52 protein-coding genes and 1 riboswitch (2 of these 53 only partly in view) are annotated in these 56,452 nt (G+C 65.0%); of the genes, 22 read left to right on the plus strand and 30 right to left on the minus strand.

The features are described 5' to 3' along the window. Positions 1-1,420 carry the 3' portion of a FimL-related protein gene (locus FAS41_RS21895; protein ID WP_138525521.1) on the plus strand. It extends 254 nt beyond the left edge of the window, so the window shows 1,420 of its 1,674 coding nt (coding positions 255-1,674); the start codon falls outside the window, past its left edge; its stop codon occupies positions 1,418-1,420. Then, complete coding sequence (nudC, locus tag FAS41_RS21900; protein ID WP_138525522.1) at positions 1,420-2,259, plus strand: NAD(+) diphosphatase; 840 nt, start codon at positions 1,420-1,422, stop codon at positions 2,257-2,259. The genes FAS41_RS21895 and nudC overlap by 1 nt, the downstream gene beginning before the upstream one ends. A gap of 23 nt (positions 2,260-2,282) precedes the next feature. On the opposite strand, the gene FAS41_RS21905 is transcribed toward nudC, so the two are convergent. Beyond that, a complete protein-coding gene (locus tag FAS41_RS21905) occupies positions 2,283-3,065 on the minus strand; it encodes a TSUP family transporter (protein WP_138525523.1) in 783 nt (260 codons plus the stop codon). A 156-nt stretch (positions 3,066-3,221) separates the two neighbouring features. Between FAS41_RS21905 and FAS41_RS21910 the strand changes: the two genes are divergently transcribed. Beyond that, the gene (locus FAS41_RS21910; protein ID WP_138525524.1) at positions 3,222-3,866 is read left to right on the plus strand and encodes a hypothetical protein; all 645 of its coding nucleotides are present in this window, start codon (positions 3,222-3,224) and stop codon (positions 3,864-3,866) included. A 105-nt stretch (positions 3,867-3,971) separates the two neighbouring features. Here FAS41_RS21910 and FAS41_RS21915 read toward each other — a convergent pair whose 3' ends face one another. The 4 genes from FAS41_RS21915 to FAS41_RS21930 form a co-directional block, all read right to left on the minus strand. Then, complete coding sequence (locus FAS41_RS21915; protein WP_045208354.1) at positions 3,972-4,739, minus strand: SDR family oxidoreductase; 768 nt, start codon at positions 4,737-4,739, stop codon at positions 3,972-3,974. A 27-nt stretch (positions 4,740-4,766) separates the two neighbouring features. After that, complete coding sequence (locus FAS41_RS21920) at positions 4,767-5,834, minus strand: phosphotransferase family protein (RefSeq protein ID WP_138525525.1); 1,068 nt, start codon at positions 5,832-5,834, stop codon at positions 4,767-4,769. 323 nt (positions 5,835-6,157) lie between these two features. Then, positions 6,158-6,469 carry an SCP2 sterol-binding domain-containing protein gene (locus tag FAS41_RS21925; RefSeq protein ID WP_081516542.1) on the minus strand — a complete coding sequence of 104 codons (312 nt, stop codon included), beginning with the start codon at positions 6,467-6,469 and terminating at the stop codon, positions 6,158-6,160. 58 nt (positions 6,470-6,527) lie between these two features. Beyond that, positions 6,528-7,238: a histidine phosphatase family protein gene (locus FAS41_RS21930; protein WP_138525526.1), complete on the minus strand. Its 711-nt coding sequence runs from the start codon at positions 7,236-7,238 to the stop codon at positions 6,528-6,530. Between the two features lie 211 nt (positions 7,239-7,449). Between FAS41_RS21930 and sohB the strand changes: the two genes are divergently transcribed. The 3 genes from sohB (at position 7,450) to FAS41_RS21945 (ending at position 10,214) form a co-directional block, all read left to right on the plus strand. Next, the gene (gene sohB, locus FAS41_RS21935; RefSeq protein ID WP_138525527.1) at positions 7,450-8,478 is read left to right on the plus strand and encodes a protease SohB; all 1,029 of its coding nucleotides are present in this window, start codon (positions 7,450-7,452) and stop codon (positions 8,476-8,478) included. A gap of 74 nt (positions 8,479-8,552) precedes the next feature. Beyond that, a complete protein-coding gene (locus FAS41_RS21940; RefSeq protein WP_138525528.1) occupies positions 8,553-9,545 on the plus strand; it encodes a YhdH/YhfP family quinone oxidoreductase in 993 nt (330 codons plus the stop codon). 21 nt (positions 9,546-9,566) lie between these two features. After that, entirely contained in the window at positions 9,567-10,214 is a 648-nt protein-coding gene (locus FAS41_RS21945) for a hypothetical protein (RefSeq protein ID WP_138525529.1), read from the plus strand. Between the two features lie 14 nt (positions 10,215-10,228). Here the strand turns inward: FAS41_RS21945 and FAS41_RS21950 are convergent, their stop codons facing one another. Continuing rightward, positions 10,229-11,083 (minus strand): alpha/beta hydrolase family protein, encoded by an 855-nt coding sequence (locus tag FAS41_RS21950; protein ID WP_138525530.1) that lies wholly within the window; start codon positions 11,081-11,083, stop codon positions 10,229-10,231. Positions 11,084-11,094: 11 nt separating this feature from the next. Beyond that, complete coding sequence (locus FAS41_RS21955) at positions 11,095-11,532, minus strand: hotdog fold domain-containing protein (protein WP_138525531.1); 438 nt, start codon at positions 11,530-11,532, stop codon at positions 11,095-11,097. Positions 11,533-11,655: 123 nt separating this feature from the next. Between FAS41_RS21955 and FAS41_RS21960 the strand changes: the two genes are divergently transcribed. Next, a complete protein-coding gene (locus FAS41_RS21960) occupies positions 11,656-12,234 on the plus strand; it encodes a TetR/AcrR family transcriptional regulator (protein WP_138525532.1) in 579 nt (192 codons plus the stop codon). 173 nt (positions 12,235-12,407) lie between these two features. Here the strand turns inward: FAS41_RS21960 and FAS41_RS21965 are convergent, their stop codons facing one another. The 5 genes from FAS41_RS21965 to FAS41_RS21985 form a co-directional block, all read right to left on the minus strand. Next, positions 12,408-12,911: a DUF934 domain-containing protein gene (locus tag FAS41_RS21965; RefSeq protein WP_138525533.1), complete on the minus strand. Its 504-nt coding sequence runs from the start codon at positions 12,909-12,911 to the stop codon at positions 12,408-12,410. Continuing rightward, positions 12,895-14,553: a nitrite/sulfite reductase gene (locus FAS41_RS21970; RefSeq protein WP_138525534.1), complete on the minus strand. Its 1,659-nt coding sequence runs from the start codon at positions 14,551-14,553 to the stop codon at positions 12,895-12,897. Before FAS41_RS21970 ends, FAS41_RS21965 begins: the two co-directional genes overlap by 17 nt. A gap of 239 nt (positions 14,554-14,792) precedes the next feature. After that, the gene (locus FAS41_RS21975) at positions 14,793-15,290 is read right to left on the minus strand and encodes a PaaI family thioesterase (RefSeq protein ID WP_138525535.1); all 498 of its coding nucleotides are present in this window, start codon (positions 15,288-15,290) and stop codon (positions 14,793-14,795) included. A 315-nt stretch (positions 15,291-15,605) separates the two neighbouring features. After that, a complete protein-coding gene (locus tag FAS41_RS21980; protein WP_138525536.1) occupies positions 15,606-15,821 on the minus strand; it encodes a DUF2970 domain-containing protein in 216 nt (71 codons plus the stop codon). 48 nt (positions 15,822-15,869) lie between these two features. Continuing rightward, positions 15,870-17,195, minus strand: a complete 1,326-nt coding sequence (locus FAS41_RS21985) for an MATE family efflux transporter (protein WP_138525537.1) — start codon at positions 17,193-17,195, stop codon at positions 15,870-15,872. A 230-nt stretch (positions 17,196-17,425) separates the two neighbouring features. Beyond that, a riboswitch (cyclic di-GMP riboswitch) is annotated at positions 17,426-17,513 on the plus strand. A gap of 121 nt (positions 17,514-17,634) precedes the next feature. On the opposite strand from FAS41_RS21985, the gene FAS41_RS21990 reads away from it, so the two are divergent. The 4 genes from FAS41_RS21990 (at position 17,635) to FAS41_RS22005 (ending at position 19,634) form a co-directional block, all read left to right on the plus strand. Then, on the plus strand, positions 17,635-18,234 hold the full coding sequence (locus FAS41_RS21990; protein WP_138525538.1) for a hypothetical protein: 600 nt from the start codon (positions 17,635-17,637) through the stop codon (positions 18,232-18,234). Next, the gene (locus tag FAS41_RS21995; protein ID WP_138525539.1) at positions 18,231-18,761 is read left to right on the plus strand and encodes a GTP-binding protein; all 531 of its coding nucleotides are present in this window, start codon (positions 18,231-18,233) and stop codon (positions 18,759-18,761) included. Before FAS41_RS21990 ends, FAS41_RS21995 begins: the two co-directional genes overlap by 4 nt. 31 nt (positions 18,762-18,792) lie before the next feature. After that, positions 18,793-19,203 carry a roadblock/LC7 domain-containing protein gene (locus tag FAS41_RS22000; protein WP_138525540.1) on the plus strand — a complete coding sequence of 137 codons (411 nt, stop codon included), beginning with the start codon at positions 18,793-18,795 and terminating at the stop codon, positions 19,201-19,203. Between the two features lie 71 nt (positions 19,204-19,274). Beyond that, positions 19,275-19,634 (plus strand): hypothetical protein, encoded by a 360-nt coding sequence (locus FAS41_RS22005; protein ID WP_138525541.1) that lies wholly within the window; start codon positions 19,275-19,277, stop codon positions 19,632-19,634. Between the two features lie 72 nt (positions 19,635-19,706). Here FAS41_RS22005 and FAS41_RS22010 read toward each other — a convergent pair whose 3' ends face one another. The 3 genes from FAS41_RS22010 to metH all read right to left on the minus strand — a co-directional run bounded on the left by FAS41_RS22010 (position 19,707) and on the right by metH (position 25,470). Beyond that, positions 19,707-21,068 carry an FAD/NAD(P)-binding protein gene (locus FAS41_RS22010; RefSeq protein ID WP_138525542.1) on the minus strand — a complete coding sequence of 454 codons (1,362 nt, stop codon included), beginning with the start codon at positions 21,066-21,068 and terminating at the stop codon, positions 19,707-19,709. Positions 21,069-21,237: 169 nt separating this feature from the next. Then, the gene (locus FAS41_RS22015) at positions 21,238-21,588 is read right to left on the minus strand and encodes a 50S ribosome-binding protein YggL (RefSeq protein WP_138525543.1); all 351 of its coding nucleotides are present in this window, start codon (positions 21,586-21,588) and stop codon (positions 21,238-21,240) included. Positions 21,589-21,777: 189 nt separating this feature from the next. Further along, complete coding sequence (metH, locus tag FAS41_RS22020) at positions 21,778-25,470, minus strand: methionine synthase (protein WP_138525544.1); 3,693 nt, start codon at positions 25,468-25,470, stop codon at positions 21,778-21,780. A 271-nt stretch (positions 25,471-25,741) separates the two neighbouring features. Between metH and FAS41_RS22025 the strand changes: the two genes are divergently transcribed. The 5 genes from FAS41_RS22025 (at position 25,742) to nfuA (ending at position 33,306) form a co-directional block, all read left to right on the plus strand. Continuing rightward, complete coding sequence (locus tag FAS41_RS22025; RefSeq protein WP_138525545.1) at positions 25,742-26,548, plus strand: hypothetical protein; 807 nt, start codon at positions 25,742-25,744, stop codon at positions 26,546-26,548. Between the two features lie 267 nt (positions 26,549-26,815). Further along, on the plus strand, positions 26,816-28,033 hold the full coding sequence (locus FAS41_RS22030) for a hypothetical protein (protein ID WP_138525546.1): 1,218 nt from the start codon (positions 26,816-26,818) through the stop codon (positions 28,031-28,033). Next, entirely contained in the window at positions 28,018-30,177 is a 2,160-nt protein-coding gene (locus tag FAS41_RS22035) for an ATP-binding protein (RefSeq protein WP_138525547.1), read from the plus strand. Before FAS41_RS22030 ends, FAS41_RS22035 begins: the two co-directional genes overlap by 16 nt. A gap of 71 nt (positions 30,178-30,248) precedes the next feature. Next, on the plus strand, positions 30,249-32,531 hold the full coding sequence (locus FAS41_RS22040) for a fatty acid cis/trans isomerase (protein WP_138525548.1): 2,283 nt from the start codon (positions 30,249-30,251) through the stop codon (positions 32,529-32,531). A 190-nt stretch (positions 32,532-32,721) separates the two neighbouring features. Continuing rightward, a complete protein-coding gene (gene nfuA, locus FAS41_RS22045; protein WP_138525549.1) occupies positions 32,722-33,306 on the plus strand; it encodes a Fe-S biogenesis protein NfuA in 585 nt (194 codons plus the stop codon). Positions 33,307-33,524: 218 nt separating this feature from the next. Here nfuA and FAS41_RS22050 read toward each other — a convergent pair whose 3' ends face one another. From FAS41_RS22050 to lpdA, 10 genes are all read right to left on the minus strand, one after another. Continuing rightward, positions 33,525-34,691, minus strand: coding sequence for an MFS transporter (locus FAS41_RS22050; RefSeq protein WP_138525550.1), 1,167 nt, complete (start codon positions 34,689-34,691; stop codon positions 33,525-33,527). A 9-nt stretch (positions 34,692-34,700) separates the two neighbouring features. Beyond that, entirely contained in the window at positions 34,701-34,943 is a 243-nt protein-coding gene (locus tag FAS41_RS22055; protein ID WP_138525551.1) for a DUF1272 domain-containing protein, read from the minus strand. 28 nt (positions 34,944-34,971) lie between these two features. Then, entirely contained in the window at positions 34,972-35,976 is a 1,005-nt protein-coding gene (locus FAS41_RS22060) for a GlxA family transcriptional regulator (protein WP_138525552.1), read from the minus strand. 84 nt (positions 35,977-36,060) lie between these two features. Continuing rightward, a complete protein-coding gene (locus FAS41_RS22065; protein WP_138525553.1) occupies positions 36,061-39,114 on the minus strand; it encodes an efflux RND transporter permease subunit in 3,054 nt (1,017 codons plus the stop codon). Next, the gene (locus FAS41_RS22070; protein ID WP_171049532.1) at positions 39,114-40,196 is read right to left on the minus strand and encodes an efflux RND transporter periplasmic adaptor subunit; all 1,083 of its coding nucleotides are present in this window, start codon (positions 40,194-40,196) and stop codon (positions 39,114-39,116) included. Before FAS41_RS22070 ends, FAS41_RS22065 begins: the two co-directional genes overlap by 1 nt. A gap of 135 nt (positions 40,197-40,331) precedes the next feature. After that, the gene (locus FAS41_RS22075) at positions 40,332-40,877 is read right to left on the minus strand and encodes a DUF4256 domain-containing protein (RefSeq protein WP_138525555.1); all 546 of its coding nucleotides are present in this window, start codon (positions 40,875-40,877) and stop codon (positions 40,332-40,334) included. A 72-nt stretch (positions 40,878-40,949) separates the two neighbouring features. Further along, complete coding sequence (locus FAS41_RS22080) at positions 40,950-41,951, minus strand: response regulator (protein ID WP_138525556.1); 1,002 nt, start codon at positions 41,949-41,951, stop codon at positions 40,950-40,952. After that, entirely contained in the window at positions 41,948-45,619 is a 3,672-nt protein-coding gene (locus FAS41_RS22085; RefSeq protein ID WP_138525557.1) for a PAS domain S-box protein, read from the minus strand. The genes FAS41_RS22080 and FAS41_RS22085 overlap by 4 nt, the downstream gene beginning before the upstream one ends. Positions 45,620-45,924: 305 nt before the next feature. Then, positions 45,925-46,194 carry a hypothetical protein gene (locus FAS41_RS22090; protein ID WP_026079120.1) on the minus strand — a complete coding sequence of 90 codons (270 nt, stop codon included), beginning with the start codon at positions 46,192-46,194 and terminating at the stop codon, positions 45,925-45,927. Between the two features lie 246 nt (positions 46,195-46,440). Next, complete coding sequence (gene lpdA, locus FAS41_RS22095; RefSeq protein ID WP_138525558.1) at positions 46,441-47,841, minus strand: dihydrolipoyl dehydrogenase; 1,401 nt, start codon at positions 47,839-47,841, stop codon at positions 46,441-46,443. Between the two features lie 211 nt (positions 47,842-48,052). Here lpdA and FAS41_RS22100 point away from each other — a divergent pair, with 211 nt between their 5' ends. The 5 genes from FAS41_RS22100 (at position 48,053) to ppk2 (ending at position 52,101) form a co-directional block, all read left to right on the plus strand. Next, the gene (locus FAS41_RS22100) at positions 48,053-49,174 is read left to right on the plus strand and encodes a M14 family metallopeptidase (RefSeq protein WP_138525559.1); all 1,122 of its coding nucleotides are present in this window, start codon (positions 48,053-48,055) and stop codon (positions 49,172-49,174) included. A gap of 274 nt (positions 49,175-49,448) precedes the next feature. Continuing rightward, the gene (locus FAS41_RS30895; protein ID WP_171049533.1) at positions 49,449-49,604 is read left to right on the plus strand and encodes a hypothetical protein; all 156 of its coding nucleotides are present in this window, start codon (positions 49,449-49,451) and stop codon (positions 49,602-49,604) included. Between the two features lie 325 nt (positions 49,605-49,929). Further along, the gene (locus FAS41_RS22105; RefSeq protein ID WP_138525560.1) at positions 49,930-50,322 is read left to right on the plus strand and encodes a hypothetical protein; all 393 of its coding nucleotides are present in this window, start codon (positions 49,930-49,932) and stop codon (positions 50,320-50,322) included. 137 nt (positions 50,323-50,459) lie between these two features. Then, a complete protein-coding gene (locus FAS41_RS22110; RefSeq protein WP_138525561.1) occupies positions 50,460-50,912 on the plus strand; it encodes a PaaI family thioesterase in 453 nt (150 codons plus the stop codon). Positions 50,913-51,183: 271 nt separating this feature from the next. Next, on the plus strand, positions 51,184-52,101 hold the full coding sequence (gene ppk2 / locus FAS41_RS22115; protein WP_138525562.1) for a polyphosphate kinase 2: 918 nt from the start codon (positions 51,184-51,186) through the stop codon (positions 52,099-52,101). 337 nt (positions 52,102-52,438) lie between these two features. Here the strand turns inward: ppk2 and FAS41_RS22120 are convergent, their stop codons facing one another. Continuing rightward, positions 52,439-53,350, minus strand: coding sequence for a hypothetical protein (locus tag FAS41_RS22120; protein ID WP_138525563.1), 912 nt, complete (start codon positions 53,348-53,350; stop codon positions 52,439-52,441). Between the two features lie 245 nt (positions 53,351-53,595). Here FAS41_RS22120 and FAS41_RS31015 point away from each other — a divergent pair, with 245 nt between their 5' ends. Next, the gene (locus FAS41_RS31015) at positions 53,596-54,150 is read left to right on the plus strand and encodes a hypothetical protein (RefSeq protein ID WP_177421677.1); all 555 of its coding nucleotides are present in this window, start codon (positions 53,596-53,598) and stop codon (positions 54,148-54,150) included. Between the two features lie 235 nt (positions 54,151-54,385). Here the strand turns inward: FAS41_RS31015 and FAS41_RS31195 are convergent, their stop codons facing one another. From FAS41_RS31195 to FAS41_RS22145, 4 genes are all read right to left on the minus strand, one after another. Beyond that, a complete protein-coding gene (locus FAS41_RS31195) occupies positions 54,386-54,853 on the minus strand; it encodes a hypothetical protein (protein WP_246084919.1) in 468 nt (155 codons plus the stop codon). After that, positions 54,850-55,362, minus strand: coding sequence for a hypothetical protein (locus tag FAS41_RS22135; protein ID WP_138525564.1), 513 nt, complete (start codon positions 55,360-55,362; stop codon positions 54,850-54,852). Before FAS41_RS22135 ends, FAS41_RS31195 begins: the two co-directional genes overlap by 4 nt. Before the next feature lie 5 nt (positions 55,363-55,367). Beyond that, positions 55,368-55,946: a hypothetical protein gene (locus FAS41_RS22140; protein WP_138525565.1), complete on the minus strand. Its 579-nt coding sequence runs from the start codon at positions 55,944-55,946 to the stop codon at positions 55,368-55,370. A 138-nt stretch (positions 55,947-56,084) separates the two neighbouring features. Further along, positions 56,085-56,452: the 3' portion of a BRO family protein gene (locus FAS41_RS22145; protein ID WP_138525566.1), read on the minus strand. It continues 139 nt past the right edge of the window; the window shows 368 of its 507 coding nt (coding positions 140-507); its start codon lies off the right edge, out of view; it ends in the stop codon at positions 56,085-56,087.

Genomic DNA, 56,452 nt, shown 5'->3' on the forward strand with positions numbered 1-56,452 from the left:
CCAGCTGGCTGCGCTCGGCAACGCGCTCTACGTGCTGCGCCGCTACCTGGAAAACCTCGAGGCACACCGCCAGGAAATCCCCGAGCTTCTGCTGCCGGCGATCAACGACGTGCGCCAGGCCGCTGGCCAGCCCGCGCTGCCCGAGAGCTTCTTCTTCAGCGCGCGTCTGGACCTGCCGCGCCCGCTGCGCGCCGTCACCGCGCCACAGGTGGACGACCCGGCCCGCGAAGTCCGCCGCCTGCGGCAGATGTACCAGGTCGGCCTGGTGGGTTTGATCCGGGAACAGAATCTCTATCCCAGCCTCAAGCTCATGGGCCGTGCGCTGGGCAAGCTCGACGTATTGCTGGGCAGTGCCGCGCGCACTCGCCTGTGCTGGGTCGGTGCAGGCGCGCTGGAGTCGCTGGTGGACGCGCAGATGCTGCCGCGCAAGACGCGCAAGCTGGTGTTTTCGCGTCTGGATCGCGAGCTCAAGCAACTGATCGTCAACCCGCAGTACGAAGCGCCGCGGCAATTGCTCAAGGAGCTCCTGTATCTCACCACGCTGGCTGATACCAGCGGTGTGCGCGCCACCGAGCTGCGCCAGGTGTTCGGCCTGGCGCCGCTGCCGTTTACCGATCACCTGCTCGAGGACGAGTCGCAGCGCCTGTCCGGCCCTGGCCAATCGGTGATGCGCTCGCTATCGGTGGCAATCCGCGAGGAACTCACCGCCGTGAAGGACCAGCTCGACCTGATCGAGCGCGGCGTGTCCCAGGCCGATGCGCTGGGCATTCTGCACGCCCAGCTGGGCAAGCTGGCCAAGACCCTGGGCATGGTTGGCCTGAACTCTGCCGCCACTTCGCTGCAGCACCAGCATGGCGTGGTCGCCGGCTGGGTCTCCAGGGGAACGGTGGACGACCCTGCTGCGCTGAACTCCCTGGCCGATGCGTTGCTGTATGTCGAGAGCATGGTCGGCAATCTGGAGCGGGGCGAGCGCATGAGCACGCGTCCGACGCCGATGGGGGAGGACGACTCCTTCGCTGTGCACCAGCTCGCCGAGGCGCGCATCGTGGTGATCGACGAGGCCCAGGCGGGCCTGGCGCTGGCCAAGCGCGCGATTACCGCGTACCTGGAATCCAATGGCGACAAACTGCACCTGGCCAACGTCCCGGTCAGCCTGCAAGCGGTGCGTGGTGGCTTGTGGTTCCTCGGTCAGGAGCGCGCGGCATTGCTCGTGGGCGCCTGTGCCGATTACATTCAGGGGCAGATGATCGAGACGACCCAGATGCCGTCCGAGCAGATGCTGGAGACCCTGGCGGATGCACTGACCGGCCTGGAGTACTACCTGGAGGGTGGAGCCATGATGCGGCCTGAAGGCCAACCCGACGTCCTGGACGTCGCCAGCGAGAGCGTCAAGGCCCTGGGCCTGACGGTGGCAGCCTGATGCGTACCGGGCGCTGGGAGTCCTCGATGTTCGAGGTCGCGGCGAACGGCGGCTGGGCGCTCGCCCACTGCCAGCAGCAGTTCCTCGCCGACAGCAACGGTGTGCTGTTTCCCCGTGACTGGCTCAAGCGCCAGGACCTCTCGGTGCTGTCCGAGCATGCCGTCGGCCAGTTCGACGGCGAGCCGGTGTACCTGCTGGAAATCGACCGTACCGATCCGCTGGAGGGCGCCAGCTGGATCGGCCTGCGCCAGTTCATGATGCAGGCCGAGGAAGACATCTTTGCCATGCTCGGCTTCGCCAGCCAGATCGGTATCTGGTGGCGGCAGAACCGCTTCTGCGGCAGCTGCGGCCAGCCCAGCCAGCGCCTGCCTCGCGACCGCGCCATGCACTGCGAGAGCTGTGGCATCCAGCGCTACCCGTTGCTGTCGCCGAGCATGATCGTGCTGGTGACCCGTGGCGATGAAGTGCTGCTGGCGCGTTCGCCGCGCTTCGTGCCGGGGATGTACAGCACCCTGGCCGGCTTCGTCGAGCCGGGCGAGTCGGTGGAGCACTGTGTCGCGCGCGAAGTGCGCGAAGAGGTGGGCGTGGAGATCGGCAATATCCGCTACATGGGCAGCCAGCCCTGGCCGTTCCCGCATTCGCTGATGTTCGGCTACCACGCCGAGTACGTCAGCGGCGAGATCGTCATGCAGCCGGACGAGATCGAGGATGCCCGCTGGTTCCACGTCGACGAGCTGCCGCGCCTGCCGGCCGAGCGCTCCATCGCCCGCTACCTGATCGAGGTCTACCTGGCGCGCCGCGCCGGTCGTCCCGATCCTGTCCTGCCCGGCGGCGCCTGAATCCAGGCGCCGCAACGGCCGCCTCAGGCCGCGGCGGAGAACCAGTGCTGCCAGGCCAGGCGCACGGTCAGAGCGAGCACCACCAGAATGAATACCGGACGAATGAACTTGGCACCGCCGCCAATGGCCGTGCGCGCGCCAAAATAGGCGCCGACCATCAGCGAACTGCCCATGCACAGGCCCAGCAGCCAGACCACCTGACCCGAGGCGATGAACACCGCCAGCGCGACGATATTGCTGACGAAGTTCATGCTGCGCGCCACGCCGCTGGCGCGGACCAGGTCGAGCGGGTACATCAGCAAGGTGCTGACAGTCCAGAAGGCGCCAGTGCCGGGCCCGGCCACGCCGTCGTAGAAACCCAGGCCCAGACCCTGTGGCCACTGGCGGCGCTGGGCAATGCGCGGATTGGCGTCCAGCGGCGCCTCGGGTGTCTTGCCGAACAGCAGGTAGAGGCCGCAACCGAACACCACCACCGGCAGCATGCGGTTCAGCCATTCCGCTGGCATCAGGTGCGCAGCCCAGGCACCCAGGGCTGCGCCGATGGCGGTGGCGATCAGGCCCTTGCGCCACTGGCGCGGCTGGAACAGCTTGCGGCGGTAGAAGGTATGGCTGGCCACGGCGGCGCCGAAGGTCGAGCTCAGCTTGTTGGTGCCCAGCGCCAGGTGCGGAGGGACGCCAGCAGTGAGCAGGGCAGGGATGGTCAGCAGGCCGCCGCCACCGGCGATGGCGTCGATGAAGCCGGCGAGGAAGGCAACGCCGGCGAGAATGACGAGGGTGGTCGGGTCTACGACGAGTTCGAAGGGCATGGGTCAGGCCTTGATCGGGGGCCCGTGGCGCCACTCTCTTGTAAAGAATGGCGCGCGGGAAACGTTAACGGGCCCGAAAGCTGCGACGGTCTGGCTGGCCGCGCAGGGATGCGGTGCGCATAATGCCGGCATTTCTACGAGGAAGGAAATCATTCGATGCAGTACGACGGTCTGGCCTGGGTCGTTGCCTTCTTGGCCCTGTTGGCCCTGGTGGTAGCCGCCCGCATTCTGTTCGACCGTCACTGGTTCCTCGGCTGGTTGCGGGGTACGGCGGGCATGCTGTTCGTGGCTGTCGCCGTGTTGGTGGCGCTGGTGGCCTGGGATCTGCGCAGCTACGACCCGCTGCCGGCAGAGCGTCCGCTGGCGACGCTGAGCTTTCACAAGGTCGGTGAGCAGCGCTATGACGTCACCGTGCTGCAGGGCGATGAGGAGCGTCGCGTGGAACTGGCTGGCGACCTCTGGCAGCTGGATGCGCGGGTGCTGGAATGGAAAGGGCTGGCACGCTTGATCGGCCTGGCGCCGGGTTACCGCCTGCAGGACCTCAGCGGCCGCTTCCTGGCCGTGGAGCAGCAGAGCCTGGGGCGCAAGGTGGCGCTGGCGGACGACGTGCTGGGGCTCGATCTGTGGCGCTGGTTGCGCGACGGCCAGCATGACCTGCTGACCTTCGTGCCCAAGGCAGGCCGGGTGAACTACCTGCCGTTGGCCGACCAGGCCGTTTTCGCAGTGCGCTACGGGGCCGGTGGGTTGACCGCCGAGCCAATGAACGCGGCGGCGAATCAGGCGCTGAAAGACTGGCAGTGACTGCTTTTCTGTAGGAGCGAGCAAGCTCGCTCCTACAAAGAGCCGCTCGTTCGGAAATGAAAAAAGGGAGCCAATCGGCTCCCTTTTTCGTTTCCTCGATCAGGCTCAGGCGAGGAAGCCGCCGTCCACGTTCAGCGTGACGCCGGTGGTGTAGCTGGAGGCATCGCTGGCGAGGTACAGCACGGCGCCGGCCATTTCGCTCGGGTCGGCCACGCGCTTGAGCGGGATGCGCTGCAGGGCAACGTTGCGGATGGCGTCGTTGCTCACCAGCGCCGAGGCGAACTTGGTGTCGGTCAGGCCCGGCAGCAGGGCGTTGCAGCGAATGTTGAACTGCGCGCACTCCTTGGCGAAGACCTTGGTCATGCTGATCACCGCGGCCTTGGTCACCGAGTAGATGCCCTGGAACTCGCCGGGAGTGACGCCGTTCACCGAGGCGACGTTGATGATGCTGCCGCCGCCGTTGGCCTTCATCAGCTTGCCGCCTTCGATGGACATGAAGTAGTAGCCGCGGATGTTCACGTCGACGGTCTTCTGGAAGGCCGACAGGTCGGTGTCCAGTACGTTGCAGAACTGCGGGTTGGTGGCAGCGTTGTTGACCAGGATGTCCAGGCGGCCGAACTGCTCGCGGATCTGTGCGAAGACGGCCTGGATCTGCTCCATCTCGCCGATGTGGCAGGCAATCGCGGTGGCCTTGCCGCCGGCGGCGACGATTTCGTCAGCCACGGCCTGGCAGCCGTCGATCTTGCGGCTGGAGACGATCACGTGGGCGCCCTGTTGGGCCAGCAGCTTGGCGATGGCCTCGCCGATGCCACGGCTGGCGCCGGAGACGAAGGCGATCTTGCCTTCGAGGTCGAACAGTTGGGTCTTGGACATGGGGGTTCTCCTTGTTCTGGGGCGCCTTTACAGGCGGGACTTGCCGATGACTTGCAGGCTCACCTGTTCCAGCAGCTTGTTGGCGTGGATGAAGGTGGCGAAGCGCTTGTCCTGGGTCTGGCCGTGGAAGAAGCGGTAGTAGATCTGCTGCATGATGCCGGCCAGGCGGAACAGGCCGTAGGTGTAGTAGTAATCCAGGTTGTCGATCTGGATGCCGGCGCGCTCGGCGTAGTAGTCGGCGAACTGCTGGCGGGTCAGCATGCCCGGCTCATGGCTGGGCTGGCGGCGCAGCATCTGCATCGGCTGCGGATCACCCGCTTCGATCCAGTAGGCGAGGGTGTTGCCCAGGTCCATCAGCGGGTCGCCGATGGTGGTCATCTCCCAGTCGAGCACGCCGATGATCTGCATCGGGTTGTTCGGGTCGAGGATGACGTTGTCGAAGCGGTAGTCGTTGTGGACGATGCCCGGCTTGTGATGATCGGCCGGCATCTTCTCGCGCAGCCACACCTTCACCTGCTCCCAGGCAGGTGCGTCGGGGGTCAGGGACTTCTCGTAGCGATCGATCCAGCCGCCGATCTGGCGCTGCACGTAGCCCTCGGGCTTGCCCAGGTCGCCCAGGCCGCAGGCGTTGTAGTCGACGTTGTGCAGGTCGACGAATTTGTCGATGAAGCTCTTGCACAGGGCGGTGGTCTTCTCGGCGTCGAGGTTCAGTTCCTTGGGCAGGTCACTGCGCAGGATGATGCCGTTGACCCGCTCCATGACGTAGAACTCGGCGCCGATCACCGATTCGTCGGTGCAGTAGGCGTACGCCTTGGGGCAGTAGGGGAAGCCGTCCTTGAGCTGGTTCAGGATGCGGAACTCGCGCCCCATGTCGTGGGCCGACTTGGCCTTCTTGCCGAACGGCGGGCGGCGCAGGACCAGCTCCTGGTTGTCGTACTGGATCAGGTAAGTCAGGTTCGAGGCACCGCCAGGGAACTGGCTGATGCGCGGCTGACCCTGCAGGCCGGAGATGTGGTCCTTGAGGTAGCCGTCGATCACGGCGGCATCGAGTTCTTCGCCTTCGCGGGAGCGGATGGTCTGGTCGGTCAACGACATGCTGGTCCCTTTTTATCTAGGAGCTCGTCTTGTACTGGACTTCCCCGCGGGCCCGAGGCGCCGGAGGGGATGCGCGCAAGTCGGCGTCGTGCTGGTGCCTGATGAATCGTGGCAGGATCAGGCAAAGCAATGATGGCGCCGGGTGATCATTGGCTAATCTAATGTCCGACCCCGTCCGTCACAAGCACACAAAGCCCTTATTGGTATTCGTGTTGGGCCCCGATCAGGCTGCCTGATCCGGGCCTTGCAGCGGCGCGCGGGCATAAAAAAACCGGAGCCATGGACTCCGGTTTTTTGCGTCGCGCGGGGCGGTTGCCTCGGGCTCAGACCGGGAACAGTTCGCCCAGCTTCATTGCCAGCATCATGTCGCCTTCGGCGCGCAGCTTGCCAGCCATGAAGGCCTGCATGCCGTCGGTTTCGCCGCTGGTGATGCCCTTGAGGGTTTCGCTGTCCATGATCAGGGTGACGTTGGGGGACTCGGCGTCGCCCTGCACGACTTGGCAGGTGCCGTCCTTGACGACCAGGTAGTGGTTGTCGCCGTCTTCGATGTTGAACTGGAACACCAGATCCAGGCCGGCGGCCGCGCTGGCGTTGAACTTGCTCTGCATGGTGGAAACGATGTCAGCAACACTCATGGTTCTATTCCTTTTCTAGGTTTTCTCGCGCGACGTCGAGGTCGCATGGGGCCGGTTCTCAACGATAGGTGATGAGTTCCGGCGCCTTCAACAGTTCCAGATGCACGTGACTGTTGAAGGAAGCCAGGGCCACTTCGCTGCCGCGGAACTTCAGGCGGTTGAGCGAGGTGTTGACGATCTGCCAGTTGAGCTCGAAGGCGTTCAGCGCCGGAATGCCGGTCACCTGCTGGAGTACCGCGGTGATGGTGCCGCCGGAGGTGAAGACGCCGATAGTGTCCCTGCCGCTGGCTGACTCCAGCAGGCGCTTGAGGCCGCCGTGCACGGTGTCGAGGAATTCGGCCCAGCTGACCAGGCCATCCTTGTCATGGTCGCCGGACACCCAGCGGGCGATCACGTTGGAGAACAGGCGCTGGAACTCGGCGCGGTGATCGGCGGCATTGCGCATGATGTGCAGCGCCTGCGGCTCGATCTCGAGCAGGTCCGGCAGGTGCGCGCGGATCACCGCGTCGGCTTCGAATTCGTTGAAGGCGGAGTCGATTTCCAGGGCAGGCGTGGCGATCCCGGCTTCGTTCAGCCGACCCATCACCGCTTCGGCGGTGTGGCGCTGGCGGCGCAGGTCGCCGGCAACGCAGCGATCGAAGCGCAGGCCCAGGCTGGCCAGGTGTTCGCCGAGGATTTCCGCCTGGCGTACGCCGGTGGCCGAGAGCACATCGTAGTCATCGGCACCGAACGAAGCCTGGCCATGTCGAATCAGGTAGATGCTTCCCACGCGCAGTATCCCGGCAGGGCTGAAAGTTCCGGCGAGGTTATGAGGATCACCTGGGGCTGTCAACGAAAAAACATACGCTTGTTTGAATGGCATTCGCTGGACTGATACAGCGGTTTGCCAGCGCTGGTGGCGGGCCTGCGGCGTGGGTATGCTTGCGGGATTCACTGCGCTTGTCGTGCGTGCGCGAACAGAATTGTAAAAGGGGATGTGAGTGGAGTTTCTAGCGGATTACGCGGGTTTTCTGGCCAAGACCTTCACCGTGGTGGTGGCCATCGTCATCGTCCTGGTGGTGATCGCCGCGTTGCGCGGCCGCGGTCGCCGCGGCGGCAGCGGGCATCTTGAAGTTCACAAGCTCAACGACTTCTACAAGGAGCTGCGCGAGCGCCTGCAGCACAGCGTGCTGGAGAAGGCCAAGCTCAAGGCCCTGCGCAAGTCCGAGGCGAAAAGCCTGAAGGAAGCGAAAAAGAAGAAGGGCGGCGAAAAGAACCGCGTCTACGTGCTCGACTTCGATGGCGATATCAAGGCCTCCGCCACCGAGCAGCTGCGCCATGAGGTGACCGCGCTGCTGACCCTCGCCACGCCGCGCGACGAAGTGGTGCTGCGCCTGGAAAGCGGCGGCGGCATGGTTCACGGCTACGGCCTGGCCGCTTCCCAGCTGGCGCGCATCCGCCAGGCCGGCGTGCCGCTGACTGTCTGCGTGGACAAGGTCGCGGCGAGCGGCGGCTACATGATGGCCTGCATCGGCGAGCGCATTCTTTCCGCGCCCTTTGCCATCCTCGGCTCCATTGGCGTCGTGGCGCAGTTGCCCAACATCCACCGTCTGCTGAAGAAACACGACGTCGATTTCGAGGTACTCACCGCCGGTGAGTACAAGCGCACCCTGACCGTGTTCGGCGAGAACACCGAGAAGGGCCGGGAGAAGTTCCAGGAAGACCTGGAAACCACCCACGAACTGTTCAAGCGCTTCGTCGTCCACTACCGCCCGCAACTGGCCATCGACGAAATCGCCACCGGCGAGGTCTGGCTGGGCCAGGCGGCGCTGGGCAAGAAGCTGGTCGACGAACTCAAGACCAGTGACGAATACCTGGCCGAACGCGCCCGCGAGGCGGATGTCTACCAGCTCAGCTACGTGCAGAAGAAGTCCATCCAGGAACGCTTCGGCGTTGGTGTCAGTGGCGTGATCGATCGCGTGCTGGTGACCTGGTGGGACCGTCTGGGCCGCAGCCGCTTCTGGCAATGATGCTTCTGGCAAAGATTGGGTGTCGGGCGCCGGGATAGCGCCCGTTTTAGCGAATTCGAAAGAGGAGGGTCGAGATGAGTGCATTCAAGGCGTTGTGGGTCACGGAGAGCGCACATGGCGTGTATGACCTGCAGGTGGCCGAGCGGCAGGTTGCCGATCTGCCGGCGGGTGAAGTGCTGGTACGGGTGAAGTATTCCTCGCTCAACTACAAGGATGCGCTGTCTGCCAGCGGTAACCGCGGCGTCACCCGCAAGTATCCGCACACCCCCGGCATCGATGCCGCCGGTGTAGTGGAGTCCTCCTCGGTGGGTGAGTTCGCCCCCGGCGATGAAGTCATCGTCACCGGCTACGACCTGGGCATGAACACGCCGGGTGGCTTCGGCCAGTACATCCGCGTGCCCGCCGCCTGGCTGATCAAGCGCCCGCAGGGCCTGTCGCTGCGCGAAGCGATGATCCTCGGCACCGCCGGCCTGACCGCCGCACTGTGCGTCGACAAGCTGGAGCGTGCCGGCGTCACGCCGTCCGCCGGGCCGATCCTGGTCACTGGCGCCACCGGTGGCGTGGGCAGCATCGCGGTAATGCTGCTGGCGCAACTGGGCTACACCGTGGCCGCCGCCACCGGCAAGCTGGAACAGGCCGAGCTGCTGAACCGCCTTGGCGCGCGACAGATCCTGGATCGAGCTACCGTTTCCGACGGCGTCGACAAGCCGCTGCTGCGTGAGCAGTGGGCCGGTGCGGTAGACACTGTGGGCGGTGACATCCTGTTCAACGTGGTCAAGTCGCTTCAGTACGGCGGCAGCGTCGCCTGCTGCGGCCTGACCGCCGGTGCCGCCTTCAAGGCCACCGTGCTGCCGTTCATCCTGCGCGGCGTGAACCTGCTGGGCGTGGACTCGGTGGAGCTGCCGCTGGTGGTCAAGGCTTCCATGTGGGACAAGCTGTCCCTGCAATGGAAGCTCGACAACCTCGAAGCGGCAGTGCGCGAGGTCAAGCTCGACGACCTGCCGGCCGCCATTCACCAGATCCTCGCCGGCAAGCTGGTCGGCCGGGTGCTGGTGAATCTGGGCTGACGAAACTCGAAGGAGCCCGCGATGGGCTCCTTTGTTCTTCTGAGGCAAGGAGGCCTTGGAATGGGATGGAGGTCAGTATTTCTCGGTAACGAGAGCCCTTCGAGGGCGCGTCTGATTGCGATGTCGTCCACTTATGCCGTGCTGGGTCTGCTCGGACACGGATTAATTACCGATTTCATTCCCACTGCTGACTGGCTCTCGGATGGAGTGATCCCTTCAGTATTGGTCGCAGGGATTCTGTCGCTCGCTTTCTACTGGACGCTCTTGACTGATCGTGGGCATTTCGCCCTTGAGACGCCTCAATTGGTGAGGTGGTTGGCAGTAGTGTTGGCGCCTGTACTGCTGTTCATGTGCTGTCTCATCGTGCTGGTCTATGCGGGAGGCGACCTGCAGGCGCGCTTTTGGGGACGGCCTCAGTCCGTGACTGTCACTCTGGAAAAGCAGCACACCAACAGTCGTCGTACTTGTCACTACCGATTGGTGGGTGAGGATCTGAAGCGATCCCTGTTCAAGCACGCCTGTGTCCAACAGGAACGCTATGGGACATTGCCAGCGCGTGCCGCCTACGTTCTGGTAGGTAGGTCATCTTCTCTCGGTCTTCATATCGACGAGATCATGACGTCCAGCGGAGAACGGATACTTTCACCGCTGGAAGCCTTGCTTCGCTGACTGGAGCTACTGATTCAACCCAGGTCTGGCAACAGGTAATCCGCCCACAGCGAATCGGCGAACTGGCTGCGGAAGAAGCCGAAGTGGCCGATGCGTTTCACGCCGATGTCTTCTGGCGCAATTCGCTTCAGAGTTTTCCGCGAGCCACGGTAGAAACCGTGCAGTGATTCAGTGTTGCGCCCGGACATCATCTCGTCGTCAGTGAAGGAGATCGACGTGATGGGCGTACTCACCGAGGAGTAGGCCTCGCGCACCGCGCCGCCTTCCGCACCCACCGAGTACTCGGGATTCAGGCACCAGCGCCGCCATTGTTCGATCACTCCGCGAGGCAGGTCGCCGACCACGCCCAGGCGCTTGCCAGGGAAGTAGCCCAGCACTGGCGTGATGGTCGGCGCCAGCAGGTACCAGAGCAGCCAGGCCTTGTGCCGTAGTCCCTTGGTGTTCTCGCGCCAGTAGCCGCTGCCGGTGGCGATGGTAAAGGCATGGTGGATGCGTTCGGTGCCGCGTACGAAGGGCAGTATCTGCCCGCCGAGGCTGTGACCGATCCAGAACACCGGCAGGTCGCCGGCGGCCTCGACCACGGCGTCGAGCATCGCACTGCAATCGTGGTTGCCCCAGGCGAGGATGTCGACGTCCAGGTCACGCAGGTGGCCGGCGCGGGACTTGCCCATGCCGACGTAGTCGAAGGTCACGGTCAGGTAGCCGCGCTCGGCCAGCCAGTTGGCGAAGGCCGTGTAGAAACGCTGCTCGACGCCCATGGCGGGGACGATCAGCACCGCTCCGCGAGCTTCTCCGGGTGGGTAGTACCAGTGGCTGGACAGGCTGTGGCCGTCACCATTGTCCAGTGGACGAGGAAGCGGGGTGATCATGGTGCAGTCCCTCAGGCCTGGCTGATGTACATGGTGATGTCGGCACGGAAGACCTTCTTGTCGCCGACGTAGGCGAGCACCGGAACGACCACGTCGCCTTCCTGGTTCCAGTCCAGCGCCCGGCCATCCGCCACGGCACGCACGTCGCCGTCAGCCTTGGCCAGGTATTCCACCGTCATGCCGCGGGGAATCCAGCGGCGTCCCGAGGGGATCGATACGTCGGTCATGGTCCCGGCGGCCAGCTCAGCGGCGTTGCACAGGGCAATGGCGTGGACGGTGCCGATGTGGTTGAGCACTTCGCGGCGTTTGGGGAAGGTCACTTCCGCATAGCCTGGGCGCAGTTCGACGAACTGCGGGGCGATGCTGGCGAAGTAGGGAGCGACCTGGCCGATCATGGCGCTGAACTGCGCGGGGCCGGCCTGCTGGTACATTTGCATCATCTGACTCATGGCAACTCCGGGGCAAAGCGGATTGAAGATGGATGCGCGCCCAGGCAGTATACGAAGATTAGAAAGTAATTCTAGAAAAATATTCTAGAATTATGTGCGAGTGGTTTTTCCAACAGGAACCCCATGGCCCGACCTTCCCGAAAAGATGACATTCTCCAGGCCGCGCTGGCCTGCTTCAGCGAATCCGGCGTGGATGCCACCACCATCGAGATGATCCGCGATCGCTCCGGCGCCAGCATTGGCAGCCTTTACCACCATTACGGGAACAAGGAGCGCATCATCGGCGCGCTGTACCTCACGGGTGTTGGCCAGTACGCGGCGCTGCTGGACGCTGGGATCGAGGAGGGAATGAGCGCGGAGGCCTGCGTGAAACTATTCGTCACCTGTTACGTCGATTGGGTGGCGGCCAACCCGGACTGGGCACGTTTCATTCTGCACAGCCGGGGCCGTGTCGAGGCGGGAGAGGTGGGCGAGGCGTTGCGCGAGGCCAACCGCGAGCAGGGGCGGCGTATCGCCGGGCTGCTTTCCGAGCACCGCAGGGCTGGCGCATTCAAGGAGCTCGCGGCGGAATTGTTCAACTCGGTGGTGATTGGTCCGAGCCAGGACTACGCGCGCAATTGGCTGGCCGGGCGGACGAAGGTGGGCCTGATCGATTGCCGGGATCAGCTGGCGCAGATCGCCTGGGAGAGCGTGAAGGCCTGATCGCTTTTGTAGGAGCGGAGCTTCTCCGCGATCCGGCCGATAGGCCGGTGCACTGCCTGGCAGGTTGTCCTGGCTCCGCCAGGATTTCGCGGAGAAGCTCCGCTCCTACGAAAAGCCAAAGAAAAAGCCCCGCGGTGCGGGGCTTTTTCATGTTGCTGAAGCCGTCGGCCGGATCAGGCCAGCTGGCGGCGACGGAACAGCGGTTGCGGCTGGGTCACCGAGGTCTGGTAGACCTCGCTGAAGTCATCCAGGCCGGCCAGCGCTGCTTGCGGGTCGCGGTCGGCGCGGATGGCGTAGGCGTCGAAGCCACAGCTCTGCATGAAGAACAGCTGGTCACGCAGGACATCGCCGATGGCGCGCACTTCACCCCGGTAGCCGAAGCGCTCGCGCAGCAGGCGCGCGGTGCTGAAACCGCGGCCATCGGTAAAGGCCGGGAAGTTCACGGCGATCACCTGGAACTTGTCCAGATCACCGGCGATGGCCTCGGGCTCTTCTTCCGCATCCAGCCACACGCCCAGGCCACCGTCACGGCCGCGCAGCGCAGGGCCGTGTTCCAGCCACAGGTTCAGCGGGATGATCACGTCGTCGCAGTTGGGCACGGTCTCGAGGGTTGCGTCCTTGGGCAGCAGGTGCCAGCGGTCGTCGACGACCTCGCGGTTCTTAATGATTCGCTGCATATACGCGCTCCTTGAAGGGATCGATGCCGATGCGACGGTAGGTATCGAGGAAACGTTCCTCTTCGGTGCGCTGTTCCACGTAGACCTTGATGATCTTCTCGATCACGTCGGCCATCTGCTCCTGGGCGAAGGATGGGCCGAGGATCTGCGCCAGGCTGGCGTCACGGCTGGCGCTACCGCCCAGGGATACCTGGTAGAACTCCTCACCCTTCTTGTCCACACCGAGGATGCCGATGTGGCCGACGTGGTGGTGGCCGCAGGCGTTCATGCAGCCGGAGATGTTCAGGTCGATGGCGCCGATGTCGAACAGGTAGTCCAGGTCGTCGAAGCGACGCTGGATGGCTTCGGCCACCGGGATCGACTTGGCGTTGGCCAGGGAGCAGAAGTCACCGCCCGGGCAGCAGATCAGGTCGGTCAGCAGGCCCACGTTCGGGGTGGCGAAACCGTTCTCGCGCAGTTCGCCCCAGAGGGTGAACAGCTGCGCCTGTTCGACGTCGGCGAGGATGATGTTCTGGTTATGGCTGTTGCGCACTTCGCCGAAGCTGTAGCGGTCGGCCAGGTCGGCGACCACGTCCAGCTGCTTGTCGGTGATGTCGCCGGGCGCAACGCCCGTGGGCTTGAGCGACAGGGTCACGGCGACGTAGCCGGGCTTCTTGTGGGCGAAGGTGTTGCGGGTGCGCCAGCGGGCGAAGCCGGGGTTCTCGGCGTCGAGCTGGGCGAGGGCGGCGTCCTGGTTTTCCAGGGCCTGGTAGGCCGGGTCGACGAAGTGCGCGGCCACGCGCTGCAATTCGGCGTCGGTCAGGGTGCTCGGGCCATCCTTCAGGTTCGCCCATTCGGCGTCGACCTTCTGGGCGAAGACTTCCGGCGTCAGCGCTTTCACCAGGATCTTGATGCGCGCCTTGTACTTGTTGTCCCGACGGCCATAGCGGTTGTACACGCGCAGGATGGCGTCCAGGTAGGACAGCAGGTGTTTCCACGGCAGGAATTCATTGATGAAGTTGCCGACGATCGGGGTACGGCCCAGGCCGCCGCCGACGGAAACGCGGAAGCCCAGCTCGCCGGCTTCGTTCTGCACCGCTTCCAGGCCGATGTCGTGCACCTCGATGGCGGCGCGGTCGCTCACGGCGCCGTTGACGGCAATCTTGAACTTGCGCGGCAGGTGGGCGAATTCGGGGTGGAAGGTCGACCACTGGCGGATGATCTCGCACCAGGGGCGCGGATCGACCAGTTCGTCATGGGCGACGCCGGCGAACTGGTCGGTGGTGGTGTTGCGGATGCAGTTGCCGCTGGTCTGGATCGCGTGCATCTGCACGGTGGCCAGCTCCGCGAGGATTTCCGGCACGTCTTCCAGTTCCGGCCAGTTGTACTGGACGTTCTGGCGGGTGCTGATGTGCGCGTAGCCCTTGTCGTAGTCGCGGGCGATCTGCGCCAGCTTGCGAACCTGCTGGGAGTTCAGCAGGCCGTAAGGCACAGCCACTCGCAGCATGGGCGCGTAGCGCTGGATGTACAGGCCATTCTGCAGACGCAGCGGGCGGAATTCCTCGCCGGTCAGTTCGCCCGCCAGGTAACGGTGGGTCTGATCGCGGAACTGCTTGACGCGATCCTCTACGATCCTCTGATCGTATTCGTCATATACGTACATGAATCATCCTGCTGTCAGGCTATAGCGCTCAGGGCGTATTGCGTTTCCCAGCGCGCACGGCAACGCGCTCCACGCGGAGTGGGGCGCACGATACCAGTTCAGGAATATGCGCAAAAGTGATGTTTGAGTATATGGCGAGAACTTTCCGATCTAAGCCGCGCCAGGCCTGAAACACAGGCGTGGCGGCGGCTTGCGCGGACATCGGTGTGCCGCTGCGCTTAGCACTTTTTATGCGGTGATCAGGCTTCGCGCCCGTGGGCGGCGTCGCGCAATTGTGAGGTGTCGACACGGACGAAGATCGAGTCACCGACGCAGGTCAGCACGTCGCCGGCATAGACCTCGCAGATGATCCGGCTCTTGCGGCCGACTTCGCCCTCGACGTAGGCCTTGAGGGTCAGTGGCACGCCCATGGGCGTCGGCTTGATGTACTTGATGCCCAGGTTGCCGGTGACGCAGTCGATGCGCGGCAGGCTGCCCGGCTCGCGGCCTTCGGCGCGATAGTGGTAGGCCATGGCGGTCCAGTTCGAGTGGCAGTCCACCAGCATGGCGATCAGGCCGCCGTAGACCAGCTCCGGCCAGCCGCAGTACTTGGCTTCGGGCAGGTGCTCGGCGATGACGTGGATGCCGTCCTCGTGCCAGCGGCTCTTGATGTGAAGTCCGTGCGGGTTGCTGCCTCCGCAGCCGTAGCAGACGCCTTCCGGCGCGACAGTGTCTTGCAGTGAGTCCACGTGCTTAATCCACTCGCTTGTTCTTATGGAGCCAGCAGCCTAACGGCATTTGCGCGGCGACGGAAAGGGGCGGTTCCTTGAGCAGCGGGCAGGGCTGGTCTTAACTCTTGCCTGTGGTCCTTCAGCCAATAACGAGAAGATGGGGGAAACATGAGCGAAGAGTCGTCCAACAAGACCAGCGACAGTGTCGTCGATGCCCGCGCCGCATTCATCCTGATCCTGCTGGTGGTCGCGACCGCAGTGTTCTGGGTCAGCCACCAGTGACAGCGGTGCCGGCGGGTCGTCCTGCGGCCCGCCCGGTACCTCCTCCCTCGCCCGGCTTATCTACAGCCCGGCGAAATGCAGCACCAACTGCACCAGCCCGTAGAGCAGCAACACGAAGACCAGCGTGAAGAGAATGCCCATGGCGATGAAATGACTGGGCTTGCCGTGGGTGAAGTCGCGCGCGCGATTGCGTCCGCTCTGTACGCCGAAGGCCGCGGCCAGCACGCTGTGGAGCATCTGCCAGAAGGTCGGCGGCTTGTTCTGTTGCTCGTCCATCGTTGGTCCTCCTTTTGCCTGCAAGACTAGCTCCTGAGGGCGCGAGCGCTAGAGTTCGATCTGCGTCCACTGGCGTTTCTGCCACATCACCGCGAAGATCGCCGAGGCCAGTCCGCGCTGGAGAATCTGCATGCTCCAGATTGCCAGCAGCCCGCCGCCCAGCACCGGGCCGACCAGGTAGGCCAGGGGCAGGAAGAACAGCCACTGGTTGCCGAGGCTCACTGCCATCACCGTGCGTACGGCACCCGCGCCGAGCAGCGCCTGGGTCAGCACCAGCGCCGTGGCGTCGATCACCATGCCCATGCCGGTGAGCATCAGCGGCACCCGGCCCAGTTCGATCAGCGCAGGATCGCTGACGAACAATTGCAGGATGGACTCGGGGAAAATCCAGAACGGCGCGCCCAGCAGCGCCAGGCCGCAGGCCGCCACCTTCACCACGTCCCAGCCCCAGCGATGCGCGCTGTCGAAATCGCGCTCGCCCATGCTCTGGCTGACCAGGGTGGTCGCAGCCATACCCAGGCCGACGCCGGGGAGAATCAGGAACAGCGCCAGGTTGATCAGTACGTGAGCCACCGCCAGCTCGCGGGTGCCGACCTGGGCGATGATCCAGAACAGCAGGGTGATGCCGGCGGCGAAGAAGAACTGCTGCAGCGAGTTGGGCAGCGACAGGCGTAGCAGGGTGCGAACGTCGCGTTCGCTGGGCAGGCTCGCACGCAAGCCCTGGGCGCGGGCGTCGCGCCAGGTGATCCAGGCGTAGATCAGGGAGCCGATGTACAGTGCCAGTGTCGTGCCCAGGCCGCTGCCAACGGCGCCCATTTGCGGCAGGCCGAACAAGCCGTGGATCAGGCTGTAGCTGATCGCTGCGTTGGCCAGGTGCATCACCACCAGGGTACGCATGTACATGCCTGAGCGCCGGGTGCCGTTCCAGTAGCCGCGGAAGGAGAAGTTCAGTCCGACGGCGAGTACCGACAGTGCGCGCCATTCGAAGTAGGGGATGCCGACCGCGAGTACTTCGGGGTCGCTGGATAGAGCTCGGACGATAGGCTCGGCGAACAGCAGGCAGATCAGCGTGATTGGCAGTGACAGCCCCAGCGCTACCAGAAGCCCGCAATTCAGCGGCGCGGCCAATTCATCGTTGCGGCCTTCGCCGCGGCGGCGCGCAACCAGCGCCTGTACGCCGGCGCCCAGGCCCATCACCAGGGAGATGGCGACGAAGTTGGCGTAACTGCCGATGCCGACTCCGGCCAGGGACTTTTCTCCGAGGTGCCCGACCATCGCCGCATCCACCAGGTTGAGCAGGCTCTGGCTGAGCATCCCGCCGATGATCGGCAGGCCCAGGCTGAGAATATTCTGGAACCGCTGGCGCTCTAGCATGGCGTCTCTGGGCAGTGAGCTCCGGCTTTGTGTGGACGTCCAGCGGGCCCGTGCCGGTAGGGCGCCACTGTGGAAATCCTAGCTGATCCGTCCGGTCCCCGCCCCCCATTCAGAACGTAATGTGCCTACGAATACTGCGAAGTTGGCCCGGCGATATTTCCGATATTTGTGTGAGGTGTATCACGTTTTTTCGCCTTGGCGAATGCAGGCGGCGTACTACGCTGAGACTCAATTGACCAGGGCAAACCTGTGCGAAAGCCAGGGACGCAAAGCCACCGATCTACAGCCCGGAAGGGCCATGACCGCGGGGTTGCCAAGCAGGCCGGACGTTCGTCCGCGCCCTCTGCGAGCTTGCGCTCGGCATCTTCCAACGTCCCGGTGAGCCTCCTGATCAACCCGTGCAGGTTGATGGTGTTTGTTGGCCAAAGGGAGCGCGCCGATGAATCAGCCGTACCAGCTTCAGTACACCTACGGGTTCGCCCGCATGGCGTTGCGAGATCAGGTGGTCTTCAAGTCCATTGTCGGTCTGCTCAGCGGCCGTACGTTGGCGAGTTGGGCTTATGTCGACGGCCCGGCCGACTTGGTGGTCGAGGGTGAGGAGGGCGCGCCGCGCGTCCAGTTGCGCACCGCCGAGGGCGAGCCTTTCTGGGTGCACTGGCCGCTGCGCGCCAGTGAAGTCTTCGACTGTCTTGAGCGCGCCGCCCGTGCCATTGGCCAGCGACCCATAGAGGCGCTTGGCGCCACGCTACGCCTGAAGCACTGGCCAGCAGCCTCCCTGCTCCAGGGAGATCATCGCTACGTACGCCTGGCCACGTTGCTCTGTGCCCGGACCATGAGCCTGGACGAGCTATGCGAGCGCTCCGGCGTGCCGCGCACGGTGGCGGAGAGCTTTGTCCGCCTGATGGCCGCGCAGGAGATGCTTCAACACAGTCAGGCCATTCCCGTCGCAGCTGCGCAGCAAACTGCTGCTCCCATTGGCCTGCTGGCACGTATCCGCCGTCACTTGGGCCTGGGCGGGGCGGTGGAGGCCAGCCGATGAGGGAATACAAGATCCTCTTCACCGGCACCATGGGCGCCGGCAAGACCACCGCCATTGCCGCGATCAGCGATATCGACCCGGTCAGCACCGACGTACAGAACAACGATCCCAGCCTGGACAAGGCGCGCACCACGGTCGGCCTGGACTACGGCGAAGTGGTTCTTGGCCCGGACGAGCGCCTGCGCCTGTATGGCACTCCCGGTCAGGCCCGCTTCGCCTTCATGTGGGGAATCCTTGCCCGCGGCGCGCTCGGCCTGGTGATCCTGATCGACAACTCACGGCCTGATCCGCTGGGGGACCTGCGCGTCTACCTCGACGGTTTCGCCGATTGCATCGCCCAGGCGCCCTGCGTGGTCGGCGTCGGCCGCTTGCCGGGCAACCCCAGCCCCAGCCTGGACGACTACGCCGCTGCCTTGGCACAGGCCGGGTATGCCTTCCCGGTGGTGGAAGTGGATGTACGCGAAGCAGAGCAGGTGCGACTGCTGCTCGACCTGCTCCTGCTGCAACTGGAATGCACGGCAGCCTGAGGCTGAATTTTGCAATCGATTGGAGTCGACCATGGAACCTGTCCTGATGGGCCTGCCGGAAAGACTGCGTCGCGACGCCGAGCTGGCGCTGGACGAACTGGGCGACAGCCTGGGCCGTCTGAGCGCGGCGGTGATCGCCACGACTGACGGTTTTGAAGTGGCCTCCCGTGCCGGCAAGGGGCTGGAGGTTTCCAAGCTGGCGGCCATGGCCTGCTCGATCTCGGCCCTCGGCGCGATGGTGGGCCAGGAGAGTGAAGTCGGGCCGCACCAGAACGTGATAGTCGAAGCGAGCGAAGGCTACATCGTCATCGTCGACATCCCGCACCCGAGCCACCCGATGATCCTCAACCTGGTCGCCGACCGCGAGGAGATGTTGGGCCAGGTGCTCTACCAGGCAAAGCGAACCGCAACTCGGCTGGCGGATGTTTCGCTGGCCGGCTGAGACAAAAGGCATCGCGGCGCGCGCGGCCGCGGGGCCCCTATAACAGGACGCGCACTCAAGGAGTAATCGCTATGGCAGCACTGCAACAATCGCTGGACGAACTGCTGAACCTGGATGGTGCCCTGGCGTCGGCCGTGGTGGATGCCAAGAGCGGCATGCTGCTCGGGCAGGCCGGTTGTGGCGTGGACCTGGAACTGGCCGCGGCGGGCAATACCGAAGTAGTCCGTGCCAAGCTCAAGACCATGAAGTCGCTGGCGCTCAATGATGTGATCGAGGACATCCTCATCACCCTCGGCCGGCAGTACCACATCATCCGCCCGATGGCGAAGCATGAGGGCGTGTTCATGTACTACGTGCTGGACAAGGTGAAAGCGAACCTGGCGCTGGCGCGGCGCAAGTTGCAGGAGGTGGAGGGGCAGATGGCGATCTGAGGCGGGCAGGCAGGAGGCTTCTGCCCGTTCCCTGATGTGCAACCCGCTGGCCCGACACGGGCCAGCTTCGTTTCAGCTGAGCAGGAGTTGCGCCAACTGCGCGGCATGGCCGCGCAATTCCGGGACCGCAGTGGCCTCCCAGTGGCTGGCGCGCAGCATCGGGCTGAGGAGGTACAGATCAGGATGGACAACGCCTCGGGCATTGCGCAAGCGATAGTGGGCGTCGGTTTCGAGTCCCAGTTGCTGGCTGTCCTGACAAATGACTCCGCGGTCGAGCAAGCCGCAGAGCAGGGGCTCGCTGACGGTGCGCAGGTTGGTACAGGGGCCGGTGCAGTTGATCAGGTAGTCAAAGTGCTGCGCGGCTGATTGCGACGCGCCTCTGGGGCGGATGTCGAGCAAGATGCCTTGCGCATTGGCGCTCGCTGCAATGACCCGGCCAGCCTGGATTCGCAGTTGCCCACTGTCGCGCAGGTCGTTGATCCGTTGCGCTACCGGTGGCGCGGCGCGGTGGCGATGAACGTCCCAGTAAGGCTGCAGATGGCGCAGGAAGCGGTCACGTTCCTTGTCGTTTAGTGCTTGCCAGAGCTGTGGTGTTGCCGGGCGCAAGGCGGCGATCACGTCGCGCCAGTCGTGGCCGTCCTCTGTGGCCTGACGAATCAGGCTTCGCAGTCGGCGCAACCGTTCGTTCAGTCCCATCTGGTCGAGGAAGGTCGGTGGGAGCTCGGGCAGCACGGGGTGGCTGGTATTGTCGCGGTGCGCCTGAGGTAGCAGGGATCGGCGCGACAGCGCCAGCAGCGAGCCGCGATGGCCTTGGTCCTGCAGGGCGAGGGCCATGTCGTACATGGTTAGCCCGGTACCCAGCAGCAGGATTCTGGCGTCGGACGGAATGCTCTCCAGCACGCCAGGGGCCCAGGGGTCGCGCAGGTAGCGCGGATCGCTTTCGAGCGCTTTCAGAGGGGCTGGGGTTGCGGGGGCGAAGTTGCCGGTGGCGATGACTACCTTGCGGCTGTCCAGATGCTGGCCGTTATCCAGCAGCAGGTGCAGGTAATCCCCCTGCTCGTTCAGCTCCAGTACTTGTTCGCACAGACTGCTAAAGCGTACTCCCGGTGCGGCTTCGGCTATCGCCTGGCCGAGGCGGTCCTGCAGGTAGTCGCCGTAGAAACGTCGTGGCAGGAAGTCTCCGGGGTTCGCCTCGGGCATCTGCCGGCGAGCGAAGTCGAGAAAGTCCGAAGGCTGGTCGGGGAACAGGCTCATGCGCTCGGCGGGCACATTGAGGATGTGGCTGGCGGAACGGGTGCCGTAGGCGAGACCGCGGGCCAGCCGCCCGGAGCGATTGATCAGGCTGAGGCGCAGCGGCCCCTTGGCGTTGCGAAGCAACTGGATGGCCAGCGCTGTACCGCAAAAACCGCTGCCGATGATGGCGATGTGTTCCATGCAACCCGCTCCCTGTTTCGGACCGGGGCAGGGTCGCAGAGCGAGGCGTGACTGGCAACCGGGGGGCCGCGAAAATCTTGGCCCACGTCAAACGAGTCCGATGCGCGAACTGGGTAAATGCCGGGGAAATAACAGAAAGGCGACTTTGGGGTCGCCTTTCTGTCGGGACTTACTCGAACAGGCCGTGCCAGCAGTCGCTCAGATCGCCCAGTTCGAAGGACTTGGCCCAGGATTGCTTTTCCAGCCACAGGCGGGTGGTTTCGCGGTCGGCTTCGGTCAGGCTGCCGACGGCGTTCAGGCACAGATAGCCGGTGAACTCACCGTCTTCGGTAGCGCCGCCGACGAAGACCCAGCCCTCGGACTCGACGAACGCGATCCACTGATCGAGCACGTCATCCAGGTCGCCGGTGTAGTTCACTTCCAGGCTGAAGCCGAACTCCTGGAACTCGCCCAGGCGCAGTTTCTTCAGCAGGCGGCGTTTGCGCGGCTTGGCCATTTGTTCGGGGGTGAGGTATTTCATCGGTGTTTCTCTCGTCAGCGGAAGCCTGGCGGGTGGCCAGCTTCGATCCGTTGTGACCCCGGGGTGCCCAGGATGGTGGGATTATCCCGCATCCGCACAGGAAGTGCAGCGAAGGTTTTCCGCAGACCCGGAAGGCGCTGACGAATTCGCCGCGACCGGGGGTGTCCGGCCGCGGCGTGGGGCGTCAGATCAGTTGTCGTAACCCAGGTTCGGCGACAGCCAGCGCTCGCTGGTGGTGATTTCCTGATCCTTGCGCGCGCTGTAGCGTTCGATCTGGTCCTTGTCGACCTTACCCACGGCAAAGTACTGCGCCTGCGGATGGGCGAAGTACCAGCCGCTGACAGCGGCAGCGGGGAACATGGCGTAGTGTTCGGTCAGGGTGACGCCGGACAGGCCCTTGGGATCGAGCAGCTTGAACAGCGTGCCTTTCTCGGTGTGGTCCGGGCATGCCGGGTAGCCGGGGGCCGGGCGGATGCCGACGTACTGCTCCTTGATCAGCGCCTCGTTGTCCAGGTGCTCCTCGGGCTGGTAGCCCCAGTAGTCCTTGCGTACACGCTCGTGCAGCCACTCGGCGCAGGCTTCGGCGAGGCGGTCGGCGAGGGCCTTGACCATGATCGCGTTGTAGTCGTCGCCCTTGGCCTCGTAGGCCTTGGCCACTTCCTCGGCGCCGATGCCGGCGGTGGTGATGAAGCCGCCGACGTAGTCCTTCACGCCACTGTCTTTGGGCGCGACGAAGTCGGCCAGGCTGAAGTTCGGCTTGCCGTCGGGCTTGATGGTCTGCTGGCGCAGGTGGTGCAGGGTGGCCAGCTTGTGGCCGTCGTCGCCGTAGACTTCCAGGTCGTCGTGGTGCACCTGGTTGGCCGGCCAGAAGCCGAAGACAGCCTTGGCGCGAATGAGCTTCTCGTCGATCAGCTTCTTCAGCATCGCCTGGGCGTCGTTGAACAGGCTGGTCGCCGCTTCGCCCACGACTTCGTCGGTGAGGATTCGCGGATACTTGCCGGCCAGGTCCCAGGAGATGAAGAAGGGCGTCCAGTCGATGTACTCGGCCAGCACGTTGAGGTCGATGTCATCCAGCACCTTGACGCCGGTGAAGCTCGGCACCGGCGGCTGGTAACCTGCCCAGTCGAACTTCGGCTTGGCGGCGATGGCCTGCTCGTAGCTCAGGCGTTCGGTGCGCGCGCTGCGGTTGGCGGTGCGCTCGCGAACTTCCGCGTACTCTTCGCGCAGCTTGCGGGTGTACTCGGGCTTCATTTCCTTGGACAGCAGGGTGGTCGCCACGCCCACCGCGCGGGAGGCGTCGGTGACGTAGACCACGGCGTCGTTGCTGTACTGCGGGTCGATCTTCACCGCGGTGTGCGCCTTGGAAGTGGTGGCGCCACCGATTAGCAGCGGCAGGCTGAAGTTCTGCCGCTGCATTTCCTTGGCGACGTGGACCATCTCGTCCAGCGACGGCGTGATCAGGCCGGACAGGCCGATGATGTCGCACTTCTGTTCGCGGGCAGTCTGCAGGATCTTCTCGGCCGGGACCATCACGCCCAGGTCGACGATGTCGTACCCGTTGCAGCCCAGCACCACGCCGACGATGTTCTTGCCGATGTCGTGGACGTCGCCCTTCACCGTGGCCATGAGGATCTTGCCCTTGGCCTCGGGCTTGTCGCCTTTCTCCGCCTCGATGAAGGGGATCAGGTGGGCCACCGCCTGTTTCATCACGCGGGCGGACTTCACCACCTGCGGAAGGAACATCTTGCCGGCGCCGAACAGGTCGCCGACCACGTTCATGCCGTTCATCAGCGGGCCTTCGATGACCTCGATGGGGCGCGCGCATTTCTGCCGGCACTCCTCGGTGTCCTCGACGATATAGGTGGTGATGCCTTTGACCAGTGCGTGTTCCAGGCGTTTCTCGACGCTATGGCTGCGCCACTCCTCGTTCTCGACTTCCTTGACTGCGCCGCCGCCCTTGTAGTTGTCGGCGATGGCCAGCAGCGCCTCGGTGGCGTCCGGGCTGCGGTTGAGCACCACGTCCTCGACCTTGTCGCGCAGTTCCTGCGGGATCTCGTCGTAGATTTCCAGCTGGCCGGCATTGACGATGCCCATGGTCAGGCCGTTCTGGATGGCGTAGTAGAGGAATACCGAGTGGATCGCCTCGCGCACCGGGTTGTTGCCGCGGAACGAGAAGGACACGTTGGACACCCCGCCCGAGGTCAGGGCGTAGGGGAGGTTGTCGCGGATGTACGCGCAAGCCTCGATGAAGTCCACCGCGTAGTTGTTGTGTTCCTCGATGCCGGTGGCGACCGCGAAGATGTTCGGGTCGAAGATGATGTCTTCCGGCGGGAAGCCCACTTCGTTGACCAGGATGTCGTAGGAGCGCTGGCAGATTTCTTCCTTGCGCGCCTGGGTGTCGGCCTGGCCGGCTTCGTCGAAGGCCATCACCACCACGGCGGCGCCGTAGCGCTTGCACAGACGGGCGTGGTGCTTGAACTGCTCGACACCTTCCTTCATGGAGATGGAGTTGACGATGCCCTTGCCCTGGATGCACTTCAGGCCTGCTTCGATCACTTCCCACTTGGAGGAGTCGATCATGATCGGCACGCGGGAGATGTCCGGCTCGGAGGCGATCAGGTTGAGGAATCGAACCATGGCGGCCTTCGAGTCCAGCATGCCCTCGTCCATGTTGATGTCGATCACCTGGGCGCCGGCTTCCACCTGCTGCTGCGCCACTTCCAGCGCTTCGGCGTAGTTCTCCTCGCGGATCAGCCGGGCGAACTTGGCCGAGCCGGTGATGTTGGTGCGCTCGCCGACGTTCACGAACAGCGAGTTGCGGTCGATGGTGAAGGGCTCAAGGCCGGACAGGCGGCAGGCGCGGGGGATTTCCGGAATGGCCCGCGGCGCGTACTTGGCCACGGCCTTGGCGATGGCTTCGATGTGGCCCGGTGTGGTGCCGCAGCAGCCGCCGATGATGTTGAGGAAGCCCGAGGCGGCGAACTCCTCCACGACCACGGCCATTTCCGCCGGGGTCTCGTCGTATTCGCCGAAGGCGTTGGGCAGACCGGCGTTGGGGTGCGCGGAGACGTGGGTCCCGGCCTTGGTCGCCAGTTCTTCCAGGTAGGGGCGCAGCTCTTTTGCGCCCAGGGCGCAGTTCAGGCCGACGGAGATCGGGTTGGCGTGGCGCACCGAGTTCCAGAAGGCTTCGGTGGTCTGGCCCGACAGGGTGCGGCCGGAGGCATCGGTGATGGTGCCGGAGATCATGATCGGCAGCTCGACGCCCAGCTCTTCATACACGCCCTGCACGGCGAAGATCGCCGCCTTGGCGTTGAGGGTGTCGAAGATGGTCTCGATCAGGATCAGGTCCGCGCCGCCTTCGATCAGGCCGCGGGTGGATTCGCTGTAGTTCTCCACCAGCTCGTCGAAGGTGACGTTGCGGAAGCCGGGGTCGTTGACGTCCGGGGAAATCGAGCAGGTGCGGCTGGTCGGGCCGAGGACGCCGGCGACGAAGCGCGGTCGGTCCGGGGTTTCGGCGGTCTTGGCGTCGGCGACTTCACGGGCCAGGCGCGCACCTTCCACGTTCATCTCGTAGGCCAGTTCCTGCATGTCGTAGTCGGCCTGGGACACGCGGGTGGCGTTGAAGGTGTTGGTCTCGAGGATGTCCGCGCCAGCGTCCAGATAGGCCTTCTCGATGGCCTGGATGACGTCCGGGCGGCTGAGCAGCAGCAGGTCGTTGTTGCCCTTCACGTCGCTCGGCCAGTCGGCGAAGCGCGCGCCACGGTAATCCTCTTCCTGCAGCTTGTAGCTCTGGATCATGGTGCCCATGCCGCCGTCGAGGATCAGGATGCGCTCCTTGAGGGCTTGCTGGAGGGCTTGCAGGCGTGCGGCACGGTCGATCATTGGAATACCTGGAAAAGGGCGTGACGAAAGGTCGCTGATGATAGCAAAGCTGCACGGCTTTCCGGTGGCCCGCGGTTTTCCATGAATTTCATTCATGTTGATGCGGGGTGTGGCTTGACGTGGTGTCAACCGCGCCCTGAGCGGACCTGACAAGTCCGGAACTGCCTGACGGCGGGCTTGCTGGAAGAATTCACGGTACCGGGCGGCAAGGATGAGGAAGTTTCGCGTCGCTGACCGCCTACCTAAGGATTCCGGACGCAAGGAGACACCCATGTCGCAGAACGCCAACACCCTGATGCTGTTCTTCAAGGAGCAGGGCCCGCACGAGCTGTGCGTGCTTTCGCTGGTCAACCTGATGCGAGGCGACCAGGAAAAATCCCGCGGCTACCAGCAGCGCCTCGGCGTGGACCTTGGCGGCATCTGGGAGGAGGTCTGGTTCAACCAGCAGTTCAGCGCGCAGCCCGAGTACATTCGCCTGGACTTCGACACTTCGGTACGCGCCAACCTGCCGCTGGCGTTGCTGGAAAGCCTGTTCGAGCAGGGGCTGCGTGCCGCCGTGATCGAGGTCTTCCATAGCCAAGTCGGCGAGACCCAGCGCCACCACTTCCTCGATGGCAAGTTGGTGAATCGCTCGGACCTTTACCATCGCGAACCCTTCATCGAGCCCATCGTCAGCGTGCAGCTGGATGCACGTCATGAGGATGGCGAGGAAGACACGAGCGTCTGCGTGACGCGCCCGGTACCCTTGCGCCAGCTGATCGAAGAGGAGCGCGAGCACGAGGAGAACGCCAAGGTGCTGGTGGAGGGGATCGCCGAGATCGCCAAGGTGGCGCGCCAGACCGGTGTCGGCCCCGGCGGAGTGATCAAGACCGGACTGGTGCTCTGGCAGATGGCCAAGGGCTTGCTGCACGCGGTGATCCTCACCGTGCTGGCGCTGGTGTTCTTCAAGGGCTTCTGGATGTGGCTGGGGCTGGGTGTACTGCTCGCCGTCATCCTGCCGCTGCTCTATGGCTGGGTCGAGTACAGCGACCTGACTGGAAAGCGCGAGGAACCCGAGGCAGCTGACGGCGCAGACTGACGCACCGTGTCTGGCACGCTGCTCTCCCGCCGCGAAATGCGAAATCCGTCGCAGCCAAAAGCGAAACGCTGTCGCACCCGTCTAGGCGCGGAACCCCGCCGTGCGTATGCTGGCGCGCGGCGAGAAGGTAGTGGCTATCTGCCTGCTCGTCCTCGGCGGGGCGCCGTGGGCGCCCACTCGATCATGAAGCCGGCAGCATCGCAAGTCCGGCGGGGATGGAGCGTGCGGCGCAGCTGGCCGCCCCACGCAAGCTATGGACTGGCAACCTTGGACACGGATGCTTTCTCGCAACTGCTGACGCTCTACATGCGGCGTATTCGCGCCAGCGCTTCGGGCGTGGCAACGGAAATCGGCCTGAGCCGCGAGGCGGTGAACAACTGGCGCAACGGCCTGTCACTGCCCAATCCCAAATCCCGCGACAAGCTCATTGCCTGCGCCCGCTACCTGCGTCTGACCGAGCTGGAAACCAACCGCCTGTTCAGTGCGGCGGGCTTCGAACCGGAATTCCCGCTACAGGCCGAGACGACCGGTGGCGTGCCCTTCGCGCCCTGCATCGACGCGCTGTTCGAGCAACTGCGCCGGCTCACGCCGTACCCCATTGTCCTGCTGCTTTCCCAGGCGCACTGGGGCCAGCCGCCGTTCCGCCAGGAGTTGCTGGCCCGCGCCCGTGCGCTCTACGGCGAGCCGTCGGTGCTGCACATCCAGCCGCCCTACAGCGCCAGCACCGCCAGCAGCGACTACTTCGCCGCCATCGGCCGCCAGTGCGGCTTCGCCGATATCACTTCGGACTATGACTTCGAAGCAGCCCTGGAGCGCCGCCTGTTGGCCGGCGAGCGACTGTTCTGCCTGGTCAGCCGTTTCGAACAGGGCACTCCGCAATTACGCGAAATGCTTGCGGGCATCCTGCGCAGCTTGAGCGAGATGCACTGTGGCCGACTGCATCTGCTGCTGTGTGGTGGGGAAGCCCTGGCCGACCTGAAGTACCGCAGCGGCGACTTGTCGCTGCTGAACATCGCCCAGGTCAGCCACTGGTCCGAGCTGACCCTGGCCGACCTGACGCTGCTCGCCCAGCGCCGCTGGCCCGAGCGGCGTTTCGACCAGGCCATGCTGGGTGAGCTGCTGGAAAGCTGCGGCGGCCACCCGGCGCTGGCGGAGGAGGGGTTGGAGTGGCTGGTGCAATTCGCCGCGCTGACCCCGGACTCGCGCCAGGCGCTGCACGACCTGTTGTCGCGCAGTGCCCGGCTCTGGCAGGCCTTCCTGCCACTGGCGGACACCGACAGTTCGCGCGAGCGACTGCGCTTGCGCCTGGACGCACTGGATCTGGGCCGCGCCAGCCCGTACCTGGCCGATGGCGAGTTGCGCCGACTGTTCTGGAACAACCTCATCACCATCCGTGGCCAGGGTGACTCGGCGCGTCTGGTGTGGCGCTGCGAGATCATCCGCCAGACCGGCCGCCAGGTGCTGGACGCATGCGTCGAGGGCTGAGCCGGCAAGGTGGCGCGGTGAGCTACAAGCGCCTGCTGATCATTGCCAGCATCACTTTCCTGCTGGTCAGCGCCGTTCTGGCGCCGCGGCTCAATCCGTTCACCCGCGACGCGGCGCTGGGCAATGTGGCTTTCGAACAGTTCTTCGGCGAAATGACGGCCTGGCGCACGGCGATGATGGAGGCGCAGCAGATCGAGGGTCAGTGGCCCAAGGACATCCTCGCCTACGCGCCGCCCATCGAGCACCCCGTGCTGAAAGTCGTTTCGCCACAGCCACAGCGCCTGCTGATGACCGTTGAGGATCGTAGCGAACTGGGCGACCTGGCTGGCAGGCAAGTCATCGTCGACATGCCGCCGCGCAGCAGCGAGTGGAGTTGCCGGCCAGGGACCCCGCCGGTTCCCTCGCGCTACCTGATGAACTTCTGCCTGGACTCCGGGACAGAGGCATCCAGCGACAGCCCGCTGGTGGAAAACCTGCGTTGGTTGGTGATCATCTGCGCGCTGCTGTTTGTCATCGCTGCGCTGCTCCTGCTGTTCCGTCATCCCTTGCTCGGGCCGGTGCAGTTGCGCCCGCAGCGTCTGCTGGACATGCCACCGGCGGACCTGCCCAGGGTTGACCGCCTGCTCGGTCTGCTTGGGCGGCGCAGGGCAACCCTGCGTGCCGCTGGCATCGATGCACAGCGTTGGCAGCAAGCGCTGGCCTACGTGGGCGCCGAGGCGGAGCAGCGCGTCCAGGCACTGGCGCTGGCGTTGGGTGCCAGTTGCCAGGTGAGCTGGGGCTGGTCGCTGCCGGGACGGGTGTTCGAGTGGAAGCTGCCTGACGACGTGCCGGTTTCGCTGGACCGCTGCCTGGTCTACGTGCCGGCCCCGGAAGACAGCGAAACCCGCATCCTCCAGCACCTGCGCGTTTCCCACACCGGCCTCGACGTGATGCTGGTACTGCTGGGCGAGCGGCAGGGGCAATTGCTGAAGTACTGCGCGGATACTGCCAACCTCTGCGTTGCCGTCGATGCCCACGAACAGACCCAATGGTTGCTCGCCGGCAATCCGGGCGACCTGTTGTTGCGTCTGCTCGCTGCACAACTGCGGCTGACCCGCATCTCGCCCTACCAGACGCGGGGCGGCGTGGTGCGCGCCAGCTCGTTTTTCGGCCGCGACCAGTTGCTGGCGCGGGTCCTCAACCGCGAGCCGGCCAACTACCTGGTGGTCGGTGGCCGACAGCTGGGCAAGAGCAGCCTGCTCAAGGCCGTTCAGCGGCGCCTGGAGGACCATCCGCAGATGGTCTGTCACTACGTGTCGCTACGCGACCACCGCCTCACGCCACGGCTGGCGCTGCAGTTCGGCTTGCCAGCGGACAGTCCGCTGGAAGCGGTCATCGAGCACATTCAAACGCAGCAGGCTGGCAAACGCCTGTTCCTGCTGATCGACGAAGCCGATCTGTTCTTCCGTGACGAGGCAGCCAAGGGGTATCCGCAGCTCTCGACCCTTCGGGCGCTGAGCGAGGAGGGCCGTTGCTGGTTCATGCTCGCCGGATTCTGGGACCTCTATGCCACCGCCGTGCTGGATTATCAGTCGCCGCTGCGCAACTTCGGCGAGGTGCTGACCATCGGTGCGCTGGAGCGCCAGGCTTGCCGCGAGCTGGCCAGCGTGCCCCTGGCCCGCCTGCGGCTGGGTTTCGCCAGCGACACCTTGCTGGAGGATCTGGTGGACGCCAGCGGCCAGCGCGCCAACCTGGTCGCCATTCTCTGCCAGGAGTGCCTGGAAGCTTTGCCGCCGGGAGCACGGGTGATCGAGCGGCTGCAACTCAGGGGCGCGCTGGCCTCCCAGGCTGTCCAGGATGCGCTGGCGGGCTGGGGTCGCCTGAGCCAGGACGAGACGGCCTGTCGCCTGGATCGGATCATCGTCTACCACTGCGCACAGCACGCCGGCACCAGCCTGTCACGGCTGATCGAACTGTTCGGCGAGCGTATCGACGCCGTGGCGCTCAAGGCTTCCCTGGCGCGGTTGCAACTGGCCTTCGTACTCAAGCGCAGCGGCGATGGCTACGAGTTCGCTGTGCCGCTGTTCGTCGGACAATTCGAGGTCGCTGAGCTGCCAGTGCTGCTGCGCCACGAGCTGTCCACTCTGGAGCGCGACGCACGCTAGCCAAAAGGCGCGGAGCCGCGGAGGCTGCGAGTTGGTAGACTTGCCGGCGTTACTGGTCAAGGAACGCCCCCATGCTCCCCCGGATTCTCGTACTGCTGGCCCTGCTCATGGCCAGCGTGGGCCTGCGTGCCGAATCGATGTCCTACACCCGCGATATCCAGCCGATCTTCACCGAGAAGTGCGTGGCCTGCCACGCTTGCTACGACTCGCCGTGCCAGCTCAACCTGACCGCCGCCGAAGGTGCGCAGCGTGGGGCGAACAAGCTGCCGGTGTATGACGGTGCGCGTACGAAGGCGCAGGACCCGACGCGGCTGTTCCTCGATGCCCATGGTGCGGATGCGTGGCGGCGCAAGGATTTCTGGTCGGTGCTCGATGGCCGCGGCAGCCAGGCGGCGCTGATGGCGCGGATGATCGACCTGGGTCATGAGCATCCGCTGGTGCCCAACGCGAAGATTCCCGATGGGCTGGACCTGTCGATCAACCGCACCAACCAGTGCCCGACACCGGACAGTATCGATGACTTCGTGGCGAAGAATCCGCGCAGCGGCATGCCGTTCGCCGTCACCGGCCTGACCGACAAGCAGCTGTCCACCATCAAGACCTGGCTGGCCCAGGGTGCGCCGGTGGACGAGAAGGCCTGGCAGCCTGGCAGTGGTGAGGCACAACAGATCAGTGAGTGGGAGAGCTTCCTCAACCAGCCCGGCGCTCGCCAGAGCCTGGTATCGCGGTGGATCTACGAGCACCTGTTCCTTGCCCACCTGTACTTCACCGAGCGCGGTGAGCCGGGGCACTTCTTCCAGCTGGTGCGTTCGCGCACACCCAGCGGCCAGCCCATCGACCCCATCGCCACGCGCCGGCCCAACGACGATCCGGGCAACACCTTCTACTACCGCCTGTGGCCCATCCAGGGTGTGATCGTGCACAAGACGCACATCACTTATCCGCTCAACGAAGCCCGCCTCAAGCGTAACCAGGAGCTGTTCTACGGCTCCGCCTGGGACACCGACAAGGTGCCGGGTTACGGCCTGCAGCACCGCGCCAATCCGTTCGTGACCTTCGAGGCGATCCCGGCGCGGGCGCGCTACCAGTTCATGCTGGACAACGCCGAGTACTTCGTCCGCACCTTCATTCGCGGGCCGGTGTGCCGCGGGCAGATTGCCACCGACGTGATCCGCGACAATTTCTGGGCAGTGTTCCAGGACCCGGACCACGATCTCTACGTCACCGATCCGAAGTTCCAGCGCCAGGCCTCGCCGCTGCTGGCGCTGCCGGGGCAGATCGATGACGTCGGCGCCATGCTGTCGCAGTGGCGTTCCTACCGCGACAAGCGCAATAAATATGAGGAGCTGCGCCAGGACGTCTACGACGAGGCGCCAGCGCCGACCTGGGCCGACATCTGGGCCGGCAACGACAACGCCGTGCTGAGCATCTTCCGCCAGTACGACAGCGCCTCGGTGCGCAAGGGGTTGATCGGCGGCGTGCCGCAGACTATCTGGTGGATGGACTATCCACTGCTGGAGCGCACCTACTATGGGCTGGTGGTGAACTTCGACGTGTTCGGCAACGTCGCCCACCAGGCGCAGACGCGGCTGTATTTCGACCTGATCCGCAACGGCGCCGAGCAGAACTTCCTGCGCCTGATGCCGGTTGGCGAGCGCCAGAAACTGCTCGACGACTGGTACCAGAGCAGCGGCAAGCTGAAGATGTGGGCGGACTACTACAACTCCGACAGCGACGCGCCCACCGGCCTGTTCCTGCCGGAAAAAGGCGCCAAGCTGGCCTTCGCCAAGCAATTGCTGAAGCACTACGTGGCGCTCAATGCGCGCCCCGATCCGATCAACCTGTGCGAAAACGGCGCCTGCTACCGCAACACCGTGGCAGCGCCGCTGCAGGATGCCGAACAGGCCTTCAGCCGCCTGGTCAGCCGCCCGGCCGCCGGGTTGCCGGTCATCGACCAGTTCCCCGAGGCGACCATGCTGCGCGTGGAACTGCCGGACGGCCAGCGCGAGATCTACACCGTGCTGCGCAACCGCGCGCACAGCAACGTTGCCTTCATGACGGGCGAGTCGCTGCGCTACCAGCCGGGGCTGGATACGCTGACCATCTACCCCGGCGTGCTGTCGAGCTACCCGAACTTCATGTTCAACCTCAAGGCCGCCGAGGTGGGCGACTTCGTCGCTGCGCTGGAGCAGGTGAAGGGCGCTGCAGACTTCGAGAAGGTCGCCGACCGCTGGGGAGTGCGTCGCAGTAATCCGCAATTCTGGTTCTACTTCCACGACCTGGATGCCTACCTGCGCGAAACCGAGCCGGTGGAGGCGGGCGTGCTGGACATGAACCGCTACGAGAACCTCTGATCCTGTACGACCGAGAGGGACGCCCGGTCCTTGCTCGCGAACCAAACCCTGGCGTGGGGCTGTTCGCGAGCAAGCTCGCTCCTACGAAAAGCTGATCTGCCCAGCTGCGAATTATTCCTACTAAAACGGTAGGGCTTTATCCCTTCCCCCCGAATGGCGTAAACTGGCGCCACGTTTGCGAGGAGTTGCCATGAGCGCTATCACCATTACCGAAGCCGCACAGGATTACCTGGCCGAGCTGCTGTCCAAGCAGGACACCCCCGGCATCGGCATTCGCATCTTCATCACCCAGCCGGGCACCACGTACGCCGAAACCTGCATTGCCTACTGCAAGCCGGGCGAGCAGAAGCCGGAAGACACCCCGGTCGGCCTGAAGGATTTCACCGCCTACATCGACGCGATCAGCGAGCCCTTCCTGGAAGACGCCGTGGTCGATTACGCCACCGACCGCATGGGTGGCCAGCTGACCATCAAGGCGCCCAACGCCAAGGTGCCGATGGTCAACGAAGACAGCCCGCTCACCGAGCGCATCAACTACTACCTGCAGACCGAGATCAACCCCGGTCTGGCCAGCCACGGCGGCCAGGTGAGCCTGGTGGACGTGGTCGAGGACAACATCGCCGTACTGCGTTTCGGCGGCGGTTGCCAGGGCTGCGGCGCGGTCGAGATGACGCTCAAGGACGGCGTCGAGAAGACCCTGATCGAGCGCATCCCCGAGCTGAAGGGCGTGCGTGACGTCACTGACCACAGCAACCGCGAGAACGCCTACTACTAAGGTCGGAGCGTGAGCTGCAGAAAAGGCGACCTTCGGGTCGCCTTTTTCGTTGGTGGATAACCGCTCAGATGCATGCGTAGGGCGCATAACCCGGAACGGGTTATCCGCCGCAATGGCGGATAACGCCTGAGGCGTTATTCGCCCTACGCAATGCTGTTCTTCGTAGGACCGAGGGGGACGCCCAGTCCTTGCTCGCGAACCAACCCCGCACAACACCGTCAGGCCTGCGCCATTTCTCGCCGCCCCGACCACATCACCACCAGCGCCACCAGCAGCACCGGCCACACCAGCAGGTTTACCGCGCCCCAGCCGACGCTGGTGATCAGCGCGCCGGAGCTGAACGACATCAGCGCCGCCAGGCTGCCATTGCCCAGTTCCATCAGCCCCTGCGCGTGGCCTCGCTCCTGTGGCGCATGGCCGAAGGCGAGCAGCGTGGTGCCGGCTACCAGCATCAGGTTCCAGCCCATGCCCAGCAGCAATGAGCTGACCAGGAACTGCGCCACCGACTGCCCGCTCAGGGCCACTGCCGCGCTCATCGCCAGCAGCGCCATGCCGATCCAGGCCACCCGGCGACCGCCGAGGCGATCCACCAGCGGGCCTGCGACGAAAGCCGGCAGGAACATCCCCAGCACATGCCACTGGATCACGCTCACCGAGCGTTCCAGCGGCAGCCCGCAGAAGCTCATGGCCAGCGGCGTGGCGTTCATGATCAGGATCATCAGTCCATGGCCGGCAGCGGTGCAGGCCATGGCGGCGCGGACCGGCGGGCGCGACAGCAGCTCGCGCATCGCCTTCCAGCCGCCAGTGGAGGGCGCGGGCGCTGCGCCTTCCGGCAGGCGGCTGAGTACCGCGATGGCAACCAGGGCCAACCCGGCAATTGCCAGGTAGGAGCCCACGAAGGGCGCGGGCAGTGCGTTGCGCGACCACAGCGCCAGACTCGGCGCGAGCAGGGCGGCCAGCACGCCACCGCCGATCACGTAGGCCGTGGCGCGGCCCTTGTGCGACTCATCCACTGCCTCCAGCGCGGCGAAGCGGTAGTACATCGCCGATGCCTGGTAAGCCCCGATGGGCAGCGCGCCGAGGCAGAACAGCAGGAAGTCCGCCAGCCACACGCCCAGCGCGCAGAGGAGCCCGCCGAGTACGCCGCCGGCCGCGCCCAGCAACAACCCGCGTCGGCGGCCATGGCGCTGCATGAACAGCGACAGCGGCTGTACCGCCAGCAGGTTGCCCAGCACCAGAATCGCCAGCGGCAAGGTCGCCAGGCTGTTGAGCGGCGTGAGTTGCGCGCCCACCAGCGAGGTGAGGGTGATACCGATCAGCGAGCAGGACCAGTACAACGCCTGGCTGGTGAACAGCAGACGGATGGCCGGAATGCGCAGCAGCATGATGCTTCCTCAGCCCTGGCAGCCGGCGGGCTTCAGCACCCGCTGGGTCGAGGCTGGATTGGCGGCGAGCTTTTCCAGCGGGCGGCGCGGGCGCGGCACCAGCTCGCCGCCGCAGTTGGGGCAATGGCCGTGCAGTACCTGTTCGGCGCAGTCGCTGCAGAATGTGCATTCGAAGCTGCAGATACGGGCGTCGGCGCAGTCGCCGGGCAGGTCGCGGTCGCAGCATTCGCAGCCGGGGCGGAGTTCGAGCATGGCAGTCCTCCTGTGGGGGTTGTCGTTGTCAGTGCAACTGGCCAAAGCGCTCGGCGTATTCCTGCGGGCTGATCGCCAGGTGCTTGTGGAAGGTGCGGCGCAGGTTCTCCGGATGGCCGAAGCCGCACAGCCGCGACACCGTGCTGATCGACGCCTGGGCGTCCTGCAGCAGCGCGCGCGCCGCTTCCAGGCGTACCCGTTCGACGTAGCGGCCAGGCCCCATGCCCAGTTCGCTGATGAACACCCGCGAGAGTGTGCGCGGGCTCATGCAGGCCTGCTCGGCCAGGGCTTCCAGCGACAGGTCATGGCCCAGGTGGGCGGGAATCCACTCCAGCAGCGCGGCCAGGCGCGGCGTGCGGGTCGGCTCCGGGGTCAGCCAGTGACTGAACTGCGCCTGCCCGCCGGGGCGCTTGAGGAACATCACCAGCCGCCGCGCCACCGCCAGTGCCAGCGCGCGGCCGAGGTCGGCTTCCACCAATGCCAGGGCGAGGTCGATGCCGGCGGTGACGCCCGCCGAGGTGAATACGTGATCGTCGCCGTCGCGGCGCTGCGGATCGTAGGTGTGCAGGCGATTGCCCTGGACGAGCACTTCGGGAAAGCCTGCGCACAGCTCGTCGACATCCGCCCAGTGGGTGGTGGCCGGACGGCCGTTGAGGACGCCGGCAGCTGCGAGGATCAGTGCACCGGAGCATACCGAGCCGAGCCGGCGCACCCGGGGTTCGGCGGCGGCCAGCCAGTGCAGCAGGTCGGTGTTTTCGCACTGCGCCGGAACGCCTAGCCCGCCGGGGACCAGCAGGGTATCCAGGGTGGTGGGATCGACTTCCCGCCACCCTTGATCGGCGCAGATGCGGATGCCCGCCGAGGTCGCCACCGGCCCGGCCTGTTCGCCCAGCACCAGCAGTTCATAGAGCGGTGCCAGGCCCTGGCGCTGGCGCTCGACATTGGCGGAGGCGAACACCTGCAGCGGCCCGGTGATGTCCAGGCTCATGACCTCGGGGTAGAGCAGGCAGGCGATGCGGCGCGGCGATTCCATGGCAACACTCGTTCAGTGGATGGAACGAGTGTGGCGATGACCGGCGCTGGCGGCAACGTCAGTCATCCCACGAATCTTGCCAAGTTATGCCGCGGGGGTCTTTGCAGAACCCAGCCGATAGGCGCTGGCATACAGCACCGGCAGCACCACCAGCGTCAGCAGCGTGGCGAAGCCCAGGCCGAACATGATCACCACCGACATGCTCTGGAAGAAGGCGTCCAGCAGCAATGGCGCCAGGCCGAGGATGGTGGTCAATGCGGTCAGGCAGATCGGCCGCAGACGCGCGCAGGCAGCATTGACCAGCGCCTCGCGCGGTGGCTGGCCGCTTTCGGCGAGGTTGTCGACTTCCTCCAGCAGCACGATGCCGTTGCGCACCAGCATCCCGGACAGGCTCAGCAGCCCCAGCAGGGCCATGAAGCCGAACGGGATGCCGGTGAGCAGGAAGCCGACGGTTACTCCGATCATCGCCAGCGGCACGGTGAGCCAGATCAGCAACGCCTTGCGCGGTGAGGAGAACATCAGCACGGTGATGATGAACATCGCCAGGAAGGCCATCGGCAGGCTGCCGAGCACGCCGTTGCGGGCGTCGCCGGAGCTTTCCACGTCGCCGCCCCAGGCCAGCTCGTAGCCCGGTGGCAGTTGCAGCGCTTCGATCTGCGGGCGCACGCGGGCCAGCAGTTGCGAGGAGGTTTCGCCGCTGTGCGGGGCGACGTCGGCCATCACCGTCAGGGTGCGCTTGCGGTCCTGACGCAGGATCAGCGGGTCTTCCCAGACGCTGTCGAAGCCGCCGACCACTTGCTCGATGGGCAGGTAGCGCTGGCTCACCGGACTCCACAGCATCAGGTCGTTGATCTGCCCGGCAGTCAGCTCGCTCTCCCGTACGACGATGGGCAATTGCTGGGTGCCGTCGCGGTAGAGACCCACCGAGAGGCCGCTGAAACTCATGCGCAGCAGGCTGTCCAGGTCGCCCTTGTCGATGCCCAGTTCACGGCCGCGGGCTTCGTTGAACTGTGGGCGCACCAGCAGCGCGCGGGCCTGCCAGTCGTGGCTGACGCCGGTGGCGACAGGGTCGGCGGCGAGGATGTCACCGACCTGGGCTCCGAGGCGGCGCAGCTCCTGCGGATCGGAGCCGGTCAGGCGCACTTCGATGGCACTGCCGTTGGACGGGCCGAACATCAGGCGCTTGAGGCCGGTCTGCACCTGCGGGTAGTGCTCGTCGAGGTAATGCTGCAGGTCGGCGATCAGCCCGGGAATCTGCGCGCGGTTCTCGGTGCGCACCAGCACCTGGGCGTAGTTGGCGTGCTGGCGTTCGGCGCCGTAGGTGAGGATGAAACGGGGCGCGCCCTGGCCGATGCTGGTCACGGTGCGCTCGACGCCGGGCAGGGCGGTGATGTGCTGGTCGATCTCGGCGGCCAGGTCGCGGGTGTGCTCGATGGCCGTGCCCTGGGGCAGCCACAGGTCAACGAAGAACATCGGCGTGTTGGCCGGCGGGAAGAAGTTCTGCCGCACCTGGGAGAAGCCCAGCAGGGACGCAGCCAGCGCCAGGGCCAGTACGCCCAGGGTCAGCGTGCGCTGGCGCAGGCAGGCTTGCAGCAGGGCACGGTAGGCGCGATACAGCCAGCCCTGGTGCGGCTCGGCGCTGTCGCCTTGCACCGGCATGCGGGCGAAGGCCCAGCGGGCGAACAGCGGCGCCAGGGTCATGGCGGTGACCCAGCTGAGCAGCAGCGACACCAGCAGCACGTCGAACAGCGAGCGGCAGTACTCGCCGGTGGAGTCCGAGGACAGCCCGATGGGCGCGAAGGCCAGCACCGCAATCACCGTTGCTCCCAGCAGGGGCAGGGCGGTGAGGCGGACGATGTGACGGATCGCGGCGTCGATGCCCTGGCCGCGCAGGCGGCCCACCAGCACGCCCTCGACCACCACGATGGCGTTGTCCACCAGCATGCACAGGGAAATGATCAGCGCGCCGAGGCTGATGCGTTGCAACTCGATGCCCAGCAGGTACATCAGCAGCAGGCTGCCCAGCACGTTGATCGCCAGTACCCCGGCGATCACCACGCCGCTGCGCAGGCCCATGAAGATCAACAGGGTGCCGACGACGATGCCCAGCGCGAGGACGAAGCTGAGCAGGAAACCGTTCACCGCGCCGTGAACTTCCACCGCCTGGTCGTAGAACGGCGTGAGTTGCATGCCGGCGGGGCGCTCGCTTTCCAGCTGGTCGAGGCGCAGGTGCACGGCGTCACCGACCTTCACCACGTTCACCTGCGGGGCGAAGGCGATGCCCAGCGCCAGGGCGGGGTTGCCGTCGGCGCGCCAGAGGTGGCTGGGGGTATCGGTGAAACCGCGCTTGACCGTGGCGATGTCGCCCAGGCGGATCAACTGGGCGCTGCCCGGCGCACTGACCAGCAGTTGTTCCAGTTCCGAGACGTCAGTGAATTCGCCGGTGGGGTGCAGGCGGATACTCTCGCTGCCGACGCGCAGGCTACCGGCGTCGGACACCACGTTCTGACGGGTCAGCAGGTTCACCAGGCGAGTCAGCGGCACGCCCATGGCGGTCATCTTTTCCCGCGAGACGTCCACTTGGACCTGTTCTGCCTGCAGGCCTGAGACCACTACCTTGCTCACGCCCGGTACCAGCACCAGCTCACGGCGCAGGTAGTCGGCGTAGTCGCGCAGCTCCTGGTAGCTGTAGCCCTTGCCGGACAACGACAGGAGGATGCCGTAGACGTCACCGAAATCGTCGTTCACCTGCGGCGGCGAGACGCCCGGCGGCAGGTGCGGGGCGAGGTCGTTGACCTTGCGCCGCAATTCGTCCCATATCTGCGGCAGCTCGCCTGCGCGGTACTGCGGCTTCACGTTGACGGTGATCTGTGACAGCCCGGCGCTGGAGATCGAAGTGAGCTTGTCGACATAGGCCAGTTGCTGGATGGCGTTCTCCAGCGGGTAGGTGACTTCTTCTTCCACCTGCTGCGGCGAGGCGCCGGCGTAGCGGGTGGCGACCACAGCGGTTTTCACTGTGAAGGCAGGGTCTTCCAGGCGGCCGATCTCGAGGATGGCGTAGAGGCCGCCGAGGGATAGCAGGAGGATGACGATCCAGCTGCTGACCTTGTTTTTCAGAAAGTAGCCGGTGATATCCATCACAGCCCCCGTTCGCGTTGCCACGGGCGCACGCGCTGGCCTTCACGCAGCTCGGCGGTGCCGGCGGCGACGATGCGCTCGCCTGGCTCCAGCCCGGAGAGAATCTGGATGCCTTCCGTGCCGGGCTGGCCGAGCTTCACTTCGCGGCGCTCGACGTGCAGCGCGTCACCGTCACCTTTCACTACCCATACCTGGCTCAGTCCCGGCGCGCTGTTATCGGCGCTGAACACCGCTTCCACCGGCACCCGCAGTACCGCCTGGGCATCGCGGCCGAGCTGGGCGAAGTCCACCTCGACGGTGGCGCTCATGCCCGGCAGCAGGGTCACGTCCCTGGGGCGCTCGAGGGTGAGGGTGACGGTGTAGCTCAGGGTCGCCGGGTCGGGGCGGGTGCTGTGCTCCTTGTAATGCGCGGGGAAATCGCGTCCCGGCACGCGGGCCAGGCGCACGATGGGCTGGTAGTCGCTGCGCAGGCTGGCGCCGTCGACGCGCTCGAGCAGGCTCTCCGGCAGCTGGAACTGCACGTCGTAGGTATCGGCCGATTGCAGGATCGCCACCGGCTGCTTGGGCTGCAGCATCTGGTGGTTCTGTACCGGCACCTGGGCGATGACCCCGGCGAAGGGCGCTTCCAGGCGCGCATAGCCCAGCTCCTGGCGGGCCAGTTTCAGCGCGGCTTCGGCGGAATCCAGCTGGGCCTTGCGCTGGTCCAGTTCGGCGCGGGCCACCAGTTGCCGCTCGTTGAGCGTGGCGACGCGCTGGTACTGGGCGCGGGCCAGGTTATAGCTGGCCTCGCGGTCGCGCAGGCGCAGGCGCAAGTCGGCGTCGTCCAGCTCGGCAATCGATTGGCCGCGCTCGACGCGCTGGCCCTGTTTCACCGAGAGCGTCTTGAGATGGCCGGCGATACGGAAGGAGAGGTCGACTTCATCCGAGGCCACCAGTTGGCCGGGGAACTGACGCACACCTTCGGCAGTGGCGGCGGGCACGCTGTAGAGCTTCACCGGGCGCACGGTGTCGACCGGCGCCGAGGGAGTCGGGCCACAGCCGACCAGCAGGCCGGCGAGCAGAAGGCAGGCGGGCGTTTTCACGCGGGAATCCTCTGAAATTGAGCGGTGCAACAAGGCTGCGCGCCGCTCGGAGAAGTCCGCCTGACATGAGTCAAGACGCGCCAGACGGCTCAGGGAAAGTTCAGCAGCTGTACAGGGTTCGTTCAGAAACAGCCGTCAGACCTTCAACACGCCACGAAAACCCCGCGCGGCGTAATAGGACTGCACACCATTGTGGTAGGTGAAGACCCGCTCGTAGCGGCGGTCGCCGAACAGCGCGCCGTCGAGCTTGCGCATCGAACCCGGGGTGCGCAGCCAGCTGGAGGTCTTCTGATCGAAGCTGCCCAGCTCCTGTAACTGCCGGTACTGCGCCTCGTCCAGCAGCTCGATGCCGATCTGCGCGGCCAGCTCGGTGGCGCAGCCAGCAGGCTTGTCCTTCTTGCGCGCGTCCAGGGCGTCGCGGTCGTAGCAGAGGCTGCGGCGGCCAGCCGGGGTCTCGGCGGAGCAGTCGAAGAACAGGAGGGCGCCGCTGGCGCTCTCGCGGCCGACCACGTCGGGTTCGCCGCCGGTTTCTTCCATCTGCTCCAGGGCCTTGAGCTTGGCCGGGGCGGCCTCCAGGCGCGCCTGGACTTCCACCCAGTCGATGCCCTTGTGGCGTTGCGGATGCTGGTCGAAGCGGGCCTGCAAGGTGGCCAGCAGGGTATCGCGCTGCTTTGCGTTCATTCGCCATCTCCCTGGAGTGATTTCTTCAGCGATGGCAAAGCAGTAAAGCAGGAAAACGCTGGCTCGCCCCGTCTAGCCGGCGTCGCCCCAGCGCTCGCGCACCGCGAGGATGTCCGGCAGGCAGTCGAGGAACAGCTCCACCAGCTCCGGGTCGAACTGGCTGCCTTTTTCCCGACGCAGCAGTTCCACCGCCTCGTCGATGCTCCACGCCGGCTTGTACGGGCGCACGCTGGTCAGCGCGTCGAACACGTCGGCGATGGCGACGATGCGCCCCTCGATGGGAATCTCCTCGCCGCGCAGACCCTTCGGATAGCCGGTGCCGTCCCAGCGCTCGTGGTGGGTGAGGGCGATGCTGCGGGCCAGGCGCAGCAGGTTGGAGTCGTGCTCGCCGATGATCCGTGCGCCGATTTCCGGGTGCTGGCGCATCACCGCCCATTCGTGCTCGTCGAGCCGGCCGGGTTTCTGCAGGATGGCGTCTGGAATACCGATCTTGCCCACGTCGTGCATGGGCGCGGCATTGAGCAGGTCGTCGGCGGCCTTCTCGGAGTAGCCGGCAGCGCGCGCCAGGATGTGCGCGTAGTGGCTCATGCGGATGACGTGCAGGCCGGTCTCGTTGTCCTTGTACTCGGACGCCTTGCCCAGGCGCTGGACGATCTGCAGGCGCGTCTCGCGCAGTTCCTCCACGCGCACCAGCGACAGGTGCGTGCGTACCCGTGCCTTGACGATGGGCGGGCTGACCGGCTTGGTGATGTAGTCCACGGCGCCGACCTCGAAGCCCTTGGCTTCGTCCGGCACATCGGCCAGGGCGGTGACGAAGATCACCGGGATGGCGCAGGTCGCTTGCTCGGCCTTGAGTCGCTGGCACACCTCGAAGCCGGTCATGCCGGGCATCATCACGTCGAGCAGGATCAGCTCCGGGCGCTCGCGATTGGCCAGTTCCAGGGCCTTCTCGCCATCCTTGGCGAACAACAGGCGGTAGTCGTCCTGCAGAATGTGGCGCAGCACCTGCAGGTTGGTGGCCTCGTCGTCCACCAACAGCAGGCAGGGCCGATGATCTTGGGCGGTCAGGGTCATGCTTGCTCCAGGCGGGTGCCGAGGGTCCTGACCCATTCCAGGGCCTGGTCGAAGTCGAAATCGTCGATGGCGTAGCGCAGGGCTTCGAAGGCCTCGCGATGCTTGCCCTGGGCGGTACCCAGGCGCAGGCGCTCCAGCGCCTGGTCGTCGAGACCGCCACGGGAGAGCGCCAGTTGCAAGGCTTGCAGAGCATCGTGCAGGTCTTCCGAGGCCGCTTCGCCAACCGCTTCGGCGAAGGCGTCGGGCACCAGCGGTACCGATTCGCGAACAGTGGCGAACTCCATGCGGACCCGCTCCAGCGCAGAGCCCAGCTGTTCAGCCGGACCATGTTCAGCGGCGCCTTCCAGCGCGCCGATGGCGCCGGCCAGGCGCGGCAGGGCGAGGTTGGCGGCGGCACCACGCAGACGGTGGGCGAGGGTGGTGATGCTGGTGCGGTCACCTTCGTTCACCGCGCTTTCCAGTGCGGCAAGGCTGGCTTCCTGCTCATCGAGGAAGCGCCCGATGGCCCGCGCCATGGGCAGCGGACCGCCCCACAGGCGCGCACCGGCAGCCCAGTCCAGGGTCGCCAGTGGTGTTGGCTCGCTGGCCTGTGAGCTGCGTACAGCGGGGGTGGCACCGAGCAGGCGGGCCATCTCATCCAGCAAGCCGGCGAGGTCCAGCGGTTTGCTGGCGAAACCGTTCATGCCGGCGTCGAGGGCGTTCTGCCGGTCGCGGTCGAGCACGCTGGCAGTGAGGGCGATGATCGGTACGGCCTCCGCACCGCGCTGTTGCTCGAGGGTGCGGATGCGCCGGGTCGCTTCCAGGCCGTCCATGCCGGGCATCTGCACATCCATCAGGATCAGGTCGAAGTCCTGAGTGCTGTAGGCATCAACGGCGGCCTGTCCGTCGCCCACGCTGTGCGGGCGATGGCCCAGGCGGCGCAGATTCAGCTCCAGCAGCTCGACGTTCTGCGGCACGTCGTCGGCTACCAGAATGCGCAGTGGCGGCAGGTTCGGTGTGTGGCTGCGGGCTGCCGGTTGCACGCTGCGGCCGGTCGGCAGCGGCAGGTCGACGGTGAACACGCTGCCCCGGCCCACTTCGCTCTCCACGGTAATACGGCCACCCATCAGCTCCACCAGCTGACGCGAAATGGTGGTGCCAAGGCCCGTGCCGCCGAAGCGCCGGCTCATGGAGGCGTCGGCCTGGGCGAAGGGGTCGAAGATGCGCTCCAGGCGGTCGGCGGCGATGCCGATGCCGGTGTCGCGGATGGCCAGGCGCAGCGCGCCGGGTTCGCCGCTGATCACCAGCCGCACCTCGCCGCGCTCGGTGAACTTCACCGCGTTGCCCAGCAGGTTGGTCAGCACCTGCTGCAGGCGCAACGGGTCGCCCTGGAAGTACTCGCCGGCGCGCTGGCCGTAGTCGATCTGCAGGCTCAGCCCCTTGCGCTCGGCGGACAGCCGCAGCGCCGCGCAGACTTGCTCGCACAGTTCCGGCAGGGAGAAGTCGAGCGCTTCCAGCTCGATGGCGCCACGGTCCAGCTTGGCGGTGTCGAGGATGTCGTTGAGCAGGCCCAGCAGCGAGCGCGAGGCGTTCTGCACGGTGGTAAGGTAGCGCCGCTGGTTCTCTTCCAGCGGCGAATCCAGCAGCAGTTCGGTGAAGCCCATGATGGCGTTCATCGGCGTGCGGATTTCATGGCTCATGTTGGCGAGGAAGCTGCTGCGTGCGGCGGCGGCCTGTTCGGCGCGGTCGCGGGCGCTGCGCAGTTCCTGCTCCATGACGCGGCGCGGGGTGAGGTCGGTGGCCAGTTTCACTACCTTCACCGGCTTGCCGTCGAAGTCGAGGATCGGGTTGTAGGTGGCGTGGATCCACACCTCGCGCCCATCCTTGGCCAGGCGGCGGTACTCGCCGGCGCTGTGCTCGCCTTCGCGCAGCCCCTGCCAGAACGCCTGGTAGCGGGCGCTGGCGGCGACGTCCGGCGGGCAGAACAGGCTGTGGTGCTGGCCCAGCACCTCCGTCTCGCTGTAGCCGAAGAGTTCGAGGATGTTCTCGTTGGCGGCCAGGACACGGCCGTCCAGGTCGAATTCGATCAACGCCATGGCGCGGCCGATGGCAGTGACCTTGCCTTCGTACTCGTTGCTCAGCAGCTTGGTTTCGGTCTGGTCGAGCAGTACGCCGTCGATCCATTGCGGCCTGCCGGCCTCGTCGTAGCTGGCGCTGCCGCCTTCCCAGATCCAGTGTTCGGCGCCGCTGCGGTCGAACAGTCGATATTCGACGACATAGCTGCGGCGCTCGGCGATGGCGCGGCGTACTTCCTCATTCACCGCTTGCTGGTCGTCGGGGTGGTAGAGCTGGCCGAAAGTGATGCGCCTGGCGCTGAAGTCCTGTGCGGACCAGCCGGTGATGGCCTCGACCGCGTCACTGACGAACAGGGTGCTCCAGGGATCGTCCGGAAGGACGCGGAAGGCGATGCCGGGCATGTTGCGGATCAACGAGCGGTACTGCTCCTCGCTGGTGCGCAGGGCCTGCTCCATCACGCGGCGCTCGCTGATGTCGGCGACGAACACGACGAACCAGGGCTTGCCGTCGTGATCGGTGACGCCGAGGCTGACCCGTGCGGGGAATTCGCGGCCATCCCGGGTGAGGCCTTCCAGCTCCAGTTCGGAGTTGTGGAACTGGCGCTCGCCGCTGCGTTTGTAGTGCTCCAGGGCGACGCGGAACTGGTGTCCGTAGGCCTCGTTCATCAGCACCTGCATGGGCTGGCCGACCAGCTCGTGGGGGTGCCAGCCGAACAGGCGCAGCACCGCGTGGTTCACCGAGCGGATCACGCCGCTATGGTCGATGGTGAGGATGGCCTCGACGGCGGCGTCGAGCAGCGAATCCAGGTGCTTGCGCCGCCGCTGCAGCTCCTGGAACAGCTGGCGGTAGCGCAACAGGCCGTTTACCGCGGCGACGCAGATGCTCAGGCTGATGGTGGCCATGGACACCGCCATCGCCAGGTAGAAGCTGCCCTGCACGCCCTGCGGCACGCCGAACTCCTCGCGGCCGACGAAGCGTGCGGCGGCCATCCCGGTGTAGTGCATGCCGGCGATCGCCAGGCCCATCACCACGCCGCTGACCAGGATCGTCAGGTTCGGCCGCATCCGCCCGCGCAGGCCGAAGCGCACCCACAGCGCGATCACCGCCAGCACCACGGCAACCAGTATCGACAGGGTGAACATCCACGGGTCGTAGCGCAGCAACGGGGCCATCTGCATCGCTGCCATGCCGCTGTAGTGCATGGCACCGATACCCGCGCCGACCAGCACGCCGCCGCCGATCAGTTGAAGGCGGCTGACGTTGCGACGGGCGAGCAGGCTCAGGGCGATCCACGAGGCGAACAGGCTCGGCAGGCCGGAGAGCAGGGTGACCAGCGGGTCATAGCGCACCGCAGCGCAGAGCTGGAAGGACAGCATGCCGATGAAGTGCATCGCCCACACGCCGCCGCCGAGGGCCACCGCGCCGGTGCCGAGGGCCAACTGGCGGTAGAACGGGCTGCGCGCGAGCCGCGCCACGCCCGACAGTTGCAGGGCCATGGCCGAGGTGAAGATGGCGATGAGGATGGAGAGCAGGACCAATGCCGTGTTGTGCTCGCCGAAAACCAGCAGCGAAGGGGTGTCGCCGCTGTAGAAATATCGCTGCAGATCGAGCATTGAACGAAGACCGTACTGCGTGCCGAAGGCCCGGTGGAAGACGAGACTGGGGTGAGCAAAACACAGGATGACTGCAAATTGCCATCATTGTCGGTCGCTGCGCCCGCGAAGACCCCGCCACAGAGCAGGAATCGGACGAGTGGAAAGCTGGTGTTCGGAATCGAAGCTGAAACGATGCAGCAGGTGAGGCGACCGATAACGCGCTATCGGCGAATGGGGCGGGAAATTGAGCGTTTGCCGACGGCTGGCAGAGCCCATGAAAAAGCCCGGCTGAGGCCGGACTTTTTGCGGTACCTGTCTGTGGATCAGGCGGGCATGTGCCATTCCTGCAGACGGTAGCCTTCGCGGTTCAGCTCGTCACGGGCCTGGTTCAGCAGGCCTTCGAGCTGCTCCGGGTCGGAGTAGGCGGAGCTGGGAATGCGGGTGAGGCCCAGCAGACGGGCACCGGTACGATCGAGAACGGACAGGTCGAGGCTGCCGTCGCCCCCTTGGTCAACCCAGGTCACACAGTGGAAGGGTTGGAAGGCTCGTCCGGTGATCAGCAGAGCCTCGTTGAAACGAAGAGTCGCATGCATGGTTGTGATCTCTCTGCGCGGTAATCCATTGCGAAGGTGGCGAAAGCGGTTCATCCACTTTCGTGTTCGTTCACGCAATTGATGGATTCAGAGTCGAAGAAAGTCACAACCCATGTCGCGGTTGTACACAAAATAGTCGCAAATAAAACTGTTTGAGTCGCTGTAGGCCCCGCCAGCCGTGGCCTGCAGCGATTCCAAGGGTGCGCCATCGCGTCGCACGCACCTGATATGACCGGCGACGAACGGTCAGGCTTGCATCGCCCAACCGTCCACGTTCATCGCCGCCTGGCGCAATGCCTCGGAGCGCGTCGGATGTGGGTGGCAGGTGCGCGCGACGTCCTCGGCGGCGCCGCGGAACTCCATGGCCACGCAGTATTCCGCGATCATGTCGCCGACGTTCGGGCCGATCATGTGCACGCCGAGAATCTCGTCGCTGCGCTCGTCCGCCAGCACCTTCACGAAGCCCTCGGTCTCGTGGTTGATCTTCGCCCGGCTGTTGGCGGTAAAGGGGAACTTGCCCACTTTGTAGACGCGGCCCTCGGCCTTGAGCTGTTCCTCGGTCTTGCCGACGGTGGCCACTTCCGGGTGGGTGTAGATCACGCTGGGGATCACATCGTAGTTCACTTCCCCGGCCTTGCCGGCGATCAGCTCGACACAGGCGATGGCTTCGTCCTCGGCCTTGTGCGCGAGCATCGGGCCGGAGGTCACGTCGCCGATCACCCAGATGCCCGGCACGCTGCTGCGGTGCTCGTGGTTCTCCAGCAGGCCGCGCTTGTCGGTGGACAGGCCCACGCTTTCCAGTCCCAGCCCTTGTGTATAAGGACGGCGGCCGATGGCGAGCAATACGTAGTCCGCCTGGATCGACTCCGACGCGCCGCCGGCAGCCGGCTCCACGCTCAGTGTCACTTGCTTGCCGCTGACCTTGGCCTGGGTGACCTTCGAGCCCAGCTTGAAGCTCATGCCCTGCTTGGTCAGTGCGCGCTGGAAGGTCTTGGCGGTTTCCAGGTCCATGCCGGGGCAGATGCGATCCAGGTATTCGATCACCGTGACTTGGGCGCCGAGGCGGCGCCATACCGAACCCAGTTCCAGGCCGATGACGCCCGCACCGATCACCACCAGGTGCTTGGGCACTTCCGGGATGGACAGCGCGCCGGTGGAGTCGAGGATGCGCTGGTTGTCGACCTCCACGCCTGGCAGCGGGGAGGGTTCCGAGCCGGTGGCGATGATGATGTCCTTCGCGGTGAGCGAGGTTTTGCTGCCGTCGGCGGCGGTCACTTCGACCTTGCCCGGCCCGTCGATGCGGCCCCAGCCTTTTACCCAGTCCACCTTGTTCTTGCGGAAGAGAAATTCCACGCCCTTGGTCAGCGCGGTCACGCTCTCGGCTTTCTGCTTCATCATCTGTGCCAGGTCGAGCTTGGGCTTGACCTGGATGCCGAGGTTGGCGAACTCGCCGCCGGCTGCGGCCTCATACAACTCCGACGCGTGCAGCAGGGCCTTGGACGGCATGCAGCCGACATTCAGGCAGGTGCCGCCGAGGGTCTCGCGGCCCTCCACGCAGGCGACCTTCAGTCCCAGCTGGCCGGCGCGAATCGCCGCGTTGTAGCCGCCGGGGCCGCCGCCAATGACGATCACATCGTATGCGCTCATGCAGTGTTCTCCGCAGTAGGAAAAAGGGGTGAATCGAGGTTAGTCGGCACTCGCCGGATCACCAGCGCAGAGCTCGGGATAAGCGTTACTCAATTTATATTACGAACATAATATATGAGACCGCGCAAGTCACGCAGACATGACAGGCGAAGCGAGGAGGGCGAAAATGCGGGGCTTTGGCGCCTCAGGTTCGTGCGCCTACGGAGAATTCATGAAGATCGACTGCGATTTCGACAGCGGCAACATCCAGGTCATCGACGACAGCGACCCGCGCCACGTGCGCCTGGCGCTGCGCCCGGACAGCAAAAGCCCGCACTTCCAGTGGTTCCACTTCAAGGCCGAGGGCCTGCAGCCCGGCCAGCAATACCAGTTCAGCCTGACCAATACCTCGGGCTCCAGCTACACCGGCGGCTGGCCGGGCTACAACGCCGTGGCGTCCTATGATCAGCGCGACTGGTTCCGTGTGCCCAGCACCTACGACGCCAACGGTTTGCACTTCACGCTCGATGCCGAGCAGCCCCAGGCCTGGTTCGCCTACTTCGAGCCCTACAGCCGCGCGCGCCATGCCGAACTGGTGAAGCACGCCCAGGCCAACGGTGCCGAACTGCTCGCCACGGGGCACAGCCTCGAAGGCCGCGAGCTGCCGTTGCTGCGTATCGGCAAGGGCGCGGCCGGCGCACGCAAGATCTGGCTGATCGCCCAGCAGCATCCTGGCGAGCACATGGCTGAGTGGTTCATGGAAGGCCTGATCGAGCGCCTGCAATCCGGCGCGGCTGACATCCAGAGCCTGCTGGAGCGCGCCGACTTTTACCTGGTGCCGAACATGAACCCGGACGGCGCCTTCCACGGCCACCTGCGCACCAACGCCGCCGGCAAGGACCTCAACCGCGCCTGGGCCGCGCCCAGCGCCGAAGAGAGCCCCGAAGTGCTGTTCGTCCAGCAGCAGATGGCGAAATACGGCGTCGACCTGTTCCTCGACGTGCACGGCGATGAGGAAATCCCCTTCGTGTTCGCCGCCGGCTGCGAAGGCAACCCGGAGTTCACGCCGCGCCTGGATCGCCTGGAAAGCCTGTTCCGCGAGCGCCTGGAAGCCAACGGCGAATTCCAGAGCGTGCACGGCTATCCGAAGGACGCCCCGGGCCAGGCCAACCTGACCCTGGCCTGCAACCATGTCGGCCGCACCTACGACTGCCTGTCGCTGACCCTGGAAATGCCGTTCAAGGACCACAACCTGTCGCCCAATGTGCGTACCGGGTGGAGCGGGGCGCGTTCCAAGGCGTTGGCCGGCGCGGTACTGGCCACCATCGGCAGCCTGGTCGACGAGTTACGCTGATTCGCGAGCGGGCGTGCATCGCGGTTTGTTATTGCCCGCCCCGGAGCTCTTCGTAGGACCGCGGGGGACGCTTGGTCCTTGCTTGCGAACACCGGGCTGCTCTGCGGCTGGGCGGGTTCGCGAGCAAGCTCGCTCCTACAGAAAGGTGCCTTTCCCGGCGACGTCCTACATCCTTGGCGGCTGACCGTTCGGTTAATCCGCCGCAGGCAGTCGTTGAATCTTCCTACCCGCGTGCTAATCCAAAGAGTGAGGCATACAAGTTCAGGAGGTAGGTATGACTCGTCATCGGAAGCTGTTGACCCCGCAGGTCATCGAAGACTTGCAGGAACGCATGGACGCCCTGGAAGAACTGGACTTCAGAGAGCGCCGTGAAGTGCGCAAGAACCGCTCGGGCGAACACAGGCCACGCGCCCATCTCGGCATGGCCTGAGCAAGTGGGCCGCACTGGCGTCAGCGCCAGCCAAGGAGACACGACAAGGCCGATTCGGCATCGCGCCGGACCGGCCTTGCGTGACGTTATTCACTCCTTCATTCATTTCGTCGGACGGTCTCCCGCATTCCGCGCTGTAGTTTCTCTCCTGTCATCCATTTCCCCTCTGTAAGCGGCTCCCTAGAGCGGTTCGTATCTGTAACGTCCGGCTTGTCCAGTAGCGGATGTCTTACAAAAAACCGACTGAAAACTTGAACTGCTTCACATAAAATCGGGTCTTCCGTTAGCGCATTTCGCTCTACCCGCAGCCGTCAGAAGTAGCCCCATGGAAAACCACAGTACCCCCCTGGGTCCGGTTCCCGCTCACCTGGTCCGTGAAGCCGTGGCCAAGAAAACGGGACTCGGCTGGGTGGTCGAGTTCAACGTCGCCACCTGGCTCAACCTGGCCGTGCGCGACGACACCGCCATCGCGCTCAAGATCAGCTACCTGGACGGCGAAAAGCCCCGGGAAGTGCTGGTCGACAAGGGCAGCATCTTCGGCGCCCAGCGCATCCTGCTGTGCGGCATCGCCCGCCTGGGGGTGAACCAGAAGCTGGAGTCCATGAGCCTGTCGCTGGAAACCCGTGCGCCCATCCAGTCGCTGCTGGTCGAGGAACTCTTCGTCCAGGCCGTCGAGCGCCAGAGCGAAAAGAAGAACGGCACCCGCAAGGCCCGTTGACGCTTCAGCGCCAGTGGATCGCCTGAGCAACGCCATCGGCGGGCATTCCCGTCATGCATGAAGCTACGCCGGGCTTGCGATCCGCCGGCAGGAGCGGGGAACATCGCCGGGCCCCACTCGAAGCTTCAGGAAGCTCCATGCCCCTCGATATCGAACAGCTCAAGCTCTACACCGCCCACCGTGGCATCGCCATTCCCATGCTCGATTTCCTGCAGTTCCGCCACGCCCCGGCGGAAGACGGAAACGGGCCGGATCGTCTGGTCGTACGCGTCGAACCGCAGCACGTGAACGGCTGGGCCAACGCCCATGGCGGGCTGATCATGACCCTGCTCGACGTCGCCATGGCGCTGAGTGCCAGCGATGCCGACGAGGCCGGACGCGGCGTAGTGACGGTGGAGATGAAGACCAATTTCCTGCGACCCGGCGGAGCAGTGGGCGAAGTGCTCGAAGCCCTTGGTAGTGTGCGCCACCACACCCGTTCCATCGCCTTCTGCGAGGCCGAGCTGCGCAACAGTGCCGGCGTAGTCGTTGCTTCCGCGTCCGGCACCTTCAAGTACGTCAACAAGCCGCGCCCGCTGGCCGACGCCTGAGTATTTTCCCTCCCGTTGGCGGCCGCAGACGGAACGCGGCCGTTTCTCTCCCTTGATGTCGCCTCGATATCAGCTCCGTTCAGCGGCTCGCCCGCGTCCTCAAGACTTTCTCGAGTCATAGGCTGTCCTATCGAAGAACGCTCTAGCACGGGCTTTGTAAGAAATAACTTTCACTGGCTGTAATGAATTCGTCATAAAGCGTGACTACATTTTTCTGTCATGAAAGTGTCACTCGATGTGACTGAGCCAGTGACGGCACAAGGCAACCACCATGCTGCTCGATGACAAGAACTTCCCACGACGCGTCCAGCGCGACCTGCTGGACGACCGCGACGAAGAGCTCGAACTCGAACTGTTCGACGAGCTTTACGATTTCGAAGGGCTGCGCCACGGCAGCCTGCAGACCCATGAAGAACGTCTGGCGCGCCAGCGTTACTTCCACACGCTGTTCAGCCTGCAGGCCGAGCTGGTCAAGCTGCAGAACTGGGTGGTGAATACCGGCCACAAGGTCGTCATCCTCTTCGAAGGCCGCGACGCGGCGGGCAAGGGCGGGGTGATCAAGCGCATCACCCAGCGCCTGAATCCGCGCGTGTGCCGCGTCGCCGCGCTGCCCGCGCCGAACGACCGCGAACAGACCCAGTGGTACTTCCAGCGCTACGTCTCGCACCTGCCGGCGGCAGGAGAGATCGTCCTGTTCGACCGCAGCTGGTACAACCGCGCCGGGGTCGAGCGGGTGATGGGCTTCTGCAACGACGAGCAGTACGAGGAATTCTTCCGCAGCGTGCCGGAGTTCGAGCGCATGCTCGTACGCTCCGGCATCCAGGTCATCAAGTACTGGTTTTCCATCTCAGACGAGGAGCAACACTACCGCTTCCTCAGCCGCATCCACGACCCGCTCAAGCAGTGGAAGCTCAGCCCCATGGACCTGGAATCGCGGCGCCGCTGGGAGTCCTACACCAAGGCCAAGGAAGTGATGCTCGAACGCACCCACATCGCCGAAGCGCCCTGGTGGATCGTGCAGGCCGACGACAAGAAGCGCGCGCGGCTGAACTGCATCAGCCACCTGCTCAGCCAGATTCCCTACCAGGAAGTGCAGCAGCCCGCCGTCAGCCTGCCTGAGCGGCAGCGCCACGAAGGTTATCGCCGGCATCCCACGCCGCAGGAATTGCAGGTGCCGGAAGTCTACTGACCGGTACCGGTCGCTCTCGTAGGATGGTGTGGAGCGCAGCGATACCCATCGACAGGCTGTCCACCTTCAGCATGAGAATCCTGCGTTCCTGCTGCGCCTTATTGCATCTGCTCGCGAGCAAGCTCGCTCTTACAGCCAATCCCGCGTTTTTTGTAGGAGCGAGCTTGTTCGCGAACGGCCTGCGCCGAACCGGCCCGCCATGAAAAAGCCGCCCCTAAGGGCGGCTTTTTACTGCGCCGCTGGCTGCAATCAATGCCAGAACAGCGCGATCAGGATGATGATCGGAATCGGAACGCCGAGGAAATACAGAAGGATCGAGCGCATGGTGGGCCTCCGGTCAGTGGGCGGGACGGGATGGCGTGGCGTGCAGCGTGCGGGTGTTCGTCAGCAGCACCACCGCGTCGCGGCGACGCCCGCCGTGGATGGCCAGGAAGCTGGCGAAGAACGCGCCGCAGAGCAGGGCGACGAACATCCACAGCGCCGAGGCGGCGGCCACCTTGCGCGCCGTATCGGCCGCTTGCTGGGCTTTCAGCTTGGCCTGCTGCGCAGCGGCGAAGACCTGGTCGATCCGTTGCTCGGCTTCGGCCTGGCCGATCTCGGTACGCTGAGCGACGACGCGAGCCAGGTAGGTTCGGTCATCCGCCGTCAGTTGGCCGTCGGCCAGCCCGCGCAGGAAGATGCGCGTGACGATGGCGTGGGCGGCATCGTTGTCCACCGCCACCGGACGGTTGTCGCGGAACAACATGTCGATGAAGTACCCCGAACTGGCCTCCGCGCGATGCGTGCCGCCTGCACTGGCAAAGGCTGCCGAGCTGGCCGCCGCGGTTCCCGCCTGCAAGCCGCCGCCGACGATACCGCTCAGCGAGCCCACCACCAGTGTCGCCGTCACCAGCGTGGCGATGGCCCAGGCCAGGAAGCCGTGGGCAGTGTCGCGGAAATACACCTCGTCGTCGTGCAGGCGCGCCCAGCGCACCCGCAGGCGCCCGGCAATGTAGCCGCCCAGGCCCGAGGCGAGGATCTGCGTCAGCATCAGCCAGATGATCGTGGATACGCTCATCTGCTTGAAGGTCGCGCCATCGCCCGGCCAGGGCGACACCGCGGAAAAGCCCAGGCCGAAGCCCAGGAGAATCAGGATCAGGGACAGCGCCGCCGCTCCGGCGGCCCCGGCGAACACCGCCGCCCAGGACACGCCGGAGTGGTCCGACGTATCCACGGCGGTTGTGGCGTAGGCATCAGTCGTTGTCATCATTGTTGGCTGCTCCGTGGCAAAGAGGTGGAAGCCTCATCACCCTTGGTGCAGCCGCTGTGCCAGATGTAACAAAATAATTAGGCTTGGAAAATCAATGGCTTGGAAAATTGCGACGGCCAACGGCCATGCAGATTGCAGGATCGGGTCAGCGCCAGCGAGCAGATTGCAACCGAGTTGCTGATCCGATAGCGGCGTGACCTATAGTGGCCAACACGCTTTCATGAACCCGCCAGGGCAGGGCGACCATGACCCTCGAACCCACCACACTGTTATGGGGCGCGCCTTTGCTGATGTTGCTGGGCGGCTACGGGCTGATCCGCTGCATCGGCCGGCTGCGCCGCATCATCTTCCCCGACGTGCGCCAGCGCTGGTCCGACGCCGCGCGCCCGCAAGTGATCGCCTTGCCGCGCGCCGGGCGCTACGTCATCAACATCGTTTTTCCGGCTTTTACCGTGGTCACCGGCACCGCGCATTTCGCCGCCGACTTCGCCATTACCCGCTTGCCCGGCCAGCCCGTACCGTATCAGCGCTACAGCCGCTTCAGGTTGTTCAGCGTGCGGCGCAGCGACATGGGCGGCAACTCCAGCAACCCCCTGGGCGAGTTCACCTGCAGCGAACCCGGTGACTACCAGATCACCTGCCTGACCCCGGACCACATCCGCCCCGGTTTCCAGCTGGAAGTCTCACCCTACGTCTCGCCGGCCAGCTTCGTCCCGCTGATCCTCGGCACCATCCTTTCGGCCGCGATGACCATCGGCGGGCTGGTCTTCACCCTCCTCAAACTGACCGGCCGGCTGTGACCTCACCGACACCGAGAAACGCCTTCCCGGTTCCGTAGGATGGCGTGGAGCGAAGCGATACCCATCAACCGCCCACACCCACGGCCGATGGGTATCGCTTCGCTCCACCCATCCTACGAACAGCGTTTCCCTGTAGGAGCGAGGGGGGCGCCATCGTTATTGCTCGCGAACCACTTCGCTGCCCAACGCAGGGCGTATAACGCGTACCGCGTTATACGCCCTGCGCTCTACACCATTACGGCAGATCCCACTCCATCCGCAGGCCGATTTCCCGGCGGAAATCGTCAAGCGCAGCAAGGTACTGGTCACGGTCGAAAATGGCCGAAGGGATGTTGTAATACTCGGTGATAGGGGCGGGATGGGTAATGCACTCGTGCAACAGACCGAAGCGCTCCCAGCGAACATCCCTCTCGTCCGCCACCTGCTCGACCGCGATCACCGCGCAGCCCAGGTCCAGGTCATCAGAGCACACCAGTAATGGCACCACCGTCTTCCAGCCGGGTGCCACGGAATACGACCGATCCCAGAGCAGCGCTGAGTCGCTATCGCTGTAGAGGCCTGCATGAGCGCTGACCAGATCGAGTTCTGCGCCTGGATCGTGTTGCGGCAACCAGACTTCCAGCGGCAACCCGTCAATGCTCAGGGCTGGGTAAAAGTCCATGCTGTAGCGCGATTTGTACAGTTTGCAGGAGAGTCGATTCATTGGGCGCTCTTGGCCAGGCATTCAACGTTTTCCGGCTCGAAGCGGCCGGCGCCGCAGCGCTTGATGCTCAGCCAGAGGTCTTTTTTCGGTTCGAAACGCTGCAGCGAAATGGGCGATTCTTTCCAGGTGTCGAACTCGTCGTACACCACCTGCCGCCAATCGAAATCCGGACTCCACGACAGCGTGTAGGACGCTGTGCCGTTCCCCGCGGCAATATGGATCGAGAAGACCTCCAGTGGCGAACCCCGGCAGGCGGCCGACTCCAGTAATCGCCAGAGTTCCGGCTCGCCAGGGCGGACCGTCTCACGGGTAAATGCGATGACTGCTTCGATATCATCCCACGCGGCTTGGACCAGCGATTGGACCTCCCGCAAATATGGCTCCGATGCTTCACCAGCTGGGTGCGCGACGTAGATCAGTCGTTGGCCGAACTGAAACTCACACTGGCTGACTTCACCACAGGAGCCCCAGAAGCCAAGAATGTGCGACGCATTCAGCTCGATTCGCATATCAGCTAGTGCTTCGGATGCTCGTGCCAGGCCACCGCAGTTCGCAGCAAGGTTCGCGCATTGGAATAGTCCACGGCATATTGCGGCTTGCGGGTGAAGGCCAGTGCACTCTTGGTGAATACCAACAGGGGGGCGTTGGTGTCGCGCTCCAGCTCCAGGCGGGCATCGACCGCAGTGAACTCCGGGCGAGCACTGAGCTTCTCGCGGCTCTGGATGCGCTGCTCCAGCGGTAGTTCGCTCCAGGCGATGAAAGTCAGGACCGGCTCCAGCCCGGCGGGAAAGGTATCGCGCTGCAGGCGCTTGCCCAAGGTCAGGTACTTTGGCCCCAGGTCATCGGTGAAGTCCATCCACTGATCGCTATCGGCGATGCGCACCGGCAACATGTACGGCGAGTAAGCATCACGCTGGCGCACGCCGGCATCTGCATCGAATCGATAGTACTGAATATCCGTCTTGTAGAGTTCGAAGAGGCGCAGGGTCGCGTACTTGCTGAATGTACTGACGTTGCGCTGGGATTGATCCCAACTGCAGCCGGAAAGCGTAAGGGCAATGACGAGCGGCAGAATACCGAAAAGTTTGCGCATGGTTTTCCCTGAGGTGCTGGTTCTTCCTTGCGCCGCGCGACATCCGCGCCGCAGCCCCTTAGCGAAGGGGCGCGACATGGTAGCTAACTGACAGCCTTGAGCCAATTGTCTCTCCAGTCGCACCCACGCTTGTGCTTGCTACGTCCGCAGCCGCTTCGCCCAGCCGCGCCAGCCTGTGCGCCCGGCAATCGGCGAACGTCCGCCAAGCACGCGCGGCAGATCACCGAAGCTAACCCAGAGATCGTCCTGCCAATCCAGCACCCGCAGGCATTGCCGCTCGAACTGCAACTGCACATGGCGCGGGCCGCTGGCCTTGAACTGGCTGCGCACCTGCGGCACCACCGTGCCGCTGATCCAGCGCCGCAGCGAGCCATAGTCCGGCACATTGAACAGCACCAGCGCCTGGTATACGGCGGATTCGCTGATCAATACGTAGTCGAGTTCCAGGCCCTCCTCGGTCAGCAGCCGTTCCTGGCGAATCTGGTCATCGGCCATGCGCATGGCCA

The sequence above is a fragment of the Pseudomonas nicosulfuronedens genome (genome assembly GCF_005877905.1).
GTDB classification, from domain to species: domain Bacteria; phylum Pseudomonadota; class Gammaproteobacteria; order Pseudomonadales; family Pseudomonadaceae; genus Pseudomonas; species Pseudomonas nicosulfuronedens.

Bases quoted from the DNA above. Each gene is read 5' to 3' on its own strand.
- FAS41_RS22050 (WP_138525550.1), bottom strand. From the start codon at position 34,691: ATGCTGCTGCGCATTCCGGCCATCCGTCTGCTGTTCACCAGCCAGGCG.
- FAS41_RS21985 (WP_138525537.1), bottom strand. From the start codon at position 17,195: ATGCTAGAGCGCCAGCGGTTCCAGAATATTCTCAGCCTGGGCCTGCCG.
- FAS41_RS22015 (WP_138525543.1), bottom strand. From the start codon at position 21,588: ATGAAATACCTCACCCCCGAACAAATGGCCAAGCCGCGCAAACGCCGC.
- lpdA (WP_138525558.1), bottom strand. From the start codon at position 47,841: ATGAGCGCATACGATGTGATCGTCATTGGCGGCGGCCCCGGCGGCTAC.
- FAS41_RS21915 (WP_045208354.1), bottom strand. From the start codon at position 4,739: ATGTCCAAGACCCAACTGTTCGACCTCGAAGGCAAGATCGCCTTCGTC.
- FAS41_RS22080 (WP_138525556.1), bottom strand. From the start codon at position 41,951: ATGACCCTGACCGCCCAAGATCATCGGCCCTGCCTGCTGTTGGTGGAC.
- FAS41_RS22000 (WP_138525540.1), top strand. From the start codon at position 18,793: ATGGAACCTGTCCTGATGGGCCTGCCGGAAAGACTGCGTCGCGACGCC.
- FAS41_RS30895 (WP_171049533.1), top strand. From the start codon at position 49,449: ATGACTCGTCATCGGAAGCTGTTGACCCCGCAGGTCATCGAAGACTTG.
- FAS41_RS21980 (WP_138525536.1), bottom strand. From the start codon at position 15,821: ATGGACGAGCAACAGAACAAGCCGCCGACCTTCTGGCAGATGCTCCAC.
- FAS41_RS22120 (WP_138525563.1), bottom strand. From the start codon at position 53,350: ATGATGACAACGACTGATGCCTACGCCACAACCGCCGTGGATACGTCG.
- FAS41_RS21960 (WP_138525532.1), top strand. From the start codon at position 11,656: ATGGCCCGACCTTCCCGAAAAGATGACATTCTCCAGGCCGCGCTGGCC.
- FAS41_RS22100 (WP_138525559.1), top strand. From the start codon at position 48,053: ATGAAGATCGACTGCGATTTCGACAGCGGCAACATCCAGGTCATCGAC.
- FAS41_RS21955 (WP_138525531.1), bottom strand. From the start codon at position 11,532: ATGAGTCAGATGATGCAAATGTACCAGCAGGCCGGCCCCGCGCAGTTC.
- FAS41_RS21910 (WP_138525524.1), top strand. From the start codon at position 3,222: ATGCAGTACGACGGTCTGGCCTGGGTCGTTGCCTTCTTGGCCCTGTTG.
- FAS41_RS22005 (WP_138525541.1), top strand. From the start codon at position 19,275: ATGGCAGCACTGCAACAATCGCTGGACGAACTGCTGAACCTGGATGGT.
- FAS41_RS22110 (WP_138525561.1), top strand. From the start codon at position 50,460: ATGCCCCTCGATATCGAACAGCTCAAGCTCTACACCGCCCACCGTGGC.
- FAS41_RS22090 (WP_026079120.1), bottom strand. From the start codon at position 46,194: ATGCATGCGACTCTTCGTTTCAACGAGGCTCTGCTGATCACCGGACGA.
- FAS41_RS22035 (WP_138525547.1), top strand. From the start codon at position 28,018: ATGCGTCGAGGGCTGAGCCGGCAAGGTGGCGCGGTGAGCTACAAGCGC.
- FAS41_RS21925 (WP_081516542.1), bottom strand. From the start codon at position 6,469: ATGAGTGTTGCTGACATCGTTTCCACCATGCAGAGCAAGTTCAACGCC.
- FAS41_RS21905 (WP_138525523.1), bottom strand. From the start codon at position 3,065: ATGCCCTTCGAACTCGTCGTAGACCCGACCACCCTCGTCATTCTCGCC.
- FAS41_RS22010 (WP_138525542.1), bottom strand. From the start codon at position 21,068: ATGGAACACATCGCCATCATCGGCAGCGGTTTTTGCGGTACAGCGCTG.
- FAS41_RS22025 (WP_138525545.1), top strand. From the start codon at position 25,742: ATGTCGCAGAACGCCAACACCCTGATGCTGTTCTTCAAGGAGCAGGGC.
- FAS41_RS21990 (WP_138525538.1), top strand. From the start codon at position 17,635: ATGAATCAGCCGTACCAGCTTCAGTACACCTACGGGTTCGCCCGCATG.
- ppk2 (WP_138525562.1), top strand. From the start codon at position 51,184: ATGCTGCTCGATGACAAGAACTTCCCACGACGCGTCCAGCGCGACCTG.
- FAS41_RS21995 (WP_138525539.1), top strand. From the start codon at position 18,231: ATGAGGGAATACAAGATCCTCTTCACCGGCACCATGGGCGCCGGCAAG.
- FAS41_RS31015 (WP_177421677.1), top strand. From the start codon at position 53,596: ATGACCCTCGAACCCACCACACTGTTATGGGGCGCGCCTTTGCTGATG.
- FAS41_RS21940 (WP_138525528.1), top strand. From the start codon at position 8,553: ATGAGTGCATTCAAGGCGTTGTGGGTCACGGAGAGCGCACATGGCGTG.
- nudC (WP_138525522.1), top strand. From the start codon at position 1,420: ATGCGTACCGGGCGCTGGGAGTCCTCGATGTTCGAGGTCGCGGCGAAC.
- metH (WP_138525544.1), bottom strand. From the start codon at position 25,470: ATGATCGACCGTGCCGCACGCCTGCAAGCCCTCCAGCAAGCCCTCAAG.
- FAS41_RS22085 (WP_138525557.1), bottom strand. From the start codon at position 45,619: ATGCTCGATCTGCAGCGATATTTCTACAGCGGCGACACCCCTTCGCTG.
- FAS41_RS21945 (WP_138525529.1), top strand. From the start codon at position 9,567: ATGGGCTCCTTTGTTCTTCTGAGGCAAGGAGGCCTTGGAATGGGATGG.
- FAS41_RS22140 (WP_138525565.1), bottom strand. From the start codon at position 55,946: ATGCGCAAACTTTTCGGTATTCTGCCGCTCGTCATTGCCCTTACGCTT.
- FAS41_RS31195 (WP_246084919.1), bottom strand. From the start codon at position 54,853: ATGAATCGACTCTCCTGCAAACTGTACAAATCGCGCTACAGCATGGAC.
- FAS41_RS22075 (WP_138525555.1), bottom strand. From the start codon at position 40,877: ATGAACGCAAAGCAGCGCGATACCCTGCTGGCCACCTTGCAGGCCCGC.
- FAS41_RS22065 (WP_138525553.1), bottom strand. From the start codon at position 39,114: ATGGATATCACCGGCTACTTTCTGAAAAACAAGGTCAGCAGCTGGATC.
- FAS41_RS21970 (WP_138525534.1), bottom strand. From the start codon at position 14,553: ATGTACGTATATGACGAATACGATCAGAGGATCGTAGAGGATCGCGTC.
- FAS41_RS22060 (WP_138525552.1), bottom strand. From the start codon at position 35,976: ATGGAATCGCCGCGCCGCATCGCCTGCCTGCTCTACCCCGAGGTCATG.
- FAS41_RS22040 (WP_138525548.1), top strand. From the start codon at position 30,249: ATGCTCCCCCGGATTCTCGTACTGCTGGCCCTGCTCATGGCCAGCGTG.
- FAS41_RS21920 (WP_138525525.1), bottom strand. From the start codon at position 5,834: ATGTCGTTGACCGACCAGACCATCCGCTCCCGCGAAGGCGAAGAACTC.
- FAS41_RS22135 (WP_138525564.1), bottom strand. From the start codon at position 55,362: ATGCGAATCGAGCTGAATGCGTCGCACATTCTTGGCTTCTGGGGCTCC.
- FAS41_RS22055 (WP_138525551.1), bottom strand. From the start codon at position 34,943: ATGCTCGAACTCCGCCCCGGCTGCGAATGCTGCGACCGCGACCTGCCC.
- nfuA (WP_138525549.1), top strand. From the start codon at position 32,722: ATGAGCGCTATCACCATTACCGAAGCCGCACAGGATTACCTGGCCGAG.
- FAS41_RS21965 (WP_138525533.1), bottom strand. From the start codon at position 12,911: ATGCAGCGAATCATTAAGAACCGCGAGGTCGTCGACGACCGCTGGCAC.
- FAS41_RS21950 (WP_138525530.1), bottom strand. From the start codon at position 11,083: ATGATCACCCCGCTTCCTCGTCCACTGGACAATGGTGACGGCCACAGC.
- FAS41_RS22105 (WP_138525560.1), top strand. From the start codon at position 49,930: ATGGAAAACCACAGTACCCCCCTGGGTCCGGTTCCCGCTCACCTGGTC.